Annotated in this window: 61 protein-coding genes and 1 tRNA gene (1 of these 62 running past the window's edge); 43 read left to right on the top strand and 19 right to left on the bottom strand. The window is 35.6% G+C overall.

The annotated features are described in order from the left end of the window. From B0X80_RS18670 to B0X80_RS18645, 6 genes are all read left to right on the top strand, one after another. Positions 1-119 carry the end of a hypothetical protein gene (locus B0X80_RS18670; protein WP_139345351.1) on the top strand. 166 nt of this gene lie to the left of the window's left edge, so 119 of the gene's 285 nt are visible here — the last part of the coding sequence; the start codon falls outside the window, past its left edge; the stop codon is at positions 117-119. 91 nt (positions 120-210) lie between these two features. Next, the gene (locus B0X80_RS18665; protein ID WP_077343064.1) at positions 211-963 is read left to right on the top strand and encodes a hypothetical protein; all 753 of its coding nucleotides are present in this window, start codon (positions 211-213) and stop codon (positions 961-963) included. Between the two features lie 73 nt (positions 964-1,036). Next, a protein-coding gene (locus tag B0X80_RS18660) for an IS3 family transposase (protein ID WP_089024921.1) occupies positions 1,037-2,229 on the top strand; the annotation gives its coding sequence in 2 pieces (ribosomal slippage) (positions 1,037-1,334 and positions 1,334-2,229; 1,194 coding nt in all). Positions 2,230-2,334: 105 nt separating this feature from the next. Then, positions 2,335-2,727 (top strand): hypothetical protein, encoded by a 393-nt coding sequence (locus tag B0X80_RS18655; protein ID WP_175623990.1) that lies wholly within the window; start codon positions 2,335-2,337, stop codon positions 2,725-2,727. A gap of 453 nt (positions 2,728-3,180) precedes the next feature. Beyond that, the gene (locus tag B0X80_RS18650) at positions 3,181-3,378 is read left to right on the top strand and encodes a hypothetical protein (RefSeq protein ID WP_077343062.1); all 198 of its coding nucleotides are present in this window, start codon (positions 3,181-3,183) and stop codon (positions 3,376-3,378) included. Between the two features lie 120 nt (positions 3,379-3,498). Continuing rightward, positions 3,499-4,131, top strand: coding sequence for a hypothetical protein (locus B0X80_RS18645; protein WP_077343060.1), 633 nt, complete (start codon positions 3,499-3,501; stop codon positions 4,129-4,131). A 1,029-nt stretch (positions 4,132-5,160) separates the two neighbouring features. On the opposite strand, the gene B0X80_RS18640 is transcribed toward B0X80_RS18645, so the two are convergent. Beyond that, positions 5,161-6,117 (bottom strand): IS110 family RNA-guided transposase, encoded by a 957-nt coding sequence (locus tag B0X80_RS18640; protein ID WP_077343058.1) that lies wholly within the window; start codon positions 6,115-6,117, stop codon positions 5,161-5,163. 707 nt (positions 6,118-6,824) lie between these two features. Between B0X80_RS18640 and nrtS the strand changes: the two genes are divergently transcribed. The 6 genes from nrtS (at position 6,825) to B0X80_RS18610 (ending at position 10,503) form a co-directional block, all read left to right on the top strand. Beyond that, on the top strand, positions 6,825-7,049 hold the full coding sequence (nrtS, locus tag B0X80_RS18635) for a nitrate/nitrite transporter NrtS (protein ID WP_077343056.1): 225 nt from the start codon (positions 6,825-6,827) through the stop codon (positions 7,047-7,049). A gap of 153 nt (positions 7,050-7,202) precedes the next feature. Further along, on the top strand, positions 7,203-7,781 hold the full coding sequence (locus tag B0X80_RS18630) for an ankyrin repeat domain-containing protein (protein ID WP_077343054.1): 579 nt from the start codon (positions 7,203-7,205) through the stop codon (positions 7,779-7,781). Between the two features lie 464 nt (positions 7,782-8,245). Next, positions 8,246-8,437, top strand: coding sequence for a hypothetical protein (locus B0X80_RS18625; RefSeq protein ID WP_077343052.1), 192 nt, complete (start codon positions 8,246-8,248; stop codon positions 8,435-8,437). A 75-nt stretch (positions 8,438-8,512) separates the two neighbouring features. Then, the gene (locus B0X80_RS18620) at positions 8,513-9,493 is read left to right on the top strand and encodes an alpha/beta hydrolase (RefSeq protein WP_077343050.1); all 981 of its coding nucleotides are present in this window, start codon (positions 8,513-8,515) and stop codon (positions 9,491-9,493) included. A 100-nt stretch (positions 9,494-9,593) separates the two neighbouring features. Then, positions 9,594-9,947 carry a DOPA 4,5-dioxygenase family protein gene (locus B0X80_RS18615; RefSeq protein WP_077343048.1) on the top strand — a complete coding sequence of 118 codons (354 nt, stop codon included), beginning with the start codon at positions 9,594-9,596 and terminating at the stop codon, positions 9,945-9,947. A 124-nt stretch (positions 9,948-10,071) separates the two neighbouring features. Next, positions 10,072-10,503: a MarR family winged helix-turn-helix transcriptional regulator gene (locus tag B0X80_RS18610; RefSeq protein ID WP_077343046.1), complete on the top strand. Its 432-nt coding sequence runs from the start codon at positions 10,072-10,074 to the stop codon at positions 10,501-10,503. A gap of 146 nt (positions 10,504-10,649) precedes the next feature. On the opposite strand, the gene B0X80_RS18605 is transcribed toward B0X80_RS18610, so the two are convergent. The 3 genes from B0X80_RS18605 to B0X80_RS18595 form a co-directional block, all read right to left on the bottom strand. Then, complete coding sequence (locus tag B0X80_RS18605) at positions 10,650-11,915, bottom strand: MFS transporter (protein ID WP_077343044.1); 1,266 nt, start codon at positions 11,913-11,915, stop codon at positions 10,650-10,652. A 107-nt stretch (positions 11,916-12,022) separates the two neighbouring features. Continuing rightward, positions 12,023-12,778, bottom strand: a complete 756-nt coding sequence (locus B0X80_RS18600; RefSeq protein ID WP_077343042.1) for a GntR family transcriptional regulator — start codon at positions 12,776-12,778, stop codon at positions 12,023-12,025. A gap of 361 nt (positions 12,779-13,139) precedes the next feature. Beyond that, the gene (locus B0X80_RS18595) at positions 13,140-13,913 is read right to left on the bottom strand and encodes a GntR family transcriptional regulator (protein WP_077343040.1); all 774 of its coding nucleotides are present in this window, start codon (positions 13,911-13,913) and stop codon (positions 13,140-13,142) included. A gap of 229 nt (positions 13,914-14,142) precedes the next feature. Here B0X80_RS18595 and B0X80_RS18590 point away from each other — a divergent pair, with 229 nt between their 5' ends. From B0X80_RS18590 to leuD, 4 genes are read left to right on the top strand one after another with little or no spacing between them, the layout of a single operon-like run. Then, the gene (locus B0X80_RS18590; protein ID WP_077343038.1) at positions 14,143-15,729 is read left to right on the top strand and encodes an FAD-binding oxidoreductase; all 1,587 of its coding nucleotides are present in this window, start codon (positions 14,143-14,145) and stop codon (positions 15,727-15,729) included. Between the two features lie 15 nt (positions 15,730-15,744). Then, on the top strand, positions 15,745-16,599 hold the full coding sequence (locus B0X80_RS18585; RefSeq protein ID WP_077343036.1) for an alpha/beta hydrolase: 855 nt from the start codon (positions 15,745-15,747) through the stop codon (positions 16,597-16,599). 2 nt (positions 16,600-16,601) lie between these two features. Further along, positions 16,602-18,005: a 3-isopropylmalate dehydratase large subunit gene (gene leuC / locus B0X80_RS18580; RefSeq protein ID WP_077343034.1), complete on the top strand. Its 1,404-nt coding sequence runs from the start codon at positions 16,602-16,604 to the stop codon at positions 18,003-18,005. Continuing rightward, positions 18,005-18,622 (top strand): 3-isopropylmalate dehydratase small subunit, encoded by a 618-nt coding sequence (leuD, locus tag B0X80_RS18575; RefSeq protein ID WP_077343032.1) that lies wholly within the window; start codon positions 18,005-18,007, stop codon positions 18,620-18,622. Before leuC ends, leuD begins: the two co-directional genes overlap by 1 nt. Positions 18,623-19,127: 505 nt before the next feature. Here leuD and B0X80_RS18570 read toward each other — a convergent pair. Both B0X80_RS18570 and B0X80_RS18565 read right to left on the bottom strand, forming a co-directional pair. Beyond that, the gene (locus B0X80_RS18570; RefSeq protein ID WP_077343031.1) at positions 19,128-19,502 is read right to left on the bottom strand and encodes a MerR family transcriptional regulator; all 375 of its coding nucleotides are present in this window, start codon (positions 19,500-19,502) and stop codon (positions 19,128-19,130) included. Between the two features lie 117 nt (positions 19,503-19,619). Continuing rightward, a complete protein-coding gene (locus tag B0X80_RS18565; protein ID WP_077343029.1) occupies positions 19,620-20,804 on the bottom strand; it encodes a CaiB/BaiF CoA transferase family protein in 1,185 nt (394 codons plus the stop codon). A gap of 230 nt (positions 20,805-21,034) precedes the next feature. Here B0X80_RS18565 and B0X80_RS18560 point away from each other — a divergent pair, with 230 nt between their 5' ends. From B0X80_RS18560 to B0X80_RS18545, 4 genes are read left to right on the top strand one after another with little or no spacing between them, the layout of a single operon-like run. Further along, positions 21,035-21,967: a hydroxymethylglutaryl-CoA lyase gene (locus B0X80_RS18560; protein WP_076420790.1), complete on the top strand. Its 933-nt coding sequence runs from the start codon at positions 21,035-21,037 to the stop codon at positions 21,965-21,967. Between the two features lie 13 nt (positions 21,968-21,980). Next, positions 21,981-22,547, top strand: coding sequence for a carboxymuconolactone decarboxylase family protein (locus B0X80_RS18555; protein ID WP_077343027.1), 567 nt, complete (start codon positions 21,981-21,983; stop codon positions 22,545-22,547). 9 nt (positions 22,548-22,556) lie between these two features. Further along, the gene (locus tag B0X80_RS18550) at positions 22,557-23,201 is read left to right on the top strand and encodes a glutathione S-transferase family protein (protein WP_077343025.1); all 645 of its coding nucleotides are present in this window, start codon (positions 22,557-22,559) and stop codon (positions 23,199-23,201) included. An 8-nt stretch (positions 23,202-23,209) separates the two neighbouring features. Next, complete coding sequence (locus B0X80_RS18545) at positions 23,210-24,205, top strand: NADP-dependent oxidoreductase (RefSeq protein ID WP_077343023.1); 996 nt, start codon at positions 23,210-23,212, stop codon at positions 24,203-24,205. A 369-nt stretch (positions 24,206-24,574) separates the two neighbouring features. Here the strand turns inward: B0X80_RS18545 and B0X80_RS18540 are convergent, their stop codons facing one another. Further along, complete coding sequence (locus B0X80_RS18540) at positions 24,575-25,240, bottom strand: hypothetical protein (protein ID WP_077343021.1); 666 nt, start codon at positions 25,238-25,240, stop codon at positions 24,575-24,577. 279 nt (positions 25,241-25,519) lie between these two features. Here B0X80_RS18540 and B0X80_RS18535 point away from each other — a divergent pair, with 279 nt between their 5' ends. The 5 genes from B0X80_RS18535 to B0X80_RS18515 all read left to right on the top strand — a co-directional run bounded on the left by B0X80_RS18535 (position 25,520) and on the right by B0X80_RS18515 (position 31,046). Continuing rightward, positions 25,520-27,712, top strand: a complete 2,193-nt coding sequence (locus B0X80_RS18535) for a TonB-dependent receptor (protein WP_077343019.1) — start codon at positions 25,520-25,522, stop codon at positions 27,710-27,712. An 11-nt stretch (positions 27,713-27,723) separates the two neighbouring features. Further along, entirely contained in the window at positions 27,724-28,536 is an 813-nt protein-coding gene (locus B0X80_RS18530) for an alpha/beta hydrolase (RefSeq protein ID WP_077343017.1), read from the top strand. A 2-nt stretch (positions 28,537-28,538) separates the two neighbouring features. After that, positions 28,539-28,988 (top strand): hypothetical protein, encoded by a 450-nt coding sequence (locus B0X80_RS18525; protein WP_077343015.1) that lies wholly within the window; start codon positions 28,539-28,541, stop codon positions 28,986-28,988. A 311-nt stretch (positions 28,989-29,299) separates the two neighbouring features. Continuing rightward, positions 29,300-29,992, top strand: coding sequence for a hypothetical protein (locus B0X80_RS18520; RefSeq protein ID WP_076420782.1), 693 nt, complete (start codon positions 29,300-29,302; stop codon positions 29,990-29,992). A gap of 208 nt (positions 29,993-30,200) precedes the next feature. Then, the gene (locus B0X80_RS18515) at positions 30,201-31,046 is read left to right on the top strand and encodes a cupin domain-containing protein (protein WP_175623989.1); all 846 of its coding nucleotides are present in this window, start codon (positions 30,201-30,203) and stop codon (positions 31,044-31,046) included. On the opposite strand, the gene B0X80_RS18510 is transcribed toward B0X80_RS18515, so the two are convergent. After that, entirely contained in the window at positions 31,043-31,489 is a 447-nt protein-coding gene (locus tag B0X80_RS18510; RefSeq protein ID WP_077343011.1) for a DUF255 domain-containing protein, read from the bottom strand. The two genes, B0X80_RS18515 and B0X80_RS18510, sit on opposite strands and share 4 nt — an antisense overlap. An 84-nt stretch (positions 31,490-31,573) precedes the next feature. Further along, positions 31,574-32,461 carry a hypothetical protein gene (locus tag B0X80_RS18505; RefSeq protein WP_077343009.1) on the bottom strand — a complete coding sequence of 296 codons (888 nt, stop codon included), beginning with the start codon at positions 32,459-32,461 and terminating at the stop codon, positions 31,574-31,576. Positions 32,462-32,689: 228 nt separating this feature from the next. On the opposite strand from B0X80_RS18505, the gene B0X80_RS18500 reads away from it, so the two are divergent. The 3 genes from B0X80_RS18500 (at position 32,690) to B0X80_RS18490 (ending at position 34,866) form a co-directional block, all read left to right on the top strand. After that, the gene (locus B0X80_RS18500) at positions 32,690-33,463 is read left to right on the top strand and encodes an enoyl-CoA hydratase/isomerase family protein (RefSeq protein ID WP_077343007.1); all 774 of its coding nucleotides are present in this window, start codon (positions 32,690-32,692) and stop codon (positions 33,461-33,463) included. After that, positions 33,463-33,879, top strand: coding sequence for a PaaI family thioesterase (locus B0X80_RS18495; protein ID WP_077343005.1), 417 nt, complete (start codon positions 33,463-33,465; stop codon positions 33,877-33,879). The genes B0X80_RS18500 and B0X80_RS18495 overlap by 1 nt, the downstream gene beginning before the upstream one ends. An 87-nt stretch (positions 33,880-33,966) precedes the next feature. Beyond that, on the top strand, positions 33,967-34,866 hold the full coding sequence (locus B0X80_RS18490) for a DUF1838 family protein (protein ID WP_077343003.1): 900 nt from the start codon (positions 33,967-33,969) through the stop codon (positions 34,864-34,866). Between the two features lie 336 nt (positions 34,867-35,202). On the opposite strand, the gene B0X80_RS18480 is transcribed toward B0X80_RS18490, so the two are convergent. From B0X80_RS18480 to B0X80_RS18470, 3 genes are all read right to left on the bottom strand, one after another. Beyond that, positions 35,203-36,126: a polysaccharide deacetylase family protein gene (locus B0X80_RS18480; RefSeq protein ID WP_077343001.1), complete on the bottom strand. Its 924-nt coding sequence runs from the start codon at positions 36,124-36,126 to the stop codon at positions 35,203-35,205. Further along, positions 36,126-37,076: a polysaccharide deacetylase family protein gene (locus tag B0X80_RS18475; protein WP_077342999.1), complete on the bottom strand. Its 951-nt coding sequence runs from the start codon at positions 37,074-37,076 to the stop codon at positions 36,126-36,128. The genes B0X80_RS18480 and B0X80_RS18475 overlap by 1 nt, the downstream gene beginning before the upstream one ends. A 115-nt stretch (positions 37,077-37,191) precedes the next feature. Then, positions 37,192-37,857, bottom strand: a complete 666-nt coding sequence (locus B0X80_RS18470; protein ID WP_077342997.1) for an isochorismatase family protein — start codon at positions 37,855-37,857, stop codon at positions 37,192-37,194. A 352-nt stretch (positions 37,858-38,209) separates the two neighbouring features. On the opposite strand from B0X80_RS18470, the gene B0X80_RS18465 reads away from it, so the two are divergent. The 3 genes from B0X80_RS18465 to B0X80_RS18455 are packed head-to-tail and all read left to right on the top strand — an operon-like array spanning position 38,210 to position 40,523. Continuing rightward, positions 38,210-38,938, top strand: coding sequence for a hypothetical protein (locus B0X80_RS18465; protein WP_077342995.1), 729 nt, complete (start codon positions 38,210-38,212; stop codon positions 38,936-38,938). Continuing rightward, complete coding sequence (locus B0X80_RS18460; protein WP_077342993.1) at positions 38,939-40,132, top strand: class I SAM-dependent methyltransferase; 1,194 nt, start codon at positions 38,939-38,941, stop codon at positions 40,130-40,132. Between the two features lie 28 nt (positions 40,133-40,160). Beyond that, positions 40,161-40,523 carry a hypothetical protein gene (locus B0X80_RS18455; RefSeq protein WP_077342991.1) on the top strand — a complete coding sequence of 121 codons (363 nt, stop codon included), beginning with the start codon at positions 40,161-40,163 and terminating at the stop codon, positions 40,521-40,523. Positions 40,524-40,607: 84 nt separating this feature from the next. Here the strand turns inward: B0X80_RS18455 and B0X80_RS18450 are convergent. The 3 genes from B0X80_RS18450 to B0X80_RS18440 form a co-directional block, all read right to left on the bottom strand. Next, positions 40,608-40,684, bottom strand: a tRNA-Pro gene (locus B0X80_RS18450). 145 nt (positions 40,685-40,829) lie between these two features. Then, positions 40,830-42,527: a DUF3413 domain-containing protein gene (locus B0X80_RS18445; RefSeq protein WP_077342989.1), complete on the bottom strand. Its 1,698-nt coding sequence runs from the start codon at positions 42,525-42,527 to the stop codon at positions 40,830-40,832. 34 nt (positions 42,528-42,561) lie between these two features. Continuing rightward, complete coding sequence (locus B0X80_RS18440) at positions 42,562-42,795, bottom strand: YejL family protein (protein ID WP_076420755.1); 234 nt, start codon at positions 42,793-42,795, stop codon at positions 42,562-42,564. Positions 42,796-42,874: 79 nt separating this feature from the next. Here B0X80_RS18440 and yejK point away from each other — a divergent pair, with 79 nt between their 5' ends. The 8 genes from yejK (at position 42,875) to B0X80_RS18400 (ending at position 50,231) form a co-directional block, all read left to right on the top strand. Beyond that, entirely contained in the window at positions 42,875-43,942 is a 1,068-nt protein-coding gene (yejK, locus tag B0X80_RS18435; RefSeq protein WP_077342987.1) for a nucleoid-associated protein YejK, read from the top strand. A gap of 146 nt (positions 43,943-44,088) precedes the next feature. Further along, positions 44,089-45,120, top strand: a complete 1,032-nt coding sequence (gene pyrC / locus B0X80_RS18430) for a dihydroorotase (RefSeq protein ID WP_077342985.1) — start codon at positions 44,089-44,091, stop codon at positions 45,118-45,120. Positions 45,121-45,130: 10 nt separating this feature from the next. Next, complete coding sequence (locus B0X80_RS18425; protein ID WP_077342983.1) at positions 45,131-46,012, top strand: 6-pyruvoyl trahydropterin synthase family protein; 882 nt, start codon at positions 45,131-45,133, stop codon at positions 46,010-46,012. Continuing rightward, complete coding sequence (locus B0X80_RS18420) at positions 46,005-46,850, top strand: M23 family metallopeptidase (protein WP_077342981.1); 846 nt, start codon at positions 46,005-46,007, stop codon at positions 46,848-46,850. Before B0X80_RS18425 ends, B0X80_RS18420 begins: the two co-directional genes overlap by 8 nt. 167 nt (positions 46,851-47,017) lie before the next feature. Then, a complete protein-coding gene (locus B0X80_RS18415; RefSeq protein ID WP_077342979.1) occupies positions 47,018-47,665 on the top strand; it encodes a hypothetical protein in 648 nt (215 codons plus the stop codon). A 267-nt stretch (positions 47,666-47,932) separates the two neighbouring features. Continuing rightward, the gene (locus tag B0X80_RS18410) at positions 47,933-48,391 is read left to right on the top strand and encodes a c-type cytochrome (protein WP_077342977.1); all 459 of its coding nucleotides are present in this window, start codon (positions 47,933-47,935) and stop codon (positions 48,389-48,391) included. Positions 48,392-48,444: 53 nt separating this feature from the next. Continuing rightward, positions 48,445-48,828, top strand: coding sequence for a SpoIIAA family protein (locus tag B0X80_RS18405; protein WP_077342975.1), 384 nt, complete (start codon positions 48,445-48,447; stop codon positions 48,826-48,828). An 878-nt stretch (positions 48,829-49,706) separates the two neighbouring features. Next, complete coding sequence (locus B0X80_RS18400) at positions 49,707-50,231, top strand: GNAT family N-acetyltransferase (protein WP_077342973.1); 525 nt, start codon at positions 49,707-49,709, stop codon at positions 50,229-50,231. A 19-nt stretch (positions 50,232-50,250) separates the two neighbouring features. Here B0X80_RS18400 and B0X80_RS20480 read toward each other — a convergent pair whose 3' ends face one another. From B0X80_RS20480 to B0X80_RS18385, 3 genes are all read right to left on the bottom strand, one after another. Continuing rightward, positions 50,251-50,457, bottom strand: a complete 207-nt coding sequence (locus B0X80_RS20480) for a hypothetical protein (protein ID WP_077342971.1) — start codon at positions 50,455-50,457, stop codon at positions 50,251-50,253. Between the two features lie 80 nt (positions 50,458-50,537). Beyond that, positions 50,538-51,509 (bottom strand): HPP family protein, encoded by a 972-nt coding sequence (locus tag B0X80_RS18390; RefSeq protein WP_077342969.1) that lies wholly within the window; start codon positions 51,507-51,509, stop codon positions 50,538-50,540. Beyond that, positions 51,506-51,733, bottom strand: a complete 228-nt coding sequence (locus tag B0X80_RS18385) for a hypothetical protein (RefSeq protein ID WP_076420739.1) — start codon at positions 51,731-51,733, stop codon at positions 51,506-51,508. Before B0X80_RS18385 ends, B0X80_RS18390 begins: the two co-directional genes overlap by 4 nt. Positions 51,734-51,888: 155 nt before the next feature. Here B0X80_RS18385 and B0X80_RS18380 point away from each other — a divergent pair, with 155 nt between their 5' ends. The 4 genes from B0X80_RS18380 to B0X80_RS18365 all read left to right on the top strand — a co-directional run bounded on the left by B0X80_RS18380 (position 51,889) and on the right by B0X80_RS18365 (position 56,443). Beyond that, positions 51,889-52,728, top strand: a complete 840-nt coding sequence (locus B0X80_RS18380) for a LysR family transcriptional regulator (protein ID WP_077342967.1) — start codon at positions 51,889-51,891, stop codon at positions 52,726-52,728. Between the two features lie 114 nt (positions 52,729-52,842). Next, a complete protein-coding gene (locus tag B0X80_RS18375) occupies positions 52,843-54,084 on the top strand; it encodes a tyrosine-type recombinase/integrase (RefSeq protein WP_077342965.1) in 1,242 nt (413 codons plus the stop codon). 527 nt (positions 54,085-54,611) lie between these two features. Next, complete coding sequence (gene hppD / locus B0X80_RS18370; protein WP_077342963.1) at positions 54,612-55,676, top strand: 4-hydroxyphenylpyruvate dioxygenase; 1,065 nt, start codon at positions 54,612-54,614, stop codon at positions 55,674-55,676. A gap of 365 nt (positions 55,677-56,041) precedes the next feature. After that, positions 56,042-56,443: a type II toxin-antitoxin system HicB family antitoxin gene (locus B0X80_RS18365; RefSeq protein ID WP_077342961.1), complete on the top strand. Its 402-nt coding sequence runs from the start codon at positions 56,042-56,044 to the stop codon at positions 56,441-56,443. 92 nt (positions 56,444-56,535) lie between these two features. Here B0X80_RS18365 and B0X80_RS18360 read toward each other — a convergent pair whose 3' ends face one another. Then, complete coding sequence (locus B0X80_RS18360) at positions 56,536-57,150, bottom strand: MarC family protein (protein ID WP_077342959.1); 615 nt, start codon at positions 57,148-57,150, stop codon at positions 56,536-56,538. Positions 57,151-57,671 lie beyond the last annotated feature (521 nt).

Below are 57,671 nucleotides of genomic sequence, written 5' to 3'. Positions count from 1 at the left end.
CGTTTAAAACTGTATATACACCTTTCTTAATTTTTTATTATGTATTTGTCATAAATGTTTGTAATCTTTGCATGTTTAGCGACAAACAAAAATATAACAAGCCAATCAAGCAGGACTAAAAACAGTTTGCTTTTTGCTCCTGCGTCGCCTATTTTAGCAAACAAATTTTAGCCTCTTATTGGGGCGTTAGGCCCATATAGAGAGTTCTCAATGTTTTCAAGAAGAAGCATATTAGCGTTGGTAAACGCACTTAACTTCCGTACTCATGATGAAGTGGAAAGGTTTTCAATAGAATTCGAGTTGGAAAGCGTTATATCCGGTCAGTGGATAAAGGAAAAAGAAACTTCGATTACGAAATATTTGGTCGAGAACGGAAATGCCAAAACGCAATCAGGAGCTCCGTTCGTAGTTGATGTCGTGGAATATCTATTACGGGATCGGTCAAACTGCGCTAATACTAAAGCACTTGAGAATGCACTGGCAAAAGATGGGTACGAGCTAACGGAATCATCTGTCCGTAAATCGCTACCATCAGCTATACCTCTACTTGAGTCTGAAAACAAACTTGTAGAAATATTGAATAGAAGAGGGCTTACCGTTGCAATAGGTCATTATGAGCAGGCCATAGCGGCTCATGGCCGTGGTGATTGGGCTGCTGCAAATGCGCAGATGCGATCATTTGTTGAAGAGTTTTTTAATCAGTGCCATGCGTTATTGAGTGCAGGTTCCGGAACAACCACACAGCAACGAAAAGAAGACCTAGCACGAACTGGTTTTTTTGCATCGCAGTACAATGAATTTCTGAATAATGGCACTGGATTCGTAGAAGGTTTTTGGAAGCGTTTGCATCCGCAAGGTTCACATCCTGGGCTTTCTGAATCGGCAGATTCATCATTCAGGTTACATTTAGTGCTTCTGGTTTTACATCATTACGCTGAGAGACTGGATGCCCAGTTGGCCTAACAAGTGACTTTTGTCGGACGTGAACTTCCCCCGTTTTAGTGGACACCTCTAGATAACGCATCTGGAGGTAATTTTGCCAAAGTATAATAATCCACGTAAAACGTGGCAGTATTCAACGGAGTTTAAAGTTCGAGCTGTTAAAATGAGCTATCAACCTGATATTAAAAGTTCTCAGGTTGCGGAAGGCTTGGGTATTCATCCATTTATGTTGTCCCGTTGGCGCAAAGAGTATCGAGAAGGCCATCTTCAAGGTGATGGAAAAAGGCGAGTAGGTTTGTCAAAGAAACGCAAAGTGAAATCGGCGAAGCAAATAACTGAGAACGCTCAGTTAAAAAAAGAAATCGATAGGTTGAAGAAGGAAAATGACCTTCTAAAAAAGTGGCAACAGTATCTGGCGGATCAACATCAGAACGATTTGGATTCATCCACAGATACGGAAAAGAACTAGGGATACGTAACCTTTGTCGTTGGATGCAGGTATCGCCCAGCGGCTACTATGCATGGCGTCAGCGAGGGACAACGGATCGGGCATTGTCCGATCAGCAATTGTTAAAACAGGTCACGAAGATATTTGACGACAGTCACGGACGATATGGCAGTCCTAGAGTCTATGAATCCCTGTGTCAGAGCGGTTACCGCATCGCTAAGAAGCGTGTCGAGCGGCTAATGCGTGAAGCAGGGCTCAAAGCCAGGGTCACCAAAGTAACGCGGCGAATGCCAGGGCTTAAACGCTTCATAGCGAAAGGTGAAAATCGATTATTGGCGCGCGACGCTGCAACGGCACCGGATCAAGTTTGGGTCGCCGATGTAACCTATATTAAATTACAAGGAAAGTGGACGTATTTAGCAACGATCATGGATCAATACTCGCGCCGGATATTGGGTTGGTCATTATCCTATTCTAGAACAACGGAGTTAACGACAACCGCTTTAAGGTATGTCATTAAAAAAGGACGAAACCCAAAAAATGTTATTTTTCACACCGATAGAGGTGTTGAATTTACGGGCTCGGTCTTTCAATCTGAATTGGTAAAATATGGTATGCATCACAGTGTCAATCGACCAGTACATTGTACAGACAATGCGTTCATGGAATCGTTTTACCATTCTTTAAAAGGTGAGTTAATCCGGCAAACCTATTTTAAAGGAATAGAAGAGTTGCGATCTGAGCTTATCAGGTATATAAATAAATTTTATAACACGGTGAGGTTACACTCAGGTATTGGGTATATGTCACCAATTAATTATGAACAAATGGCAGCGTGAATCCCGAGGTGTCCATTTTATCGGGGGAAGATCAACGTAACTACGCTGCGCTCCGTCACGCCGCAAAGCCAAGCGTTAGCTTACTCGTAGCATTTAGGAGAATCTGTGAATCAACCAACAATAGTCAACACTAAAGCTGAATTAAAACAGGCATTAAAAAGAAAAGATGAAGAAATATTGATCACCAATAATGATTTAGTAAAAAACATAAAGATTGTTAAAGGTGCCACTAAGGGAGCATTAGCTGCTGCTGTCGCTGGTACAGCAATAGCAGCAACTAACTTTTGGAATCCTGTTGGCTGGAGCGTTGCCGGGATTACAGCTATATCTTCAGGGGCTTTAACAGTAGCGTTAGTTGCACTAGGAGTTGGAACATTAATTTGGGTTTTGATCAATGACTATGATCTTAACTTTGAAGCTGGTGGCGAATATACAGATCAAGATGGTCGTAAATACAAGTATTATGGAAAGGCTTCAGCTAAAAAGCATAAAAAGTAAGCTAACAATAACATTAAACGGAAAATTTACAGTAGGCTTTTCCGCTTCGCTTCAAATTTTAGCCAACTGCAAATTTCCGCCTATGTAAGCGTTATATGCAATTCATGAAGTAGGGTGGTTTAGCTAAAAATTTGGTTATTAACTTTTACTTTTGTAAACGCTATTACGAGTATCGCTATTCTAGTTTTCGAATAGCCACTAATAAGCTTTATCTATTTAAAAGACTTTGTTGGTAAAGCTATTATTTCGTTCTGGCATTTGTGGGTAGCTCAATTTATAGTGCGTTTATTACTACCGTCTTTTACTTTGAACTTTTGTATTTAAGTTTAGATTTATCAGGCATATAACAAGCAATTCAACGGGACTTTTACAGCTGGCTGTGCTCGTTCCTCGCAATTATAGCCAGCAATAAAAGCCCATTAATTGGGCGTTATATGTAAAAAAGGAAGTATAGTGTCACCAAATGTTTTAGCTGACTTAATTATCAGCCTTGTTCTAATTTGTGTTGGTTTAGGGTTAATAGCTCACGGGAAAAAGCTTAAAAGTATTCCTCCTGCTAAATCTAATTTTGCTTCGCCTAATGTTTTTATCGTATTAGGTTCAATAATGTTAGTTACTCAGTTAATGGAATTGGTTAAAACGTATATGTAATTTACATATAACAAGCAATTGAACGGGACTTTTACAGCTGGCTGTGCTCGTCCCTCGCAAATTATAGCCAGCAATAAAAGCCCATTAATTGGGCGTTAGGCAAAAGGATCAATTTCACGTATGGAGTTAATTTTAGGTTTCGCTACCATATTAGGTGGAATTACTGCTATTTGGTTTTTTTGGGATAAATTTAAACCGAATAAAGTGGTACGTTTAACCAATTCAGAAAAGGTAACTAAACGCGAAGAGTTACGCGTGATTTTTGAAGATAAGCTTCTTGAAATTAAGGCTAATAAATTAACATCCGATATTATTTTAAGAGATGTTGATCGTGTAGATCTTTACCCTGAAACATCTGATGACGAGGGTATTTCTTCTTGGTTTCGTTTAGGCCTACTTGAAACATATCACCGTGGTATAAGAGTAGCCTTAAGAATTGGTTCTCTGGTTGAAGTTGAAAATGGGTATAGATTTAGAGATTACGTTAATGGTGAAGATGGCGATCTAAAAGTTTGGATGGTTGGTGAAATACCATTTGAGTCTATTGAGTCAATAAACTGGTCAGGAGATGGATATTACGGCCAGCCACATATCTATTGCCATTTTGAACATGATCAAGGTGAGCCTTATGAAAGAATTGTTTTTTGTGAGGAACGTGAACTTCAACCAGGGATGCGTTACTTTTCTGAAATTGCAGACTTTAAAGATGTTTATAAAAATAGTAGCGAGATAGGCTTAGAAAATTTTGCCTAACAAGTTGCTTAAACGGACAAAAAACAGTTGGCTTTTTGCTCGTACCTCGCTTATTTTAGCCAACAATTTTATTGCCGCTTAGCAAAGCGTTATGTGTCTTCTGCATTTAGTTGTTGGCACGAGCTGAAATAGTTTTATTAAGCTCCATAGCTTTGTAATCGCTGCTTACGAGTTTTCGCTAGTTTAGTTTTGTGGTGGTCACTAATAGGCTTTGCCTTTTATACCTTTTTCAAAGGTGGCAAATCCATTAGTTCGTACTTAATGTAGTGGTGCGCTCAAATTAGCGTTTTGTTAAAAATAACGGTGTTTACTTGTACCTTTTGCGTTTAGAATTGAGTACAGTAAACACATAACAAGTTGCTTAAAAGGACAAAAAACAGTTTGCTGTTTTCGCTCCGCTCAACATTTTAGCAAACAATTTTTTGCCTCTTAGCAAGGCGTTATATGCAATTCATGTAGTATGGTTGGGTTAGTTGATCATTTAGCTACTAACTTATACATCTATAAGTGCTGCTACGGGTTTCGCTATTATAGTTTTTCAATAGTCACTAATAAGCTTTACCTTGTTAAAGACACTTTTGTGGTAAAGCTATTATTTCGTCCTGGCATTTATGGGTAGCTCAATTTATAGTGCATTTATTACTACCGTCTTTTACTTCTGACTTTAGTCATTAAGTTAAAGTTTATCAGGCATATAACAAGGCATTGCAGCAGGACTAAAAACAGTTGGCCGTTGCTCGTGCCTCGCTATTTTGGCCAACAATTTTTAGCCTCTGAATGAGGCGTTAGCAGTCTTATTCAGTTTGTATAAATCAGGGATTGGTTTTTAGTAAAAAGGTTTTACGTTTCTATCTACCTATCTCTAATTAAAATTTACTTAATGTTAATAGTTTATCGTTGTTTTCTTTGCGTTAACTTTTAAGTAAAGTGTATTACTAATAAATAATTGCCTTATTGGTAAGTTATAGCGGTAAACCGCAAGCGTTTATCTTTATACAGCTAACAAGTGACTATGGTGTCAAATCTTAATTATTGATTCATTTTTGGATCCCAATATACACCATCTCTGACCATCGAATTTAAGATCACAATCATCTTTCTAACACAGGCAATAATCGCAATTTTCTTTGGTTTTCCGGCAGCAACAAGCCGCTGGTATGTTGCCTTAAAAACGGGATTACATTGCATCGCTGACATCATGGACATAAACATCGCAGTCCGTATTTGATGACGTCCGCCACGTATCATTCGTTTCCCTTTATATATGCCACTTTCTCGGTTAATTGGCGCTACTCCAACGAGGGCCGCGGCTTCTTTATTGGTGATATAGCCAAGCTCAGGCATGTTACTTAGCAGGCTAAATGCAACGACATTTCCTACGCCAGGAACACTCTGAATAATGTCATTTTTTATTTGATATTCTTCACATTGCTCAATGAGTTTAACCATTTTATTGTCTATTTTTGTGAGTTGATTATTAATAACAGTGAGCATGGGATTTATCGTACTTTCTAGTGATTTTGGTAGTATTTGAAGACGATTTTTCTCCATGGTACGTATTTCCATTAACTGGCAACGTCTGGATAATAAGTCACTCATCTTTCTTAAAGTTTCTGGCTTAAGCGTAGATAGCTTGGGCTTTATCGCTTCGCTATAATAGGCAATCAACTTAGCATCCAGCTTGTCTGTTTTCGCTAATTGCCCCACAGAGCCTGCAAATTTTTTAATGCGGACAGGGTTGGCAACAACAAACGGTAATTTTTCGTTTGCACAAGCGATAATAAAGGCTTGCTCAAGTCGTCCTGTTGCTTCAATCACAATGCGTGTTGGCTTGTGTTTTCTAATTTCTTTTATGGCTTTATTGATACCTTTTTCATCGTTAGTTACGGTGAAATAAATATCGAAAGGGCGTATGTAAATGTCGAGTTGAGTTTTACCTGTATCGACTCCGACATTAATTTCATTTTGATTATTTTTGCAATTCATAATAAGCTGACTCCGCCTTGCTAATTCGGGCTCGAGGCCCCGTTGACTATTCGAGTTTAGTGCTTGGAGTTTTATACGATGTTCTTACTTGTTATCGGTCTCTCGACAGAGGAGCCATCAATCAATCGAACTATCGTATAAAAAGGCTTTGGTTGCAGCCAAAGCTTGGGCCTCACTTTACCTAAACTGGTTTGGAAAAAGAACATGGATGTGGGTGTTATTATCCATACAAGGCAATTGAGTCAGAATGATTCTCTAGTTTTAAAGTAAGATCGTTAGATATATTTCCATCATTATCCAACGATTAATATGCTTTTGTTTGGTTTTTAACTGAAGGAGGAAACGGTAATATGGCTATAAGATGAATAATGGAATTGTTGATTACTTCATGCCTGAAAATATACCATGTTAATGAGAAGTATAATAACAGTGGTGAATTTACTGTTACAGGTAGAGTAGTAATAAACAGGCCTAATTTGATGGTGTTTAATTTTGGTGGAAGTAAAAAGGGTATAAATTCAGACATATCCAGAAGATACTGTCCTACTCAGTACAAACATAGCTAAAAATTCGTTTCTCGGATTATTTGATCTTTATGCTGTAAGGCTGAATTAATTAATTTTGTTAGAGTAGTCATATTGTTGGTCTAGTTTTAGTGCATAACCCTTGGGTTGGGTTTTAATTTAAAAAAGGTGTGTTATTTATTAATGAATCAGAATAGTTTTATCTCGTTAGCCTTTTCTAAACAAGTCATGTTTAGAGCTATAAAAGTTGCTTTATTAGTAGGTACACTTTTGGCACTCATTAACCACAGTGAAAAAATACTCACGATGACTTTGTCTGGCGAAGATTTTATAAAAATAATTCTTACATACCTTGTGCCGTACGGTGTTTCAACGTGGTCAGCTGTTCAAGCGATTAAAAACGTATAGTGAGCATCAAATTTACATCAATATTTGGACTAAAATAGCAGAGATAAATACTACTGGATTTCAATTAATGATGCATTTCACTAAAAAATATTAAGTATTACGTTTATATTATCGTAGGAAGCACTTTCAATACATGATAAAGAGAATCTAGATATGAACTCGGTAAATCCAACGTTAATTATTAGCCTTGTTGCAGCAATGGGGTTATTTGTGTATTTAAAATTAAGTAATCCATATCAACAATATAGTACGGAAGCATTTTGGAAATCTGCAACAATAGCTGACGTATATGAGATACCAGCAGCTGCACTCCACGTTAATAATAAGAATGGCCCTGTGATAATGTGGGCGGCGTCTGTCACAAACGATCCCAAAATAATTTCAGCTCTTATAAGTCGAGGGGCAGATGTAAACGAACGGGATATAGACTTTCATGGTACGGCATTAAGTGCTGCTTCGTATCAAAATACAAATCCCCAAATAATAGATGAGCTGGTGAAGCAGGGGGCGGAGGTTAATATTGTTTTAGGGCGTCTTAAGAAGTCACCTTTACTTTTAGCCGCAGAAAAAAACACTCCAGCAGTCACAGAACGATTATTATTTCATGGAGCAAATGCTGAATATAGAGATGCAAATGAGAGAACGGCTTATATTCAGGCTTTAAAGTCAAAAAATAAAGACGTTATTGCGGTATATGAGAAAATACAAAATAAAAATAATAATACTAAATAAATTTAGCTTGTTTGTAGCGTGACTAAAGATAATCTGATCAAATGCTTATATCCCACCTATTGTAAATTATCGTTGATAAAACCTTGCTTTATTTTCATCCAATATAGTTAAATTACTAATAATAAAATATTTCCCTCATTAAAAATTTTATAGAAATCAATTAATGCATGGTAAGCGTTAGTTTACTTTGTTTTGTACTCGCATTACTTCTAGCTCAATTTAAATAATCTATAAACATCTGTGTTTATGTTTATTTGTTTTATTCACCTGAAATAAATTTATGATATGGTTATTTAATGAACAAAATTAAAAAATGGTAAATTTTTATAATGGTATTACGTGTACTTATATCAAGGTGTTTAGTATTTGTTAACAGGTAGTTTATTACTTGCTCAAGCAGATAATAATAAATCACGTCTAAGTAGTGCTCTGTAAAACGTTGTTTAAAAAGAACCTCTCATGAAATGAATATTACGCTAATGAAAGATAAACCTGCAGCCTTTGCTTTGGGTAAAAAATATTTAGAAGCGTCTAAAAATACAGGGAAAATCTACGCAGAAGGACGCGCAGAAATGAAGGATATTGTCATGAACCAATTTATCATCGATCAAACATGGGAAGAACACCCAATGAGAAACCTGTTTGGTAAACGCTAATATTACCCTTGTAACAATGTTTTCGTAAAATAATGTTAAGTGATTTTGTCAATGAATTAATGAAAGGAGAAGTTTATGTTATTTGCAACAAACCGTACCCCGAAGCAATCAGACAAGACTAAAAAGGGACGAAAAATTAGTTTTTCAATGCAAAACACCAGTGTTCAACAAGATATGTATTTTTGTCGCAGAAACGGTGTTGATGATTACACTGAAATAGGAAGTAAAGCATTTTTCCAGGAGTTAAAAGATTTAAGTAATAACACCCAAGTTTTATTTTATATTCATGGTTTTAACAATATTGGAGAGTCAGATATATTTCCAAATGCTGAAGTTTTACAAAGTATGTTTGATGAATTAAAGCCTGGGCTTATTCATATAGTTCCGCTTATTTGGCCGTGTGATGATGACTCTGTTGTTGCATTTATGGATGACTATTGGGACGACCAACGTGCTTCAAGGGCAAGTGGCGATGCCTTTTCACGTATGTTTGGTATGTTTGACAATTGGCGTAAAGAAGAAGCTAAAAAGGTGGACCCTTGTACTCGTAGGATGAACGTATTAGCACACTCAATGGGGAATCGTGTTTTAAGAAATGCAATAAGTAATTGGGTTACTTATGACATGGCCGGTAATATGCCACAGTTATTCCGTAATGTTTTTATGGTTGCTGCAGATGTTGTTAATCATACTTTAGAATACAAAGAAAAAGGTCGTTATATTCCTGATTCTGCAAGAAATGTAGTGGTCTATTATGCCAATGATGATTTGGCTATGCCCGCTAGTAAACTAGCAAATTTAAAGAATATGACTGTATCACGCCGGTTAGGAATGACAGGGCCAGAATCGATGTTGGAAGGGCGTTTAGCGCGTAACGTTTACGAGGTTGATTGCGATAATTTCAATAACAGTTGGGGAGATAAAAAAGGACACACTTATTTTTTAAGGAATAAAAATGGAACTATTAGCCCCGTTATACATCATATGATTGCTGCAATTGACGGGGGGAGAGTTAAGCCTGCTGATCGTCATCATGTACTTATAAAACCTGAATAGCCTAACTTATACCACACGAATTAAATAGGCTGTTTTTATTTAACAGCCTGTTTTTCCTTTCATATATGCTGGTAAGGAAATGTTAGCAAAGAGAGATTCAATGAATTCAACTCAACGCCCCGTAAATTCACATAATGCTTACCACGCGCATATTTATTTTGAACAAGAAACATTATCTTTTGCCACCCGTTTATGTGAAAAAGCAGGCGAACACTTTAATTTAAAGATTGGACGTATTCATCAACAAGCTGTTGGTCCTCATCCTAAGTGGAGCTGTCAAATATCGTTTGGTAAAAAACATTTTGATGCGTTTATTCCTTGGCTTGATGCTAATAGAGAAAGTTTAACTATTTTTATACATCCTTTGTCTGGCAATAATTTAAAAGATCATACCCTTTATGCTTATTGGTTAGGAAATAGTGTTGTACTTAATACCTCAATATTTGAAGATTAAAAATAAGTGATTAGGTGTAAGTTTTGTTAAATTGAGTTTATCTTTAATTTTGATGTATATAGGTTGATAAAGTCTACTAGGTTGCGCTAAAGTTACAGCTCATATTACTATCCAAGGTAACTTAATGAGTAACGAATACATTTCAGATGTCGTTTTCGATATTATTCATTCTTATAGAATCGCAATGCGTAGCGCACTTAATGCTAGTGACTTAGGATTAAATTATATGCACGTAAGATGTTTAACCTTTATTAATAGTAACGAGGTGTGCACGGCTAATGACATTGTGAGTTATTTTGCCCGAGACAAAGCACAAATAGCACGTTTGATTAAAGAAATGATTGATAAACAATGGTTAACAAAAACGATAAATATTGAAGACAAAAGAAGTCAGTTTTTATCTTTAACCGAAGAGGGTAAACGGTTGGTTGCTTTTATTTTAAAAACACAAGCTAATGTGCATAAACAAATGCAAAAAGATATTAGTTCGCAAGCATTAGAAAATTTTCAACAAACCGCTGAGGCAATGGCCACAAATCTTAAGATGTTTAAATAAGTTTGGCTTTATTTATTGTCGCCGATTATAGAAGAGTAAATATTTAAAACGTAAAGCTCTCTTATATAAACAGTTAATGATTTTATATAAGAGAGAAGGGAAATGCAGTGAGTAACGTGTATATATGCACGATCACCATTTTATATTTATACGTGTTTCTTAATTTGGCTAATTAACACAACAGATATAGCAACTAACACTGAAAATATAATGAATGAGTTGTCGTAACTTCCGTAAGCGTCATATATAGCGCCTGTTGACCAAATACCTAAACCGCCACCAATAGCATCAAGTACGGTAATAGTTCCTAATAATTTACCTGAAGCTTTAAGTCCAAAGTTATTTACCGCATTCAGTTGCAGTAAGGTATAGAAGCCACCCCACATAAAACCAATGCCCATAATGGCAAACATTACGTTGTCTTTATCTGCAAATAACATAGCAATTAGCGATAATAACATGGCTGTTAGATTGAAATACAATACGCGTCTACCTTGTATTTTATCTGCAATTAAGCCGAATAAAAATTTACCAATTAATGCTGGAACAAATAACGCGCTTAAACCTGTTGCTGCTGTTTGCGCATCAAAACCTAAGTCCATTAAATGCAATATCAAATTCGCTTGAAAGCCCATTATGGTATAAAAAGTAAACATAGCAATAAATGCGATAGCCCAAAATGAACGTGTTTTTATTGCGTCTATGTATTCTAAACCGTGTTGAGATAAATCAGCTTCTTGTGATTCCGCATCAGCATTAACATCATTACTAAAGCCGAATGGTTTACGATTACAATCAGTAGGGCGGTTTTTAACTAAAAATAAAGCTAATAAAAATAATACAGATGGGATAACAGCAGCGAGTTGGTAAGCTTCGCGCCAGTTCATACCGGATGCTAACCAAGAACTAAATAATGGAGCCAGTAATGCACCACCTAAAGAAGTACCTACTACGGCAATCCCTATTGCAGTCCCCCTTAATTTTACAAACCAGTTTGATACTAAAATTACTGCTACATTTAATCCACAGGCTAATAAAACTACAGAAAAAGCGGCATGTATCATATAAAGCTGACTTATATTTGTGATATTCCCGTAAGCATAGTAGCTGGCACTAAGTACTAATGCGCCAACAATCATCAGCAGTTTAACGCCAATTTTATCAATTAAAATTCCAACAAATGGTGCAAGTATGCCGGTAAGCGCTAAAGTTATTAGGCCTCTTAATTTTAGGTCGCCTCTAGACCAATCAGGGAACTCAGCTAACATTGCGCTATCAAAAGCGGTGATACCGGTTATGATCATTCCGTTTGAAACCAATAAGCACATCATCGCTATAAAAACGATCACCCAATGCATAAAGTGACCAGAATTGGGACTGATCGTATTTTCTTGTGCTGATCCAGTGTTCATATTCGCTCCTAATAATTGTGTTTGCGAGTCTTGCTTTTTTATTTACAAGTATGTTTTATAAATTTATTTTTATTATTTAACCCTAACTAATTAACTTGTATAACAACTTATTCATTAGGGAAAAGTATAGTAGAAAAACTAAAACGTTTAGCCGGGTAGATACTTTCAGCAACTAAAATTAAATCATCATTTTTTTTATTAAAATAACGACGGGTAATTTTCATTGCTGCTGAATTGGCTTCCGTATTTAGTTGATAAGCTAATTCTTCAGGTATTAAACAAGCTGATATTTGTTGTTCTATTTTGCCTATATTCTTATCGTTTAATGCTTTCATTACCGCGTATATTGCGGTTTTTTTATCTTTGAGTTGCTCATCTACGGCATCCATATGAGGTAGGCGGTAAATATTTGAATAACAAATAGGTTTTTGATCATGAGGTTCTAGCCTTATTCCTCCCACATGTATGCAATGTTCACCTTTAGTGGTATCAAGCAGTAAAGCCATTTGTTGATCTAACTGAATAATATCGCTTACTTTTATATTAAAACGAGTACTTTGCCCAAACTTCAATAAATCGTTAACGCTATTAATAAACTGGTTAATCTTTTCGGGCATTGAGTTACGTATAACCATGGTGCCAGAGCCTTGCTTACGTTCAACTAAACCTGTTTTTTCTACATGCCTAAGTGCTTCACGAGCGGTATGGCGACTTATTTTAAATTGCTCACACAGCTGCTTTTCAGTTGGCAATAAGCTATGTAATGCATATTGCTCAGAAAGTATTTGTTTGATTAGCTTTTCACCAATTTCAACATATTTTGCTGTTTTGGTTTTAGACGATGTTGATTTTGTTTTAGTCATTTTTTGTTTCCAATTAACAGAATGACACTTAGTTGAATTTGTCCGGACATATTTAGACTATAGTAATTGAGCATACTTGCCAACAAATCTTTAAGGGAATATTTAATACTAAATTGACATTGGTCAATATGTCTTAAAACGATGTGTTTATAAAAAATATATGGCTTGAATTTTGATTTTTTGAAGTTTTATAGCATGTGAAATATTTAAGGTAAACATCTTAAGTTTTTGATTTTAATTACATTGTACTGAGGTTGTTGTAAGTTATAGGGGAGGTAATATAAAAATGCTGAATAATTTAAGTATTCAGCATTAAGTGTTTTTTCTAAAATTTTAGATGAAGCCAATGTAACTATTTTACTTACTTTATCGACTCAGGCGTTAAATCCATATGGTACTGAAATCTATCTGGATGATAGCTCGCATGAAGATAATCCACTAAGTTTTCGTCTTTATCAAAAGACCGACGTGTTAATGTTAATAAAGGAAACCCCGTATCAACGCCTAATTCCGTCGCTTCTTTAAGGTTTGCGGCTTTTGCGCTTAATGCTTGTTTAACATGAGCGATTACAATACCGTTTTTTCTAAAAACTTCTAAACGTGTCGTCGATTCAAGCGTTGCTTTATCGTTAAACTTATCTAAGCCTTTACTCCAGCTACTGTAAAAACCAAACGCTTCATTGTCTCTAATACGTACACGTGTCATTTTTAATAACTGTTCGCCATTAGCTAAGCCAAATTCTTTTGCTATCTCGGCAGGAGGACGGGTATGAACTATTTCAATAACTTTAGCGTCTGAATGTTGCCCCATAAACTCTAATTCTTGCAACATACCAATTAATGGTGCTTTTACCGGTTTAGGTTCATATTTATGAGTAACATGGGTGCCTTTAGCTCTTCGTCGTTCAACTAAACCTTCGGCTGATAATTCATCTAATGCGCGTTTTGCCGTTATTCTTGAAATACTAAATGCTTTCGATAAACCTAATTCAGTAGGAAGTTTTGATCCATCTTCTAAACTCCCATTCAATATATTTTGTTTTAACAAACTATACAGTTGAAAATACAAGGGCGTGGGAGAATCTTCTTTCAGGGGATATTGTTTTAATGAGTCAAATTGCGTATCAAATGACATTATTAGCGCTCCGTGTGCATTATTATGGGTAAATGATATAACAATGTTACAAGTAATCATAACGTTTAGTTTGTAGGCCTTTTGCTAAAGGTCAAATGAAAAACGTAAAAAACTTCGTAATTTATTTATTTCAATGCTATAAAGTACTAATGTTAGGTCAATAGGTTTATTGGGTTGTGTATCTCAGTAAATTCTTTCAGTTCAATATAATAATAAGTTGGAGATCACAATGACAATAGAAACATCTTCTTATCAAGATGCCATAAATGCATTAATTAATGTACTAGGTAGCGAAAATTTATTAACAGATGAATACTCTAGAAATCTGTATGCGCAAGACGTATACACAAAAGATCTGTTAGCGTTAGCTGTTGCACGTCCTGCAAATAAAAGTCAATTGTCAGAAATACTTAAAATCTCCAAAGAATATAGCATAACGGTTGTTCCTCGCGGTGGCGGAATGTCTTACACCAAAGGTTATGTTCCAAGTAAAGAAAATACCTTAATGATTGATATGTCTGGCATGAGTCGTGTGTTAGAAATAAATGAACAAGATATGTATGTCACTGTTGAATGTGGCTGTACATGGAAAGCGCTACATGAAGCATTAAAAGGCACCGGTTTACGTACACCTTATTGGGGTACGTTATCAGGCAGCAAAGCTAGCATTGGTGGTGGTTTATCTCAAAACTCAGTTTTTTGGGGCACAGGGCAATACGGCACAGCAGTAGATTCAGTGATTGGATTAGAAGTTGTTATAGCAGACGGAACTATTATTAAAACGGGATCTGGTGCGCAAATAAATAGTACGCCGTTTTTCCGTCATTATGGACCTGATCTTACCGGTTTATTTACAGCAGATACGGGAGCTCTTGGCTTTAAAGCTGAAGCTACGTTACGTTTAATGCCTGAACTACCAGCGAAAGGTTATCTAGCCTTTGATTTTAAAACCGCTGATGAGTCGTTAGACGCCATGAGTGAAATTGGTAGAAAAGGCCTAGCAATGGAATGTTTTGGTTTTGATCCCTTTTTACAAACTCAACGTTTAAAAAGAGAAAGTTTAAGTTCAGACGTTAAAGCTTTAGCGGGTGTCATGAAATCTTCAGGTTCATTATTCGGTGCTCTTAAAGAAGGTGCCAAGGTTGCATTAGCTGGCCGAGGATACATGAAAGATGTTGACTACTCGGTACAAATTATTGTTGAAGATCGTATAGAAATAGCGGTAAACGCTAGAATGAAAGAGATCAGAGAAATAGTTGCTAAGTTTAACGGTAAAGAAATTGAAAACAGTATTCCTAAAATAGTAAGAGCAAATCCATTTGGTCCGGTTAACGGTATGTTAGGCCCTGAAGGTGAGCGTTGGGTTCCTAGCCATGGGTTATTTCCTCATTCAAAATTAAAAAGTGCTTTTAAAGCAATTGAAAATGTTTTTGAAAGTCATAAAGAAGGTATGGACAAATACGGTATTGGCGCAGGTCATTTATTTGCTGTTGTTTCAACCAATTGTTTTGTACTTGAACCAGTATTCTTTTGGCCAGATGCTTATACCGAAATACATGAGCACAGTGTTGAAAAAGACCATTTAGCTAAGCTCACTAAGTTTGATGAAAACCTAGAAGCTCGTGATCTTGTGCAACAAATTCGAACTGATTTAGTTGAGCTATATAAAGACTTAGGTGCTGTACATTTACAAATAGGTAAAACGTACCGATTTAAAGAGGGTATAGAGCCAGATACCTACAAACTTATTGAAGCCATTAAAGCTATTGTTGACCCTGAAGGGCGTATTAACCCAGAGTCTTTAGGCTTAAAGTAAGGTTTGGGAGTTGATATGAATAACAGTAAAGCGCTAAAGCATTATGTTACTTTAAACAATGGATCTCCTTGGCAAATACATTATCGTAGCCAAGGGCAAGGTAAGCCGGTTATTTTGTTGCATCCATCGCCTTTATCATCAAATTTTATGTTACCTATGATGAATTTACTGGCTGAAAATAATCAGGTGTTTGCATGGGATGCTCCAGGCTACGGACAATCAGATCCGTTACCTGAAAATAGCGGTGGATTAGCACCTTATGTTGACGCTTTAAAGTTATTTATTGATGCATTAAATCTTGAAGACGCGGTTATTTATGGCTCAGCAACGGGGGCGCAAATTGCGATTGAATATGCAAAAGCTTACCCCAACAGCATTAACGGTATTGTATTAGAAAATGCTGCGTGGTTTTACGATGAAGAACGCGAAGAAATACTTAAACAGTATTTTCCAAATATAGAACCAAAAGAAGATGGTTCTCACTTAACTTTAGTGTGGAAAATTGCGAATCAGCTTTACCATTACTTTCCGTGGTTTGATACATCAGAAAAAGCGCGTGTTAGTCATGCTGAAATACCTGCGGAACTCAAACATCAAACATTGATGGAATATTTTACAGCAGGTAAAAATTACCATTTAGCTTACGAAGCTGCATTTATGAATGAACGCCCAGAGCAGTTGGCTAAAGTAACTATAGCCACTCACTTAATTCGGTGGGAATCTTCAATGCTTAAACCTTACGTTGATCGACTTGATAAGGCAGACTTACCTGCAAATATTGAAATGAAACATGCAGACGCGGGCATTGAAAACCGTTTTGCCACATTACAATCTTCAGTAAAAACGTTGAGTAATCTTTCAGGGAAATAATTATGGCTAACACATTATTTGAAAAAATTTGGCAAAGTCATGTCATAGAAAACTTAGACGATGGCGCAGGCCTTATTTATATTGACAGGGTGTTTTTACATGAGCGTACAGGCTCTATCGCACTTAAAAGTTTAGAAGCAGATAACCGCAAAGTGGTGAGTCCTGAACAAGTTTTTTGCACTATGGATCATATTGTAGATACTTTTCCCGGTAGAACCGATAAAACTACAATGCCCAGTGGTGAAGATTTTATTATTGCTACAAGAGAAGCCAGCCATAATGCTGGCATTAACTTGTTTGATGTGAATGATCCATTACAAGGTATTGTGCACGTAATTTCACCTGAATTAGGCATAGTACAGCCGGGTGCAACCTTAGTTTGTCCTGACAGTCATACTTGTTCGCAAGGGGCTTTAGGTGCATTAGCTTGGGGTATTGGTTCAAGTGAAGCAGAACATGCTTTAGCCACTAAAACGTTACGTGTTACCAAACCTAAAAATATGAAAGTAGAGTTTTACGGCAAGTTATCTTTTGGCGTTACTGCAAAAGATATGATTTTACACTTAATTGGTGAATATAGTGCAGCAGGTGGTGCTGGTTATATGGTTGAATTTTGTGGTGAAGCTGTTGAAAACTTAGAAATTGAAGCCCGATTAACCTTATGTAATATGGCGGTCGAGTTTTCTGCTTTTTCTGGTATTATCGCGCCAGATCAAAAAGCCATAGAGTACCTAGCGGGTCGCAAATATGCACCTAAAGGAGAAAACTGGAATAAAGCTGTGAAATATTGGCAGTCTTTATTCACCGACACGGATGCTGTTTTTGATAAAGTGATACGTATTGATTGCCAAAAAATTTATCCTACTATTACTTGGGGTAATAGTCCTCAGCATACTTGTGCAATAAATTCTGTTGTCCCAACGCCTGATGACAATTGTGACGAAAACCAGCTGAAAACACTCAATAAAGCCATGCAATATATGGATGTTTCAGTAGGAACTAAACTAACTGAACTCAGTATAGATGGAGCTTTTATTGGTTCATGTACTAATAGTCGAATTTCAGATTTACGACTAGCGGCTCAATTACTCAAAGGTAAAAAAGTTGCCAGCGGTGTAAAAGCTATTTGTGTTCCCGGTTCTACTTCTGTTAAAAAACAAGCGGAAGAAGAAGGTTTAGACAAAATATTTATAGCCGCAGGTTTTGAATGGCGCGAATCGGGTTGTTCAATGTGTTTTAACGCTGGGGGCGAAAGTTTTGGTTTTCAGCACCGTGTTGTTACCACCACCAACCGAAATTTTGAAAGCAGGCAAGGGCCTCAAACCCGCTCACACCTTGCTAGCCCTGTTACTGTAGCAGCTTCAGCCATAGCAGGGCGAATAGCTGATCCTAGGGAGTATATTTAATGGATAAGTTTATACAGCATCAAGGTGTTGCGGCTCCTATGTTGCAATCAAATATAGATACCGATGCAATAATTCCATCACGAGAAATGAAGCGAGTGTCTAAAGACGGATTAGGTGAGGGGCTATTTGCTGGTTGGCGATATACATTACCTGGTGGTCGAGAATTAACCACTGATTTTATTCTTAATAAAGCGGAATATGCAAATACCACAATATTACTCGCTGGAGACAACTTTGGTTGTGGCTCATCAAGAGAGCATGCCGTATGGGCGTTAAAAGAATATGGCGTTAAAGTGGTTATAGCCTCTGGTTTTGGGACTATTTTTTATAATAATTGCATTCGTAACGGTATATTACCTGTGCAATTATCGTATGAAACTATTGTGGGTTTAGCCGAGCAAGTTCAGGCACAACCACAAGAAAATCAATTAGCCGTTAACCTACAAGAAACGTGGATTGAAGCACCTTCAGGTGAGCGATTTACTTTTGACATAGAACCAGAAAGAAAAACCATGTTGATTGAAGGGCTTGACGTGATTGACGTAACTTTAAAGTTAACTGATAAAATTAAACATTTTCAACAAAACTACCAATTAACATATCCTTGGTTAAATTAGTTTTTATATTGAACCTGAACTTGGGATGATAGGATTTATAATCTATAACTTTGTTTATAAAAGAGAGTAAATATCTACCATCCCAATAATATATTACCCACCTGATAAAATTCGTTAACCGAATGAGATTAATCAAGTTATTATTCTATTCTTATGTACCTTTTTAATAACTATCAAATATTCTGCTGTTTCTAAATTATAGCGGTATCAGTATAAAAGCATTAAAAATCGACATTAATAAGTGTCTTGTACCCGTTACCACTCAAGAGGCTATTTCAGAATGCTTGAGTGATATCAATTCAGGCAGTGCTTTGTAATAATGATCGTTCCCTTATAAAAAGCATTAACGCAGAAGCAGTTACCGAGAATAACCATGACGTAAACTTAATGCCTTGCATACATGGATATAGACCTTAGATTTCGTCTGGAACATGAAATCTGTGCCTAAATTATTTTTAGTTCCCACTGAAACCTGCATCTTGAATGGTTACGGGTATATAACATGTTATTTCAATGCGTTAATAAGGTAGGAATTACTCTGGTTGTTTGATTTACATACATGATCCATATCATTAATTGCTTTTTCTAACAGCTGTAAATGAGTGATTTTTTCACGAATAATGGTGAGCTTTTCTAAATGAAGATCTTCTAGTTGAGTGCAGTTATTATCCATTAACAATAATGATGCTATTTCTTTTAAACTAAAACCCAATGTTTTCGCTTTAGCTATAAATATAAGTTTATTAGCTATAGCTTCATCATACATGCGGTACCCCACGTCAGGCTTAATAGGCTGAGTTATAAGACCTTGTTTTTCATAGAACCTTATTGTTTCAACATTCATTTTTAATTCTTTAGCCAGTTGACCTATAGATTTCATGCTATTAACGACCTTGAAGGTTATATGACGTATTACGTAGAAGTAGGATGGGGATGCCAGTTAGTAAAGCGTCCCCATATATTAGGTATGATTTATCATGCTTAATGAAAAAGGTATTTAATCTCTGATCACACCTAGATCAATCAGCTTATTTATTTCTTCTTGACTAAAACCTGCATCTTGTAGTGTATTAATTGAATTACCATTGTCTGTAGGAATATCTCTACGTAGTGCAAAACGTTGGTTATTCATTTCTAAAGGAATAGCAGGAAGTTTAGTTTTATCACCATTCGGTAATGTTACATCAATTAAGCCGCCAGCGTTTAAATGAGGATCATCAAATAAGTCTGACGGTTTATTAATTGGCGCAAAGGGTAAGCCCGATTTTTCTAAGGTATCCATGAGCTCAGTTTTACTTAACTTAGCAAATGCCGCGTTAATTACAGGTAGAATACGTTCTCTTTGGCTTACACGGCCATTGTTGGCCGCTAGCGATTCATCTTTGCCGAGTTCATCTAAACCAAACGCATCACAAAAAATACGCCATTGTGTATCACTGACTACACCTACAAATACTTGTTCATTGTTAGCACATTGAAAAATGTCATAAACGGCCCAAGCTGACCGACGTACCGACATAGGTGGTGGAGCTTCTCCGGTAACCGCTTGTTGCGCCATGTGTTGGCCCACCATAAAAGCGGTAGTTTCGTACAACGAACTAGTAACTTGCTTACCTTCACCTGTTCTATGTCTTTCTTCTATGGCTGCTAAAATACCAATAACACCAAACATGCCGCCAGTAATGTCGATAACGGAGGATCCTGCACGCATGGGTTTACCTTCTAGCCCTGTCATGTAAGCTAAACCGCCCATCATTTGGGTAACTTCATCTAAGGCCGTTCTATGAGCGTAAGGCCCACTTAAAAAACCTTTTAACGAGCAATACACAAGTCTAGGGTTTATTTTTATTAAGTCGTCAAAACCAAAGCCTAGTTTATCCATAGCACCGGGTCTAAAGTTTTCTATTAATACATCGGCTTCTTTTATTAAAGACAGTGCAACTTTATTGCCTTCTTCTGATTTTATATCTAAACACAGGCTTTTTTTATTACGGTTGTACATAGAAAAATAACCAGATCCCGAACCTTTTAATCTACGCGTATTGTCGCCTGTTATCGGCTCTATCTTAATAACGTCTGCCCCAAGGTCAGCCAATATAACGCCTGTTGTTGGTCCCATTACCATGTGGGTAAATTCGACAACTTTAATTCCTTTTAATGGAAGTTCAGAAGGTTTGGTCATAAGTTGTGTTCCCTATGTATTTAAATTTGATAATCAAGATTTAGTCTTGCTCTTGAAGTTATGACATAATAGTATAACAATAGAGTTTTATTGAACAGGTTAACATTTGCCTTTTGTCAATTAGCAGGTTTGGAAAGCGCTATTTGGCATATATCAATAGGGTAATCATTGTGCTGTGTTAGCGTAATAGCAAGTTTACAGAAAATTTTATTTACATTGGGAAGAGAGAAATGTCTCATTTTGATATAGAAATTAGTGAAGTTGGACCAAGAGATGGCTTACAAAGTATTAGTACTATTATGCCTACGGCAGATAAAATAGCGTGGATTAATGCACTTGCAGCCGCTGGAATTCCTGAGGTAGAAGTTGGCTCCTTTGTTCCGGCTAAAGTACTTCCTCAACTTGCTGATACCGCACAATTGGTTGAACATGCTCAACAGATTAAAGGTTTAGCTATTGCTGTGCTGGTACCTAATTTACGCGGTGCACAAAATGCGGTGGCTTTAAAACCCACTAAAATGAGTATTCCTTTTTCTTGTAGCGAAACCCACAGTTTACGTAATGTTAAGCGAGATCATCAGCAAATGTTGGAAGAAGTTCGAAACATTGCAGCACTTGTAAAAACACTGCCTAAAGAGTCGCGACCTAAGTTTGAGGGCGGTTTAGCTACAGCTTTTGGTTGTTCGCTTGAAGGCCACGTAAGTGAAGATAAAGTGGTGTCTTTAGCTGTGGCTTTAATGGAAGCTGGTTGTGATGAAGTGGGGCTTTCTGATACCACAGGCTCTGGCAATCCAGCGCAAGTTAAACGATTAATTAAACGCGTATGGGAAGCCATAGGTAAAGAAAACCTAACGGGTGTTCATTTACACAATACGCGTGGTCAAGGCTTAGCGAATGCGTTAGCGGCCATCGATACAGGAATTACGACTATAGATTCTTCTATGGGTGGAATAGGTGGATGTCCTGCCGCTCCAGGGGCTAGTGGTAATATAGTGACTGAAGATCTTGTTTTTATGCTTGAGTCTATGGGATTAAAAACCGGTGTTAACTTCGACAAATTATTTGAAGCAAGAGCGTTACTCGCTAAATTATTACCGAACGAAGCGTTATATGGATTTACGCCATTGTCAGGTTTACCTAAAAACTTCCAGTATGCTAAATAAGTAAGGTGAAAATATGTCACGTTTAAAACCACTGTTAATGTCAGAACTTTCGCCCGATCTTCAACATACTATGCTCGCTGGTGAAGAGATAATGGGGTTTTCACCCAACGATGGGCTCATTATGGCCAGAAAACCTGAAATGCTAAATGGTATTTTAGGTCTTGTACAAACCCTTTATCAACCCAGCGCATTACCAACAGAAATTAAAAAACTTGCAGCCTTGATGACCAGTAGCTCAAGCGGTTGCCAATATTGTGAAGCACATACCACTTATGGCGCGTTAAAACATGGCGTAGATAAACAAAAAATTGAATTGATTTGGGAATATCCTACTCATCCATTATTTACTGAGGCTGAACGTGTAGCTTTAGACGTAGCACGAAGCGCGGCTTTAGTACCTAACGGTGTCACCGATGAATTATTTGAGCAACTAAAAACTCATTATACCGACGAACAGATTGTTGAATTAGTAGGGATTATTTCTTTATTTGGTTTTTTAAATCGCTGGAATAGCACTTTTAAAACTGATATTGAAGCGACACCTAAAAAAGCGACTGAAAACTTAACTTTATCAAAATAGAGAATTGTTATGCGTTTAATTAATTTAGATCATTCACCTTATGCGGCCCGCGTAAAAATTCAAATATTACAAAAAGGGCTACCTATTGAGATGATAGCTCCACCTGTAAAGCTGAAAACGCCTGAATTTCTTAAAGCTTTTCCTTTGGGTAAAGTGCCTTTACTTGAATTAGATAATGGTGACTATTTGCCGGAATCTTTAGCGATTATGCAATATTTAGAAGAACTTTATCCTGAACCTTCTTGTCAGCCATCATCAGCCATAGAGAAAGCCAATATGCGTGTGGTAATGTCTTATACCGATACGCATTTAGGGCCAGCACTGCTACCTTTTTTTAAGGCAATGTTAATACCCAACTTTTCGTTTGATCAAGAACAACAAGTTCAGTTAGTGATACAAACATTAGAGAAAATGGACCGATGGTTAGCCATTAATGACTCTTTTGAACGAGAGATAAATTTAGGTGATATGACATTACGGCCTACCATTTGGTACGTACAAAAAATATTACCTCAATACACGCAAGAAAAACCATGTGAAACGTTACAAAATTTAAGTTTGTGGTTAAAAATGGTTGATCAAAACTCCCATGTAGTAACTACACTCAATGCAATGGAAGTTGCGTTTAACCAATTTATGAACCCCACGAAGTAGGAAAAATTATGCAAATAAATAACCAAGTTACTTTAAAAAGTACCCCTTCAGGGGAAGCAACACCTGAACACTTTACCCTTATTGAAAACCCGGTATCGGCAATAGAAGAAGGTTCTGTACTTTGCGAAACTCAATACTTATCTTTAGATCCTTATATGCGCTCTCAAATTGCAGGTCGTCATATTTCGGGAACCATTAAACCGGGAGATGTATTGCGTGGAGAAACGATAAGTAAAGTCGTTGAATCTAAAAGTGAAGCCTTTAAAGCAGGGGACATTGTTAGGTGTTTTGGTGGCTGGCAAAATTATTCAGTGCATAAAGCGGAAGAGCTTTCATTAATCAGCCCTGAAATTAATCCCGCATCGTATGCTTTGTCTGCATTAGGGATGCCCGGTTTAACTGCTTACGCCGGTTTAGTTTTACAAGCTAAACCCAAAAAAGGGGATGTTGTTGTTATTCCTGCGGCAACAGGGGCTGTAGGTTCTGTGGTAGGGCAGCTTGCTAAAATTTATGGCTGTAAAGTTATTGGTATAGCGGGTAATGACGACAAGTGTGCTTATGCGATAAATGAACTGGGTTATGATGAATGTATTAATCGTAAAACAGAAAACTTAGCAGACAAGTTAGCTGAATTATGCCCAGATGGCGTTGATATTTATTTTGATTTAATTGGTGGTGAAATGTTAACTACCGTTTCAGAAAAACTTGCCGTAGGCGCTCGTGTTATTTTATGCGGATTAATGGCTGAATATAACAATAAAGATCGTTCTTTTGGCCCACCTCCTGGTTTTTGGATACGTGCAAGAGCCATAGTGTACGGCTTAGTTGTTTATGACTTTGAACCACAACGAGCACAATTTATTGAAGAATGTTTACCTTACATTAAAGACGGACGATTAAAAGTTAAAGAAGATGTTTACGAAGGCTTAGCTAGTGCTCCACAAGCATTTTGTAATTTAATGGACGGTAGTAATATGGGTAAAGTTATTATTAAAGTTAAATAACCACAGCTTAAGTTAATAAAACAAAAATATAAAAGGGGGATTATCAAATGATAATCCCCCTTTATTTTAAATTAACCAAAGTTTATTTAGATTATACCAAGTCCATTAAGTTTTTTCCCACTCAGCGAGAGTTAAAAGGCTTAGAGGCAAGGCATTGATTGAAGAGAATGGTTATTCCCTTGTCAAAATCAATAACGCCGCATATAAGCCTTTTAAACTCGCCCTTGGGAGCTCATTAGCAAACTTATAACGGCACAAAATTAGTGAAATATAGAATAACTATGTTTAAATAATTTTGCTTGTTTTAAGCTCGCTAATGTAGCTCTGAGTTGAGAACAAACTTAATGGAATTGGTATTAAATAAGATGATTAAAACATAGGTTTAGCAATACCTATTGCCGCTTCAAAAATCAACACTACCCAAATAGTGATCACCCAAGGCTTAACCTTATTTAAGCTAATAACCATAAGTTTATTATCTTCATCTGTTTGGCTATTACTAAACAATTTTATATAGGTACTAACAAATCCTTTTAGATTAACTCGGATCATTAATCCACAAAATATTAAAAAAGCAAAACCTAATAGCTTAATGATTAGCCAAGGGGCTGCATCAAGTCGACCTGTGGTATAGGCGTATATACAGGAAGCAATAATGCCAATAATCATTATCCATCTGAAGTAAAAATCAATGGCGGTAAGTTTAGGGATAAAACTTGCGTTATGCTTAAAGTGTAAAACCAATACTAAGGTTAGCCAAACAGGCCCTAATAATATAATACCTATCATTTGCCACATAGGATGCTCTATACCTAAATAATGACTTAAAACTCCACCTACTGTTAGCATTAAACTCATGCATATACGCGGTAATAAATCACAACCCAGCATAATTTTAGCGGCAGTTAAGCGAGTTTCTTGGCTAAGTGTTGAGTCAACAACAAACTTACTGGAATAAAAAACCCCAACGTCTGCACCAATCCAATAACAAAACAGCAACACATGAATTAACAGTGTGATCTCATAAATACTCATATTTTTTTCCTCGTATTTTTATAAATAAGTCTATGTATTTATTATTTATTTGTATATTTGACAATGCACATTCATCTTCTACGCTTTAAGTAACCCTTATTTAAAAGGTTAAATATTGTTCATATACGCTTGACAATGACTAAAGATATAATAATATAACAATAGGTAAGGATATAAAAGTATGACAATAGACTTTTGTCATAAAGTATAAAAATATAATAAAAACAACAAAACAACAAAGCAACTTAACCAACAACGTAACCTCAATAAGGGAACAACATGAAAACATCATTTAAACCCAGCTATATTAGTGCCGTTATTTCATTGTTACTTTCAACTTCTACTAGTCTTATGGCTCAAGAAGCTGCACCAGCAGCGGAGTCAGCTGAAGATAAAGGGCTTGAAAAAATTACAGTTACCGCTTTACGTCGAATTACCACCACACAAGAAATCCCAGTATCCGTTACGGCTATTGGAGAAGATGATTTAGAAGTAAAACAAATACGTAATGTGTCTGATTTACAGTACCAAATACCTAATATAAGTCTAGCAACAAATACGGGTACAGCTAACGGCGCAAGAATATTTTTACGTGGTGTTGGTGAAGATGAATCTAGAATTTCTGCTGATCCAGCTGTAGGTATTTATGTTGATGGAGTTTATGTTGGACGCCAGGTTGGCGCTTTATTTGATTTAGATGATTTAGAGCGATTAGAAGTATTGCGTGGCCCACAAGGCACCTTGTACGGCCGAAATTCAAATGGTGGTGCTATTAAGTTAGTTAGTAAAAAAGCTGAACTTGATGAAGACTACGGCATAGTTAAATTTACAGTAGGTAATAATGGTCGTTTTGATGCCAGACTTACAGGTAACTTAGGTTTAACAGACAGCACCGCTATCAGAACAACCTTTGTTACAAAAACACGTGATGGGTTTCATACATTAAATCCTAATGGTGATTTTGCTGATATAGCAGGCACAGAGGTTGGCGACAAAGATATGAAAGCATTTCGTATTGGCTTATATCACGAATTTAACAGCGACTGGAAAATGAATTTAGCGGTAGATTATACCAAAGATAGTTCAGATCCTATTCCCGCTAGTGCGAGAGCAGGCGACGATGCTGATAATGATCTTTTTACTGTTGAACCTGTAAGTGGTGCAGTTTGTAGTGCCGGAACTCCAGCTAACTTTTTAGCTTTAGGCTGTTTTACTGACTACCATAGTGAAGTAATAACAAAAGGCTTGTCATTAAATATTCAGGGGCAAATTGGTGACTATGATCTAACCTTTTTAACAGGGTTACGTACAATGGAAGATGATCTATCTGGTCATATTGGCTTTCCATATACACAAAAAACAGATCAAGATCAGTTAAGCCAAGAAATCACCTTATCTTCAAATTATAAAGGAGCTTTTAACTTTGTAACGGGGGTTTACTATTTCACAGAAGATGCTCAAGCTGACTCTGTTTTTGTATTTCCATTTGAGTTAGGCGTTGATACAGAGGCAAAAGCGATATTTTTTCAAGGCGATTATGAATTTACTGACACATTAACACTTACATCAGGTATTCGTTATACCCAAGAAACTAAAGAGATTGAAGCGCTTGCTGTATTAAGTGGTTTAACTCGCGAAGAGTCTAGAGATTTCTCAAATACAACTTTTAACGTTGCACTTAATAACCAATTTACTGAAGATGTAATGGGTTACGTTTCGTATTCAACAGGTTTTAAAAGTGGCGGTTGGTCACCCGATTGCTTTGGTGCTACGGGGTGTTTTTTACCTGTTGATGAAGAAGAGTTAGATGCTGTTGAGTTTGGTCTTCGTAGTGATTGGTTTGATAACCGCTTAAGAGTTAACGCGACTTACTTTATGAACAACTATGAAGGTTTACAAATTGCATCTGCCGTTCCTGGCCTAGGATTTACGCGTTTTAATGTAGATGGAGTAGACATAAGCGGTGTTGAAGTAGAATTAACTTATGAGGCAACTGATAGCCTAATAGTTAACCTTACTTTAGGTACTATTGATGCTGAATATACCGATTTAACTTTAGATCAAGCTGGTGGATTAACTAACAATGGTACTTCACCAGGATGTAATGGTGTAGTCAGTATAGAATGTGCTTCAGATTTAGAGCTTAAAAATGCTCCAGAATATAAAGTAAGCCTTGGTTTTACTCACAGCACTGAAATTGGTGAGGGTATGTTAGTCAGTCATATCGACTTTTCTGCAGAAGATGACTCTTATAGTTTAGTCGCTAATGCTCCTGAACATTCATTAACAAGTGTTGGAACTATTGTCAATGCGCGTATCTCATATGAACCGGATCATGAAAAATGGAGAGTATCCGTTTGGGGACAAAACTTAGCGGATCATGAATATGCTCGCGTAGGTGTAGCACAATCGTTTGGGCAATATGCATCAGACCCTTTAACATTCGGTGCTGATTTCGAATACCGCTTTTAAAGGATAAAGTAATGAAGTCCATAAAGGTTACACGTCATTTTACTGATGGTGATTATGGGCAATTACACTATAGAACAGCCGGTAAAGCCTCAACTTTACCGGCTGTTGTGTGTTTGCACATGGTACCTAAATCTAGTCGGTTATATCATAATTTATTACCATATTTAGCTAAAGACCGCTTAGTTATTGCGATAGATTACCCCGGATATGGTGAATCAGATAAACCTATAGAGCAAGCTCAAGCAACGATCGAAAATTACACAAAAGCCATTTGGCAAGTACTAGATCATTTATCTATAGATCAAGTTGATCTAGTGGGATATCACACAGGATGTATGGTCGCTCTTGATGCAGCTCATTTACGGGGTAATCAAGTAAATAAAATCGTTAATATTAGTGCGCCTATTTTTACCCAAAAAGAAGTTGAAGCATTTCATCAGTATTACACTCCAATTGCATTAGATGAGTCAGGTAGTCGATTTAAAACTATGTGGGAACGTATTTTATATTATCGAGGACCAGGGATGACCCTTGAAATGTGTGCTGATTCTATGGCTGAAAATCTAAGAGGTGGCGAAGCTTACGAGTGGGGCCATGCTGCAGCATTTAATCATGCTCAGCAGTATATAGAAAACATCAAAACATTAACTCAGCCTTTATTGGTTATGAATTTAAATGATGATTTAAATGAACATAGCCAACGTGTTGATACATTAATCAACAACGGAGAACGTAAAGACTACCTTCAATGGGGAGCTGGTTTCTTAGATGCTTTTCCGGAAGAGGCTTCCATTGAAATATTAAAATTTTTAAGTGAGAAATAATAATGACATCACCTTTACATAAATTAATGCCAGACGTATTAGAGCATAGAGGTATTTGGCAAGGAACTTATCGCCATATTGATATTGAAGGAAATACGTTAGATGTACATAAAAGCCGTGTTGAATGTATTTTTCCTGAAGAAGGAGAGGTTGTTTATATTCAGCGTAATCAATTCGAGTGGGATGACGGTAGAATATTCAACGTAGCCTTTGACGGTATAATTAAAGATAACCGTATTTATTGGGATACTGAAACTTTTAAAGGATATGGTTGGGTAGCAAGTCCAAATATTTTCTTACTTGAGTTAGAGCGAAAAGATGAACCCGGAGCATGGTTTTACGAAAGTATTGTAATGGGAGCAGACAAAAAGCACAGGGCAAGAACTTGGCATTGGTTTAAGAATGGTCAATGTTTTAAACGTACCCTATGTGACGAACATTTAATAACTTAAATGATTTTTAAACACCTAATAACGCCAAAAAAAGAGTTATTAATAAAGTAAAAGCCCGCTCATGGGCTTTTTTTTATGCACGACATTTGTCAATTAGTGTTACCCCTTTAGCATAACAAGTCTTCAATTTGATATTAGTCATTCAGCATAGTCTTCTGGTTCATTAGCATGAATACTGTAACGTAAAGTCGTTTTTAACTTTATCGCTTATGGAAGGTTTTTCGAGTATTTAATGTTTACCAATACTCAATGTTAATAACTTTCTTAATTTAAATGTATGTAAAACAAAATGATAACTAGAAGGTTTTATTATGTCTTTCTTTGAAATGTATGAACTACCCATTATTCGTTGGATACACATTGTAGCCATGGTTTATTGGTTAGGTGGTGAATGGGGAGTGTTTCAAACGTCTTTTCACGTTATTAACAGAAAACTGGCTATGGCTGAGCGCAGAAGACATATGGAAACAGCCTATCGAATTGATATATTAGCTCGAACGGGCATTATTATATTATTACCCCTTGGTATGCACATGGGGCACTTATGGAATATTCAACCTTATGGCGGTGGCTTTTTAGCTGGCATGTGGGCTTTTTATGCTGGTTGGTTAGCTTTATGTTGGGCGGCGTATTACCATCGCGAAACAGATTTAGGTATAAAATTAACTAAGTTTGATGAAGCTATCCGTTACGTTGTTATACCGACTGTATTTATTGCAGCATTGGCTTCGTTACTAGGTTATGGGCCATTTAATGCTGAATATGGTCAAAAATGGTTTTCAATTAAGTTATTAATATTTTCTTTGTTATTGGTTATTGGTTTGTTATTACGTTACATCATGCGCGAATGGACAACCATGTTTAGAATACTAGACACTGAAGGAGATAGCCCCGAAATTGAAGCAAAGCTTGAAAAATCGATTATATTTGGTCGTAGATTAGCCTACTTGTATTGGATTGGCATATTAACGGTAGCTTTCTTTGGGGCCGTAAAACCAATATAAAATTCTAAGTGCTTAGCTAAGGTCAATGTAAAAATATAACTATAGCTAATACAAAAGAGACTTAATCAGTCTCTTTTTTTATGTAATAAAGATAATGAGCAATATAAAAACTTTCTTCAAACGTATCAGATCTTGATACGTATCAAAAAACATATTAGTTCAATAACCTACTATGACTTTACTTCTTTATAATGTGCTGGAAATTAACGTGTCTAGAGAACATATAGAATTTATTCAATCGCAAGTATTACCATGGCAGTCATGTCCTTTTCAATATGATGTTCAATATAAAGAACTGAGTGTTGATCAAAAAACTCAAGCAACCACAGGTGTTTTTAAATATAAAAAAAACTGGCTTGAAGAAGAGGCCTATTGGTTAGCATCTGAAGAGGAGTTTTTTGTTCTTAAGGGCGAAATTGAAATTAATAAGATCCGTTATACCGAAGGATATTATGGATATTTACCGGCTAACTACTTACGAAAAACCGTTAAAGCCAATAAATATACTGTATTAATACGTTTTATTGATCAGTCACCTCAGCCCATTTACTATCAATATGGCGACCCTTTACCGGTTATGAAAAAAGAAGCTATTGAAGGAATAAATACCTTTGATATGCAATGGGATAAAGGCGTACAAGATGAAAAACTATTACATTTAGATTTTGGCCGTAAAATATTAAGAATAGATCCAACAACTAAAGCAAAAACGTTTCTTTATATGGTGTCGCCACAAACCTATCCGCAACAATGGAAAGGCCCTAGAGAACATCATCCAACCGTAGAAGAGTCTTTTTGTGTTACAGGATCGTTAGCGGGAGAGCACGGCGTTATGCGAACGGGGGCCTATTTTTGGCGACCACCTGAAATACCACACGGCCCATATGGTTCAAGAACTGGTGCGGTATTGCTTATTCGTTTTGTTGGTGGAGAACATGTTAATCATTGGTCGCAAGAATTGTATCCGTTTACTTTTGACCCCGATTATGAACCTATTTTACCTGAACGTTTACAAAGCATAGGTAAGAAAGAGTGGTTACCTGAACCTTTTTAAAGTTGAGCATTGAGAGTTTGATTTAAAAGAGATTGTATCTGTTCAACATTTTTGTATCCGTTGCTAATGGCATATTTATCACCTTGAACTATCATCACCGACGGAAAGCCTTTAAATGCAAGTTGTTCCCCATTTTCATCCTTTAAATCATCAAACACAAAGCTTGAAAGAGCGAAGTTGATGGTTTCTTTTACGGGAATAAAGTGTTCATTTAAGTTTTTGGCTAATACGGGGTTTGTAAATTCAGCTTTTTCCATCGCTGCGCAAGTGTTGCAAAAGCGCATTTTGGCAAATACAAAAATGGGCTTATTTGAGTTCATCGCTCTCGCTTCTTTATAGCTGTACCATTTTACTTCTGAGGTATATAAAATTGGAGAAATAGCCGCGTATAAACTTGGTAATAAAATAAGTGCGGCAACAATTACAATAAAAGGCTTTTTCATTAGGGGCCAGAATTAAACGATAGGAATAACCATTAGACCTTTAAGCTTGGCATATACTTTCAATTTAAAGGCAAATGATAAGTTTTATCCCATTAATTCAATTAATTCCCCAAAAGGGCCTTTTAGTAAAATAGCAGAACGACCTTTATAATAACTGTCTTCAAGTTTATACATAGTAGCATTGAATTTTTTAGCTACTTGTTCAATGTTTTTTACGTGACAACTGATCATCGCAATACCTGACGGTAAAGAATCTATGTTTGTGGTTAAAGGTGCAGCGTTATCTACTTGATCAATTTCGAATAAACACTTGCCGTCTAGTTGTAACGTAGCAACAGGGTATTGGTGGTCAATATCATGCCCCCAAGCCTTATTTAATACAGTCACTTTAGTATCGAAGCTAAGTCCATTGTCAGCAGCATTAAGTTGCTGATAAAAAGCTAAGCTTTTTTCTCTGTTGGGTGTGCACAATACAGGTATAAAAAGTCCTGCTGTTTCATGGTTTGTCATAGGAAGTTCAAACGGAGGAACATCTTTATTTATTTGAGTTAAATAACTTACTTCGCCCGCGGGGCCTACAACTTGCATCGCTTTTATAGCGTCGCTGACTTGTAAATAAGCAGGCTCACCAATAACAGTGAAGCTTTCGTCACATAGTTTGTTATTGATTGTATCGACACATTTAACATTAGTTTCTAACGCCATCCAACCGTATGATTTTAACGGTGTTGCCGCTTTAGCTTTTGGGTCTTCAACAACTCTTAGCCAAGCTTCACCATTAGCGGCCGACAACACAACCAACTTATTTCCAAAGAGTTCAGGTGTATTCCATAATAAAGCCATTTCTCTAGAAACAGTATTTTCGTCAACTATGGTGTAGCCTAAATTAGTTTGATAACTTGATACTACGTACTCAATATCGTGGTGTAACAATGTGGCACCAACAATAGGACCTAACTGACGAGTATTCATGTTTTTACCTTCTTATTTATTAATGAGTATTTATGTGTCGTTTATGAATTGCGCATTTGCTATATCGCAAATTTAGCCTAATAAAATCTGTTGTTTAGCTAGGTAAAGTGCTATCAATAAAGAACATTTAAAATGTAAGTCGTTTTTGTATTCCGATAACTCTTATGTTGATCTATGAGTTATCGGAATACAACAAGCGCTAAACACCGCAAAGGATTTTTTTGATTTATGTCAACCGTAACACTTCAAATTATCAACAATGTTGCTTACTTAACCATTAACCGAGCAGAAAAACGAAATGCACTATCACAAAGTATGTGGCAACAAATCGCAGACTTTTGCGATGAATTAACACGACAAGTTAGCGTTAAGGTGTTAGTTGTAAAAGCTGCGGGAAATAAAGCCTTTTGTGCTGGGGCTGATATAGAAGAACTCACCCAATTTTTAACAGATAAAACTCAGCTAATGGCAAACAATAAAATAGTGCAACTGGCTCAACAAAAGCTTGAACAGTTAACTATTCCTACTGTTGCCGCTATTAATGGTGTATGTGTAGGAGGGGGATTAGGGCTTGCGATGTGTTGTGATTTTAGAATAAGTGTTAATCACGCAAAATTTGCTATAACCCCCGCTAAGTTAGGTTTGCTATACAGTATAGAAGACACCAAGCGATTAGTTGACATTGTTGGTTTAAGCCGCTCTAAAGAGCTTTTATATTTAGGTAAAACTATTTCAGCTCAAACCGCTGAACAGTGGGGCTTGTTAACTGACGTGGTTGATGAAGATCAACTTGATGCTTCTGTTGAACTATTGGTCACAAGTCTTTTATCTGTAAGTCGTAATTCAATTGCAGGCATTAAATCAACATTAGCTTATATTCATTCGTCATCTACCGTTGACGAAGAAAGTGTACGCCAAGTGTTTAATGATGCTTTTAATCATCAAGATTTTAAAGAAGGGGCCGATGCCTTTTTACAAAAACGCAAAGCGGATTTTAAATAATGACAGACACTTTACTTCAAAAAGGTTTTGTAAAATGCAGCCAAAGTGATGGCTTTTGTGAGCATATAGGACCGTTTTACGAACAAATTCAACAAAGTGAAATAGTAAGAGCATTACCTATTGATAAGCGCCACCTTAATCCTGAAGGTGTAGTAAACGGTGGGGTTATTCTCTCATTTATGGATTACGTTATTTATAGATCTATTGGAGATGAAATAAGCCACAATATTCAATTCGCTACTATTAACCTTAATAGTAATTTTTTAGCGGCTGCAAAAATAGGCAACACGTTATTAGGTACGGGTAAAATAATACGTAAAACTCGCAGTGTTATTTTTGCAGAAGGAATTATTAAAACTGAAGAGCGTGACATTATGAGCGCCACTGGAATATGGAAGATAATAAATCATCATTAATGAAATTGGCCTAATTGACAAAACGCAAAGTAATTCAGAATTACTTAGCTCAATATTATTGTAAGAATCGTTAGGAGAGAAAGAATAATGACAATAACTAAAATACTCGCCGCATTGTTACTTAGTGGTGTAGCTAGCACAACTTTAGCTAGTACAAAAATTGATTTAAATACACCTGAAGGTAACACCGCAGCAATGCGTAAAATATTATGTGCCGTTGAAGACAATAAAGTTTCTTACTACCAATGGAAAGGTACTGCTTATTCACGCCGAATGGGTGAAAAAGACTTGAGATTGTTTAATGTTGAAGGTATGAGTGCCAGACAATGTGGAACCGTCGACGGTGGTAAAAAAGGTAAAACCTATAAATTGGTTACACGTGAAGTTTTGCTTTATACCGATCCTAAAACAGGTAAACCTCTTGATAAATGGGATAACCCTTTTACAGGAAAAACGGTTGATGTTATTCATGTAACTAATGATCCTGTAAACCAAGGGCCTAGTTTTCCTAATGACGAAAACGGTAAAGTACTCCCATGGAAAGCTAAATTTGGTGGCGAAGTGAGAGACAAAATTTGGTGGATGAAATTTGATGTACCTCTGTTTTATCACAATGATTTAGCTGGAGATTACCAAAAACAAATAGGGGGTGTTTATCATGCCACGGAAATGTTTGATTTTGTTGGTGATACTGAAAGTTTAGTATCGGGTGACTTTGCTAATACGCATGTTGACTGGGTGCGTATTGCTGATTGGCTACCATGGATGATGATGTCTGGGCGAGAAGGGACTATTTACATTCACGCAGCAGGTGAAAAAATAGCAACATTTGAAGAGCTTAGCTCAATAATGAAAGACTACATTAATAAAAATGTACCGGAATATAAAATGGCTCCGCCAGTAAACGATACTCGTAAAAATGAAACAAGCTGGTCAACTTATAAAGATGATGTGAAAGGCGAACGCTTTAATGGAAGTGCTCATTAATCAGTAGTTTTTAAAATGTTAGCACGTTTATGGCCACTATTTAGTGGCCTTTTTTGTTTTAAAATATAATGAATGTTATGCGCCCAGCAAATTTAAATGCTTTAGTTTTTTATAACGTAAAGCCATAGATATACGGTGTGATAGTTCTTTTAGTGGTAGTTTTTGAGTTGTTGTAAAAATAATTGCCCGATTTCCTTCAAAAATAAAAGTATCACCGTATATTTCTTTAAAAGTTTCAATTAACGTGGTTTTACAATTGAAATAGATAGCTATCTAAATCACCCAGCGAATAAATCTCGCGAGGTGATTTTATTTTTTAAGGGATTTTTAAATGAGCTATTTTTGTTGTGCGGTAAACTCAGTCAGTATTTCAGTAGCTGATGCGCACCAAACACCTTTAGAGGTTACGTATTCTAGAACCTTTTCAAGTTTAGCAATGCGATGCGGTTGGCCTAACATCCATGGGTGAATATTTAACGCGAGTATTCTTCCACCTTGCGTGTCAGCTTCTTTGAGTAAAAAGTCACAGGCGTCACAAATTTGTTCCACGTAAGAAGCTTCGCTATGTAGGTTATCCATAATAATGAATTTGTCTTCTAATTCGTTAGATAATGGCATTGCCCATAAGTTACCTTTATCTGTTTTAAACGAATAAGGCATGTCGTCGTTTACCCAATCACAAAAATACTTAATACCATGTTGTGCTAGTAACTCAGGTGTATTTTCACTTTCATTACGTGCAGGGCTTAACCAACCAGTAACGTCTTGTTGCGATAATTCTCGTAGCGTATCGAGTGCACGACTAATAATGTCTGATTCTTCATCTATGTTTTGACCTCCGTAATGAAGAGCATCCATATGTAGGCCGTGGCACATAATTTCGTTACCGCGCTCTTTTATTACATCAAGTAAGTAGGGGGTTCTAACGGCTAATTCGGTATTCATGGCAAACGTAGGAGTAACCTTATATTTATCAAAGGCTTTTAATAATCGGTATATTCCTACTCTATTGCCGTAGTCTCGCAAGCTGTAATGGCGTAAATCAGGATAGGGCATTGTCATGCCACCAGGTACTTTAAATGGGTCTCCTTTTTGATCTAACGGGAAAAACTGTAAAGGTACATTAATCCATAACGCGAGCTTTTTATTGTTAGGCCAAACAACCGGTTTTTGTTGAGCTAACATTTGCCAATCGTAACGGTTGTGATCCATACCATGGCTGCGGTGTGGATATTCTAGGTAGTTTTTATCTAAAGCCATTACGCACCTCCCCATTTTGCTTGTTTATTCTGTATATCGGCTAAGGTGCTATCGTAATAATGCTCAATGTAATATTCTGCAATTTCACGACCTGTAGTCACCCATACATCGTCATGACTTGTAATGTAATCGAGAGCTTCTTCGTAAGCTTTCATGCGATGAGGGCACGATACTTGGTAGTTATGGGTAGGAATACACATAATAGTACCTGACTCGTCAGCTTCTTGATAAAGCCTGTCGAAGTTGTCTTTTAATATTTGACCGTATCGACGAGGTTCCATTTTGTTAACAACAAAGGCAATGGTGTCGTTCATTTCTAATGAATAAGGTACGGATACAAATTGTTTACCGCTACGTAGTTTTATCGGTGTAGGTTGGTCGTCATGAAATAAATCACAGGTATATATGCCGCCTTTTTTACCAAAAAGTTCGGTACCAACTTCAGCAAATAAATCGAGAGTTCTTTCAGAATGAGAAAGTGCTGGAGCTAAATAACCCGCACACATTTGATCGGTATGTTTAAAAATGGTTTCCATTGAATCTTTAATCATGTCTCGTTCTTGTTGCTCAGACATACCATAGGTATAACGTGTGTTATAAATGCCATGGCTAAAAAATTCCCAATTGCGATCTTTACACATTTGAATAATTTCAGGGTGATGATCACATAACGCGGTTGATAGTGAAATTGAGCCGCGAATTCCGTATTTTTCTAACAATTCCATTTGTCGCATATGTCCAACACGATTGCCGTAATCTCTAATACTGTATCCTTGTGTGGCAGGATAAGGCTGAGGCCACGACTTTCTATGAGGATTATTAGGGGGATTTAATTCGTAAAACTCTATATTAGGAGCCACCCAAAAAGCCATTTTCTTACCATTTGGCCATTGGATTTTAGGCCTATTGTGATAAGGCCAATAGTCGTAAAATTCAGGATCACGTTTCATAATAACTCTCTACACGTAATGAGTTGCTTGATATAAGGTAAAACATCTTATAATGCTTGGTGAATAGGGCTGTTGACATTTGTCAGCCACTATTACTTTTTATGTCTGAAAAAAATTATTTTTGTTTATCTAGCCAATCAAAGACTTCGTTTACTTCTACAACATCAGCATATTTTAACGATAAGTCAGTTAAGTTGGCGTAATGGTAACTTTCATGTTTATCAGCTACACATTCTTCTGGAACAATTGTTCTATAACCTCTAGATAGCGAATCTACAGCTGTTGTTCTAATACAGCCAGAAGTAGAACCACCTGTTAGTATTACCGTATCGACTTTATGCCAAACCATTAATGATTGGAGCTGCGTTTCAAAAAACGCAGAAGGCATTTTTTTCAAATAAATAACATCTTTAACGCGATCTATTTCTAGCCGGTCGTCAAATTCACTACGGTGAGAGTCAAATTTAATATTTTGAAGAGAGTCTGGTGTATCAGTACGTGTGCCCCAAATGCCAGCGTCTTCAGCAGAATCCATATAAGCTACGTGTGTCCATACAACCGGCCAACCTAGTGCTCTAAATTTTTTGGCCAAAGTATTTACGTATTCCATCTGGCGTGGATCTGTTTCGTAGGCTGTTTTATATGTGCCTACTTCAGTATAGGCTTTTTGAGGATCAACATTAACAAGGATCGCTTTTTCACCAAAGCCAAAACGTTTTCTTGCTGGGTTGTTTTTAATATCAAAGTAAATCTCTTTTGCCGTTTTATTCGTTGTTTCCATAATTACCTTCTCAATTTTGATTTATATCATAGGCATTGTTTTAACAATTAATAACAATGCAGGTACTAGTCAGTTTTGATGAGAACTCATTAAAGTGTAGGGCAGGATGTTTACTAAGCAAATTCATTCTTTACTATTTTTTTATCAAATTCAAGACTATTTTTAAACAGTTAGCTTTTAATTTACCTTGCTCATATTGAGCACTTTTTGGTGCGTAAAATAAAATATTTATTGAGTTATTTGTTGGATATATCAATAGGATTAATTGACATCCGTCAACGACAGAAAGTTTTTTAAGTTCAGTATTAACACATCAACTTAAATTATACATAGCAGTTACAAGGTGCATTATATGAAACACAGAACAATACGCGGCACAATTCAATATACGAGTAAAAAGCCTGAACGTTTAGATCAAGAACGTGGTAGAGAGTATTTTTCAATAACTCAACAGGCAGACGGTATACGAGTATTAAATGCACATTGCGAAATTGACGATGAGCCTAATGTGATTAGAGACGTTGTACTTTCTCTAAACCCTGATGCAAGCCCTATTGACTGTAGTGTTAGGTTAACGGTGGGTGATAAATACGAAGGTTCAGGTTGGATGCGCTTTGCTAAAAACTATGTGGAATGTGAATCCCATAATCAACGTGATGGCCGTATTACTCAAAAAGTGGATATAGACGCACCTATTAAATGGCTACAAGCACACCCGATCGTTGGTGATGCTTTATTAATGAAAATATACGACTTATCGCAAGGTCCAGGTAAAACATTCTTCTCAGATATTTTTTTAACGTCACCTGATCATCGTGGAGCTACAGGGCCTTTACTTTTTAAAACAGGTTTTGGTATTCGATATGTAGGTGAAGAAAACATAACAGTAAAAGCTGGTACCTTTTTAGCTCGACATTTCCAATTAGTAGACACTGCAGGTAATTTACCTGAAGAGCATCCCCCTTATAATTTATGGTGTACAGCTGACGAAGATTACTTGTTTTTAAAAGCAGGCGTTGATGGGTATATGCAAACTCATTACGAGCTTGTTGATTATCAAATTGTTGAGGGAGGATTATAAATGTCTACGGCTAAATCATTACCCACTTGGGATGTTTTATCAAAGCACGGTGTTTTTCCTGAGGCTAATAACGAAGAAATATCTCGCTTGAATTTTTTAACACATCTAAATGTTCATTTAAGTGCGAATATATTACCTGGTGTAAAAACGGCTTACGAAAAAACGGTATTGCCTGCTTATATTAAAGAAACAGGAAAAGAGCCTACTACTCGCCATGAAATAAGAAAGGCGATGTTAGATAACCCTTATTTTCAAATGTGGAGTGGTTTACGTAGAAATACAATGGAAATGCGTCAACAAGCAGGGCGTTCACAAGTACTTAGACAAATAGAAAACCTTGTAGAAAGAGTAGAAGCATATAATAAAGATGCTTCTACTTTACAGCTTAACGACGCGATAACCATACCACCAAACGTAGGCATGGTTGATATTCATTGCCAACCTGGTTGTTACTACGAAGAATATTTTGAAAACGATGTAACCGTTGCAGCCAGTTACGATTTAGGTTTATTTGTTACAACAGCCGGTTTATTGGGGGCATTAAGTGATGGTGGTGGTAAAGCAATTACTCATTGGTTATCGAAAGATCACCCTGATTTTAAACCAAAACGTATTTTAGATATTGGTTGTACTGTTGGTCATAACGCCGTTCCTTTAGCGCAAGCATTTCCTGATGCTGAAGTTATAGCAATAGATGTAGCAAGACCAAGCTTACGCTACGCGCATGCTAGAGCCAAATCTTTAGGCGTTAATAACATTACTTTTGTTCAAGCTAATGCAGAAGATTTAAGCCAATATGAAGATGAGTCGTTTGATTTTATAACTACTTCAATGTTTTGGCATGAAACATCCCATGAATCGATGCCTAAAATATTTAAAACCATTAATCGTTTACTTAAAAAAGGTGGCTTAACGATAAACCTTGAGCAACCTCAGTACACTAATATGGGGTTATACGAACAGTTTATTCGAGATTGGGATACTTACTTTAATAACGAACCCTATTGGGGACCTATGCATGAGTTAGATCTTAAAAAGGTTTTAAACGAAAGTGGGTTTAACGGGGAAAGCATGTTTGAAGTAGGGGTTGTTTCATTAATCGATGAGAAAATATTCGGTAAAAGAGAAGCAGGCGATTCTGGTGAAGATTATGGTAGAGCCCCTGTGTGGAACGCTTTTGGGCTGTGGAAATAATCGCTAAAAGATTGAAAGATTAGGAACTATGATGACTGATATTAACAAAATAGATTTAGCCGGAACAAAAGCTAAAGGCAATCGCCCTTACTTTTTAAACGACAAACAAACAGAACAAGTTATGTCGATTACTATGGCAGTAGCAATGGAGCTTTCAGTTGCTAAAGAGCGTATCGCAACACTTGAATGTTTACTGGAAGAAAAGGGTATTTTAACGCGTGCTGAAGTTGAAAACTATAAGCCCGATGCCGCTGAAGTTGCTGCTCGTAGTATTACAACTCAAGAGTATTTAGCAAGAATATTACGCATACTACAGCAAGACAAAGAAGAACAACTGTCTGAAGACGATCCAAGTATGGAGTTTGCGCAGCAAGAACTTACCAAGGTTTGATAGCAAACCCATCTTAATAAGATGAGTTGTACTAGAAACAATAAAGCCGCTTAAAATTATATTTTAAGCGGCTTTATTTTTGTATGGTCGGAGTGACAAGATTCGAACTTGTGACCTCACGTCCCCCAGACGCACGCGCTACCAAGCTGCGCTACACCCCGAATAAGCAAACATATGAGGGCTAACTGTTTGCTGCGTACATATTAATGATTTATAAAACGAATGCAATGTAAATTAAAGACATATAGTTTCAACTGGCTAAATAATATGCTAACCCATAAATTATATCGAATTATTGCTTATGAATTAATCCGTTTCGGCTAAAGGTTTATTAAAGCGCTTAATAAAATTAACACCATCAATCATTAACGGAAAATCTGCATTTACAGATATAGGTGTTTGAAGTTGTCTTGAATAACTTTGAAATTCGCCATTTTTATCAATAAATACTGATTTGTCTTTATTAAAAACAATAATGCCTGACTCTATCGTATTAGCGATAACACGGTTCGACTTCACCGTAAGTATGTTTTGTCCATTAACAACTTTTTGAGCGCTAGCTTTACAGGTTAACCACTCACTTAATAAAGTTGGCTGAATATCCATATGGCTGGTTAAGCGCTTTAATTTATCACTATTTCTTTCAGGTATTACTAATAAAGAGGGCTTAATAGATAAACTGTCTTGAATATTTTTATTACCAATTGAACTGACAAAAACAATGTCTTTCGTGTTTTTTTGACGTTGAGACAATAGTAGGGCATCTATAAATAATTCAGCTTGAGCCGTACTTTTATCGTCAAAATAAAACACATGTAAACCAGCATTTAATTGATTAAGTTTTTCTGTAAAACTTTTTTCATTAGAGCTAAATATAAGTGACGATACACCTGTTAACTCATAAGTATTATCAAACCACTCTTTAAACCATAATGTATCAATAGTTGATTGGCTATTAGATACAACGGTAAGATCTGACGATAAGCCTCTACGCTCTATTTCTTGAAATAATAACGGTTTTATATCTTGAGATAAAATATCATTTTTATAAATAGTGGGTAAGCTATAAAATAAGTTAAACCAAGAGTTTACAGGTAACGCGTTATCTATATGCCTTGTTAAGTTAACATTTGAACTTATAGATTTTAAAGAAAACCCCGCTATTTGATTATCCGTTAACATAGACTGAGTTAATACCATAAAGACTGATTGCTTAGGTTTTTCATTAACAATACATTGTTGCGTTAATCTTGGATATTCGCTTACTTTGTGCTTTAACGATAAAGCACTTTCTTTATTTTCAACGTAGTTTTCAGCATCAAATAATTCGTATTTGGTTAACAATGTTTTAGCGGTAGACGGATACGAAAGCGGTAAAACGGTATCTTGTTTCAACACATCATAATTCCATTTAGCATCAGCCCAAATATGCGTAAAATGGCTAATAAAAAACGATGCAACTAAAACATGCACTACATACTTTGCATAAGGTACACGTTGTAACTCTTTTAAGTGTTTCCAGGCGTAATTACTTAAAGTAAGTTCTATGCTTAAAAGTAGCAAAGCAACAGAGCCTGATATAACCCAAAATTTCAAGCTGTTATGAGCAATCATATTGCTGATAAGTAGAATAATTTGATCACTTGAAGAGGCATTTAAGTGATAACCCAAACGTATAAAAACAAAAGCATCTAATAATAAGAGAAATAATGCTCCTGTGAAAATGAGTGACGCGGTTACTCTAATAAACTGCGTTTTGGGATAAATTAATATGATCGGGAATATAATTAACACAAACCCCATAAAGGTTAAAAAACCCATATGGCTTGCCCATGTGGTATATAGGTATAAGTGTCCGATCACCGTATCCGGTGTTTTTTCACCAAATACATAAAATGACGATAATAATATTGCGAGAAAAACGTTAAAAAAAGTAAACCAATGGCTCCAACTAATTAAATGTAAAAGACGTTTACTGTATGATTTAGACTCAAATGAAACCATTGGTTATATTTATTCTCTGATTTTGTTGTTAAAATTAATTTGATTGTTTATTTTGTTGTTCAACGGTTTGCTTTAGCGCTTGTGTAAAGTTAGCAACAACAGCTTCACGTTTACTTTCAGGCACTTGTTTATTGATAATTTCAGTAAGGGTATTTCCTAAACACATAAGTGCTAAATCAGGAGTTGCTTCTTCATTAATTAGGACATCAAATAGATTTTGAATGATTTTTTCTACACGTTCGTTTGAATACTTGGATACAATAGGCATCTTTAATACTTAATTTTGCAAATGATTAACTGCGGCTAGTTTATCAAATGCCCAAACAATATAAAACTGACCATTACCTATGAGTTTAATAATTTCTAATATTGCACTGCATTTTTTATCAAAAATTGAAGAAACAGGTGAAGTAACACTTCGTTTTGGACCAGAAAACAGCGAAGCAGATCACAAAATAGAAAGTTTTGTAGATTCACTTCATAAAATTTACAACAATAAAGGCAGTAAAGCTTACGGTAATTTTTCGTCAATGCCTGCCGAAGGCGATACTGCTCGTTTCGTTGATATAATGGAAAGCTACTTAGGTGACGTTCAGTCTTTTTACGACTTTAGTACACAAGCAGCCAACTTATTAAAAAATGAAATTGAAAAATACGATCTTGCTGAAACAGGCTATTTAATTGTTTGTCATTACGAATACATGGGCGGACGTTATTTACTTGCTGCTATTATTCCTATGTCTGAACATTATTCTGTAGACGGTGAACAGAATATTTCCGCAGATAAACATCTTGATACTAATAAATTACAACTAGCTGCACGTATCGATTTGTTTGATTATCAGCAAAACGCTGAAGGTCATCGCTATATCTCTTTTATAAAAGGTAGAGCTGGGCGTAAAGTATCAGACTTCTTTTTAGACTTTTTAGGTTGTGAAGAAGGTATAAATTCAAAAGAACAAACTCAAACCTTAGTACAAGCGGTTGAAGATTATGTTTCGGTTAATCAACTCGACCCACAAGAAAAACAAGACGCACGCAAAGAATTACTCAGTTACTGTAAAGAACAAAAAGCAACTGACCAAGATGTATCGATTAAAGAAATAGGTAAAGTATTAAAGCATGAAGAATCAGGACAAGACTTTTATTCTTTTTGCCAAGAACAAGCTTACCCGATTGAAGAAAACTTCCCTCATGACCAAGCAATAGTAAATAAAGTAACTAAATATTCAGGTTACGGTAGTGGTATTAGCGTAAGTTTTGAACGCGGTCACTTAGGACAAGATGTTGTTTACAACGCAGGAAACGACAGTTTAACCATTTATAAAGTACCACCAAATTTGAAAGCACAATTACTCGCTTTATTAGAAAACGAAGCTAAGAGTAATAACCCTTTCAACGATGAAAATGAATAATTGAAGTAACGCGTAATCGCTAAGTAACTAATATATATTATTTATATTGATGGGTGGCTAAAGCAAAAAACTCGCGTTAACAAATACGAATTAAACAACGAGACTTACAATAACTCTCGTTATGAATACAATATTTTAGGATTATTATGAATACATTAACAATAACTCGCCCAGACGATTGGCATGTTCACCTTAGAGATGGCGCAGCATTAAAAAATACCGTTACCGATATTAGTCGTTATTTTGGCCGCGCAGTGGTTATGCCAAATTTAGTTCCTCCGGTAACTAATGCAAAATTAGCTGACGATTATTATCAACGTATTATGGCCGTTAATCCTTCAGCAAACTTCAAACCGTTAATGGTTTTATACCTTACCGATCAAACTACAGCACAAGATATTGAAGACGCGAAAAACTCAGGGATTGTTGTTGCGGCAAAATTATATCCTGCAGGGGCAACCACTAACTCGTCTTCAGGTGTTACCAGTGTAGACAATATCGCATCAGTTATTGAAGCCATGCAAAAACACGAAATGCCTTTACTTATACATGGTGAAGTTACCACTGCGGATATTGATATTTTTGATCGCGAAGCGGTATTTATCGACACCATATTAAAACCACTTGTAGCTAAATATCCAAACTTAAACGTAGTGTTAGAACACATAACAACAAAACAAGCCGTAGATTTTGTTGAACAAGCAGGACCAAATGTTGCGGCTACTATTACCGCACACCATTTATTATATAACCGTAACCACATGCTAGTAGGCGGTATAAGACCCCACTTTTTCTGCTTACCTATTTTAAAACGCAATATTCATCAAAATGCGTTAATAAAAGCCGCAACAAGTGGTAGTGCTAAATTCTTTTTAGGTACGGATTCTGCGCCACATCCACAACATGCTAAAGAATCTGCGTGTGGTTGTGCTGGCTCTTATACAGCGCATGCTGCTATTGAGTTATACGCTGAAGTGTTTGAACAAGAAAACGCATTAGATAAACTTGAGTTATTCGCAAGTTTAAATGGCCCTGCATTTTATAATTTACCTGCCAATGAAGACAAAATTACATTAACCAAAAAAGAATGGGATGTTCCAGCTACTATGGCATTTGGTGATGATGTTGTTGTTCCTGTTAGAGCAAGTGAAGTTATAAACTGGCAAGTAAGCGAATAGGGAGCTTTTAATGCAATTATTTGTTAATGATCTTACGGTTATCGATTTTTCTTATTGTTGTGAACAACGCGGAATTGTCGGTGAGAGTTGGATAGTTGATGTGTTACTTGAAGGTGAACTCAACGAAATGAGCATGGTGCTCGACTTTAGCGTAGTAAAAAAACAAATAAAGTCGATTATAGATAACGCCGTTGATCATAAATTACTATTACCTATTAATAACAGCATGGTTTCTGTAGAGAACTCTACAACTCAGCCAGACAGCGAGTATGTGGATGTTATAAGTAAACGCGGTTCGTATTTTTTACAATCGCCTGCACAAGCGTTTGCTAAAATAGCCGCTGAAACAATAAACATATCTTCAGTAACTGATTATTTAACAAAAATCATTAAAGCAGAACTTCCCGAAAACGTAAAAGGCCTAAGCTTAGTTTTACGTGAAGAAAATATAGATACTGATTATTACCATTATACCCACGGTTTAAAATTGCATGATGGTAATTGTCAGCGCATTGCTCATGGTCATCGTTCTAAAATTCAATTGTTTAAAAATGAACAGCGCGATTTTACGCTTGAAAAACAATGGTGTGATCGCTGGGCAGATATTTATATAGCCTCTGAAGCTGATCGTATTGAAAAGTCAGACATTCAATTATCAAAATCAGCACATTCAACGTTAACAGATGAGCATCAGTATTTTTCTTATATTGCACCTCAAGGTCGTTTTGATATTGCGGTACCAACTAATGTATTAGATGTGGTTGATTGCGATTCTACTGTTGAGTTACTTGCAGACTTTATTTGCAGACAACTTAAAAAGTCATATCCTAATGATTCAATAAAAGTTATTGCTTACGAAGGTGTAGCGAAAGGAGCGATAGCTTATGACTAATTCAAATATATTTACACAAGGCATTGTTAGCACCTGTTTGTTTGCATCATTTACCTTGCTTACAACACAAGTCGCAAATGCAGCGCAATCATTTAGCTTATCAAGCAATTTAAAGCAGGGCGCTTTGATTGTTGGAAAAACAGACCCAGATAATATCGTTAAATTAAATGATAAAGTTTTAACTGTTTCTAAAAATGGTGACTTTGCTTTTGGTTTTGGCCGTGACGAAGTTAAGCCGCATACCATTAGCGTTACCAATAAGTCAGGTGTTATAGAAAAGCAAACCTTAACGCCGCAAAAGCGTGAATATAATATTCAACGCATTAACGGCATTAAGCAAAGCATAATGAAACCCAACCCTGTTGCTGTTTCTCGTTCACAAAAAGACAATGCACAAATTGCCAAGGCTAGAACAACTTTAAGTGATCGCACAGCTTTTGCTCATGGTTTTATTGCGCCTATCGATGGAAAAATTACCGGTGTATATGGCAGCCAACGCGTATTTAATGGTGAGAAAAAACGTCCGCACTTCGGTTTAGATTATGCAGGTAAAACAGGTGATCCTGTAAAAGCACCGGCTGATGGTGAAATTTTATTATTTGAGCCAGATATGTTTTATTCTGGTGGAACGATGATCATCGACCATGGCCATGGCGTTACTTCAACATTTTTACATTTAAGTGCATCCAAAGTAAAAACCGGAGATGTAGTTAAACAAGGTCAAGTTATCGCCAGTGTAGGTTCAAGCGGTAGAGCTACGGGGCCACATCTCGACTGGCGCATTAACTGGTTTGGTGTACGTTTAGATCCTGCTTATGTTTTGGAATTACCCAAATAACAACTTTAGATCGCATACTGTAAGTTTAGTTATAAATACCTACAAAAACTTACAGTTGACTACAATTTATAAACAGACAAATAAGTAACTATTTTGGATACTCTTTTAAATAATTATCACTCATCAGTGTGTGAACATACTGTTTTAATACATTAAGAGATCATCAAATGGACAAGTTGAAAAAAAATCTAGTTTTAGCATCAATATTAGCGACGTCCTCAATTATCAGTGGCTGTAACGATGAAGCTATTACCTATAACGACTCAAAAATCAGCTATATAAATGCGTTAGATGAGCAAGCAACATTTTTTATTAAAGAAAATGGTGCTTCAGGAGACGTTTATAATAATAAACATAGAGTTATAAGCTTACTAAAAGAGACTGCAAGCGGTGAAATTAAACACACTTGGTTTGGTTTTAAACAAAGCCAAATAGCCGTAGAAGATACAAATACACGTAGTCATTATACAAGTATTAAGAAAACGTTAAGAGATAAACGTAATTATTGGACTGTTGCCTGGTTAGATAATAATGATTATGAACTGTCTATTTTTGAAAAAGAAACTTCAAATATGGAGGGATTATATCGTGTTAGAGTATTTAGTGATGGCCAATATCCCATCTATGTAAATGGAAATACAACAAATACTCGTGTTACTAAAAAAGGAGAAGTCTCTGATTTTTTTAGTGTTGAAAAGTGTACAGAATTAAAAATTGCAAATAACAATATTGATCTATGTAAGGGCGATTTTGGTAAATCTTATTTAGCTGTTGTAGATGAAAACGGCTTATTATCATTAACTGAAGAAATTTAAGAATGTGAATATACAAACGTATAAACTTTACTTTTATACGTTTTATTTTAAATTAAACAAAAGTTCAAACTCCCACCACAATATATTTAACCTCATCAAAAGCCTTTCTAAAATATTCAATAATAAATTGATCTAGCTCATTTTTTGTTCACAAAAATAACTATTAAACTTATAAATCAATTAAAGTTAATAACACGTTAACGTATTCAATCAATGATTTTAACGAGTAAATATCTTTTTACTTTAATTAACTATATAGGTATCGATATGAAATATTTATTACTCTTTTTAAGTATATCTTTAATCAGTATTAGCCTTATAAGTTGCGATTTAGGTCCTGAATCACCTAGAGGCTTTAGTTTCCCTAAGGGAGATATTAACAAAGGTAAGGCTGTATTGGTTAAATATCAGTGTTTAGCTTGTCATCAAATTAAAGGCATTTCCCCTGAAGAAGGAATAAATAACCCTGATTTAAACGTTGTTTTAGGAGGAAAATCAACAAAAGTAAAAACGTATGCTGAGTTGGTAACAAGCATTATTAATCCATCACATAAAATAGCGAGAGGTTATCCACGTGATGAGGTGACTATTAATGGTAAATCAAAAATGACGAATTTTAATGATGTAATGACGGTAACTGAATTAGTAAATTTAGTGACATTTTTAGAATCACATCATGAGTTAATACCATATAGACATACAGATTATCAATATTATGGCTATTAAAAACAACGGATTATCTGTTAACAAATAAGTAAGTAGAAAATATGGAGCGTAAAATGAAAACAGTAAAACACGGTTTATCTATAGGAATAGAAAGAGTTGATAATGAGTTTTTTCTCTCATTAAAAGCAGTTGGCAAACTTACGCATGCTGATTATGAAATTATAACACCTATAATTGATTCAGCTTTAGCAGAAGTTAAGGAACCAAAGGTAGATGTGTTAATTGATGGAACAGAATTAGAAGGATGGGAATTAAGAGCTGCATGGGATGATTTAAAACTTGGACTTAAACATAATAATGAATTTAATAAAATAGCGATTTATGGAAATAAAAACTGGCAGCAAATAACAGCTAAAGTTGGATCTTGGTTTATGTCAGGAGAAGTTAAATACTTCGACAATATGATAGATGCAATCCACTGGATAAAACCTAAATAACATAAAAGTATGGGATATTTGAATTAGTTTAAACAGATAAAAGTACCAATAGAAGTGTTATGTATTTCACATACACCACTAAGTCCGATACTGTTCAGTATCGGACTTAGTGTGTTTGGCGCTTTTAATAAGTGCTTAGCCTCAATTTACCCGCATTATGTAAAGTTTAGTTATATTCAATTAATGAATATAACTTTTAAAGTACCTGGCCAGCTTATTGTTATTATGCACATGCTTATAAATTACAAATGAATATTAATAACAGCTAAAGCTAAATATTTTTTATGATCGATCATCAATAGTTATTTAAAGTATATTCAGCTGTGCGTGTCTAAACTCCTAAGCACCAAATGTATTTTGATCAACTTTTAACTTAGCCCAACTGATAATAGAATTCATTATAATTGTAAGAAATGAATAAGCCAGATCAAATCTTTGAATGATTTATGAATGATGCTGAACGTTTTGATTTAAGCTTTAATCTAAAAAAGTAACTTTTAATTAAGGAAGAAAAATTCTCTTTTAGAATATGATGATATTTTTAGTATCTATTGTAGTGGTCAACTAATTTTGGCTCCGTAAATTTCAATCGTTACATCCACAACTAACCATGTGGCTAAATCCGTAAATACTTCAAACATTTTTCACCTAATACGTTATTTCATACTTTTTCTCGTTATCATTCAAAATGCATTATGAAATACGTATATCGATTGGTAACGGGTATATAATTACACTGTACGACTTAGCAGTTAGATATACTATTAAAGTAACTCGCTACTACTAACCTGATTGATCTAGGTCAATGTCTGCAAACTAAAATCTAATAAGGTATCCCTACTACTGTTACATAAAAGCTACTATAAAAGGGATACGTTATGACAAAAAATATCACCAGTGATCACATACATGTGACACTCGAAGAATTGGCGATTAGCGTCCGCCCAATAACTGCAGATGACGAAGAAATTGAAGCTGAATTTGTACGGCAGCTATCATTAGAAACTAAACATGAGCGTTTTTTTGAAGGGATAAAAGAGTTGTCACCCAATATGTTAAAAACCTTATGTAATATCGACTACGTTAATACAATGGCATACATCGCCACGGTTCAATATAAGGGTAAAGAAAAGGAAATTGGGGTATGTCGCTATAATACTGGTGCCAATCTAGATGAACGCGAAATGGCATTAACAATAGCTGATGATGTCCCGTATGAGTCTGTTGCGACTCTTTTAATTAATACCTTGTCAGATCACGCTCGAAAGAACAAAGTAAAACGCCTGTTCTCTATTGATCTAAACAGTAATAATAGAATGCAAAAATTAGCTAATTCTCTTGGCATGACAACCAAAAAAGATCCTGAAGATGCATGCCAAGTTATTTATACTTTATCTTTGTAATTTCTTTTAAACAGGTCGCTTAACATGATTTTAAGGCAAGCCAACAACCGCCTGAAATATCGATAAATTTACCTAAAACAAGCCCTGCAATTATGCCTATTCCAATAGGATCTTGAATGCTAAAAAATTTATTAATAAATTCTGTAGAAAATTGGTGATGGCCTATTTTAAAAAACTGTAGTGATAACTTAGTTTGATCGCCCCAAAGTTTATTTTTTGGCATCATGTTGCTCTCATTAATTGAGACTTGAATTAGTCTCTTATTGAAATGGGGTTAAAATTCAAACAATCAATGATTAAAAGCCTCTAAGTATATTCAGAGGTTCGAGCCCAAACACCAAATGTATTTTGGTCAACTTCGAACTTAGCCCAACTGACAAATTCGTTAACGGTACATTGTCCAAATGATCCTGAATTAATTCCAGCTAACACGGTAAACTTAACGCTTTGTTTATTAATAGCTGATATTTGTCTGATCTCCCATTTGTTACCAATTTTACCATTACTGTATGCAAAGCCTGCTGCAATTTCCGTTGGATGTTCGATGTCTAATTCTGCATGACGCTTAGCATTTTCAAAAATCTCAACCCAAGCTTCATCTGTTATATCAATATAAGAACCGTGCTCGCTGATCGACTTCATAAAGTCTTCAATGGTAATTTCGTTTTCTCGATCACCAGGAGAAATTTTTCCTTCTGAGTGAGTTTTAAAATAACTATGGGATGGATAACGTCTCCAACGAAATGGATAATTAAGAATAATGCCCGCTAAAATAATAATCACTGAGTTAAGTAATGTAGGAACTAATATATAATTAAAGCCTAATTCGTGAATAGCATCTCCACCTAAAACTGCGCCTAATGCCGTTGCGCCACCAGGTGGATGAATACATCTTAAATATGACATTGCTAAAATAGCTAAAGCAACAGCAAAAGCCGCGGCTACGATTACATTACTACCCAAATATTTCCAAGATAAAACTCCTAGTAAAGCACTAACCACATTCCCTGCAAGCACTTGCCATGGCTGAGAAAGCGCACCATGTGGTATAGCAAAAACAAGTACAGATGTTGCCGCAATCGATATTAATACATAAGTATTATAAGAAACCTGTTCTGTTACATTGATATAATTTAAACATAATTGAGAAAAATAAATCACAGATATTATTGCGATTAATGAGGTTAACGAGCCTAAAATAATATCTTTGAATGGTGTTTTTGTTGTTGGTAACCCTAGATATAACCTACATTCCTTAACAATAGAGTTATTTCTCATTCTTTTAAACCCAACTCTTTCAGCGTGAATAACCGAAGAACATAAGAGAGTTTAAATAAAGCGGGCATAATCATTATTGTTATGTGCCCTGCTATTTGTTCCACTATTGTGAGTTTTTCGTCCATACCATAAACCAGTGCTATAGCACTTAGCGTAATTATAAGAGTTAAAGCAATCATTACATTAGCAAAACGTAACAGAGTAGGTATAGACGGATTGAACATTAATATAGCCCTATTTAATTGACTTAAAAAACGCACCACCATCGATCATGGAGTGGCACGATTTTGGAGCAAAGATAGTATCTAAGAAAAATATATGTGTATAATGAATAATATTTAGGTTTATTATTGGTTATATCGATATTAACGGAAGTTTTATGGATTATATTGCGGCTAAAACGTTTCTTTCAATTTGTAATACGGGTACTTTTGGTGCATCCGCTATTGAACTTAATGTAACTCAAACAACAGTTACTGCACGTATAAAATCATTAGAAAACGAACTTAACTGCGCTTTATTTATCAGAAATAAAAGCGGAGCTAAATTAACAAAAGATGGCGAGCACTTTAAATCATACGCAACACAAATTGTTCAAACATGGCATGCAGCAAAAAGAGATTTACCATTACCACTTGTATCTAAAGACAGCCTTGCTATAGGTGTTGATTTAACACTCTGGAACCCTATAGCCGCCAAATGGCTTGTTCAAATTAATAAAAACAATCCTGAACTTGCATTAAACCTTGAAGTTGGTGACAGTAAACAGTTATGTGAAAAAGTAAGATCAGGCGGATTAGATGCCGCATTAGTTCATCAACCAGAATATAGTTCGCATATTATTGTAGAACATTTATTAGATGAAAAATTAATACGCGTTCAAGCCAAAAATAATAGCGAACCCTACATGTATATAGATTGGGGAGACGAATACCGAAGACTACATGATAATGCTCTACCAGAATTAGCTCGTAGTAATATATCAATCAGTTTAGGGCCTGTCGCTTTACAGGTTATGTTAAAGTCTGGCGGAAGTGGTTATTTTAGAACACGTGTCATTAATCGATATTTAGAGCAAGGACTTATTGAGTTAACACCTAATTCACCACAATTTTCATATCCGGTTTATCTTATTTGTTATGCTCAAAAAGACATTAATATTAATAAGTTAAAACAACAACTCATTCACGTATTTGAAGAGAATGACGACTGGTTTTAATAAATATTAAAGACCCCTGCCGCCTTTACTCATCAATTTAAAAACTAGTATTGGACATAGTGTTTTTAACAAATTAAACTAGCTTATGCTCAGATAAACTCGCTAAAATTTAAAATGCCATTAACAAAGCCTATACCATTATATCCATCGTATATCGATTTACTTGAATTCGATTTTGAAGATTATCCTGAACTCGATACAATATTTTCATCAGAACCTGATTGGTGGTTAGAGCATTTTAAATGGGGGCAGTCTTTTTTAGAATACACTGGGAGAAATAAATCTATTCATACCTATGATCGTTTTAGAAATGAAGTAGAACGTTTTTTATTATGGTCGTTTATTATTAAAAAAATGCCTATTGATCAGTTACGTAAAACAGATATTTTAGAATATGCTGATTTTTGTTGGCAGCCGCCAGTTACATGGATCGGTACATCGAACCAAGAACGCTTTAAGTTATCGAACGGCTACTCTTCAGCGAATGAACTTTGGGCGCCTTATAAAATTCAAATCCCTAAAAGCCAGAAAAACCAAACAGTTATCGATAAGAAAAAATATCGTCCATCTCAGCAAACCTTAACCTCATCATTTACTGCAATTATTGTGTTTTATAACTACTTAATGGCTGAAGAATATTGTTTGGGGAATCCTGCACAAATAGCAAAAAAAGATTGTAGACATTTTATTACCGACGCACAGGTAAAAGAAGTTAAACGATTAAGCTCAGTACAATGGCAATATGTATTAGATACAGCAATTGATATGGCTAACGAAGATGAAACCTTTGAACGTAGCTTATTCGTAATCGCCTCATTGAAAACCTTGTTTTTACGTATATCAGAATTATCGGAGCGCCCTGCTTGGTCGCCCATTATGGGGCATTTCTGGCAAGATGAAGATGATAACTGGTGGTTAAAAGTATTTGGTAAAGGCCGTAAATTACGAGATACAACAGTACCCGTAGATTTTCTCCCTTTTTTAAAACGCTATCGCGCATCAAGAGGTTTATCAAGTTTACCTACGAGCAGTGAAAACACCGTGTTAGTTGAAAAAATAAGAGGTCAAGGTGGAATGACATCAAGACACTTAAGACGCTTAGTACAAACGGTTTTTGATCGTGCTTACTTAACTATGAAACAACACGTAGGTGAAGATAAAGCCTTAAAATTAAAAGAAGCTTCAACACATTGGCTCAGACATACCGGCGCAAGCATGGAAATAGAACGTGGTCGCCCTCTTAAAGATGTTTCTGAAGATCTTGGTCATGCCAGTATGGCAACAACAGATACTGTATATGTTCAAAGTGAGAACAAATTACGAGCTGAAAGTGGTAAAAAACGCAAAGTTAATTAACTATTTTTTAGTTTAAATGAAATATTTAAAAACAGCATTCTAGATTACATCCTATCTAAATATTTTTATTACATAATAAAAATAAAGACTTACATAAGATAGTTAAGTTTTATCATTTTAAAAGTCATAAGGTTCGGTGTGTAGATATGTTTACACATAATAATATTCTATCATCTCACACAATACTCTATAAGCACTTGATTATTAATGATTAAATAATCAAGTGTTAGGTTATTAAACAATAAAATATTGAATAATAACTTATCAAAAAATGTCATTTTCTTATATTGCTTATTAATCATTTACAGCCTTTGTTCTTATACATTTACACTTCAATTCAAAACCTTGCCAAACATTAATAATTATTTGTTTTATAACGATAAAATCATAAATAAAGTTAACTATCTGTATAAATTGACATGCATCGGTAACTTATATAATTTCGATCTATAACGTATTTACATGCATTGAGTTATGTTGTTTAAAACATAACCAGATATTAAACATTAATAAAAATAGAGGTACACATGGCCGATTTATTTGAAAACCCTATGGGGTTAGATGGTTTTGAATTTATTGAGTTTGCATCACCTACTCCAGGTATTTTAGAACCTGTTTTTGATATGTTAGGTTTTAGTAAAATAGCTACGCATCGTTCAAAAAATGTAGATCTATATCGTCAAGGCGGTATTAATTTAATTCTGAATAAAGAACCTAAAAGTGTGGGTGGTTATTTTGCTTCTGAACACGGTCCTAGTGCTTGCGGTATGGCATTTCGAGTTAAAAATGCACAAAAAGCGTATGAAAGAGCTTTAGCTTTAGGTGCTCAACCCGTAGAAATTCCAACCGGACCAATGGAATTGCGTTTACCTGCAATTAAAGGTATTGGTGGTGCACCACTGTATTTAATTGATAGATATGAAGATGGCTCATCAATATACGATATAGATTTCATTTACGAAGAAGGTGTTGATAAACACCCTAAGGGATGTGGCTTTAACGTAATCGATCATTTAACTCATAATGTTTATCGTGGTCGTATGAACTTTTGGGCTGACTTTTATGAACGATTATTTAACTTTAGAGAAATACGTTATTTCGATATAAAAGGAGAATATACAGGATTATTTTCAAAAGCCTTAACAGCTCCAGATGGTTTAATTCGTATTCCGTTAAATGAAGAAGCGAGCCAAGGTATTGGGCAAATTGAAGAATTTTTAATGAAATATAACGGTGAAGGTATTCAACATATAGCCTTTTCTTGTGACGATTTACCGGCGTGTTTAGATCGATTAAAAGAACGTGGAGTTCCTTTAATGAAAGCTCCACCACAAACTTATTACGATATGCTAGAAGAACGTTTACCCGGTCATGGTGAAAATGTTAGTGAATTACAAACCCGTGGTATTTTATTAGACGGTACAACAACTGATGGACCTAAACTACTTTTACAAATATTTTCTGAGACCGTGGTTGGCCCTGTATTTTTCGAGTTTATACAACGCAAGCAAGATGACGGTTTTGGCGAAGGTAATTTTAAAGCATTGTTTGAATCTATTGAACGTGATCAAGTAGAAAGAGGAGTTATTTAAAGTCAGTTTTTATATATCCACCTGTAAAGGCTAGTGTTTCAGCTAGCCTTGTTTTATTCAAATATACCGCCTTCATTTACCTCTCTATTCAATGTTATTAACATAAATATTATTTTTCTCACATGAGAACAACAACCCCGACAACCCTTTAATTAAAAGGTGTTTACTCTATTTTTATTGATTCAAGTGCTAAGTGAATGTTCACTTTACCACGTAAGGAGTTATTAGAGTCTTATTTTTAATGGTGATTAGGGTTGCTGGAGTTGTAATGATATTATTATTAAGGGTTGCCAGGGTTATCGCGGTGTGTTATTTTAGGGTTGTCAGAGTTATACTTTTTGTATTGAAAGTTTTAAGGAAATAACATGAAATACCCTGTTTCAATTACTAAAGAAAATATGCCGAACTACTCTTTATCAGTGGTTGATTTACCAGGATGTAAAGTTAAAGCAGAAACGATTGATGAAGGCTTAACGAAGTTAAAAAAAGTAGTAGGTGATCATCTTGAAATTTTAGCTGAGTACGGTGAAGCAATACCCAATGCCAAGTTAATTGATCACCATTTAAAACAAAATGAAAATGTAATTTGGGCAATTATAGAAATCGATATTGTTCCGTACTTAGGAAAAAGTCAGAAAATTAATGTTACCCTTCCTGAATTACTTATTAAGAAAATAGATGATCGGGTAAGTAAATCACCTCAGCATAAAACACGTTCTGGTTTTATCGCTTCAGTATGTTTAAATGAATTGTCGAAGGAAATTTAAGAGGTAGCTTAGCAAGCTATAATTTTTGAGAGTGTAATAGCTACAAGTTACCCTAACAATAGTTCAGCTAGGGTAACTTTGTTATCTATGTTTTATAAATGCTTATAGTATTCGCTTAATCCTGCAAGTACATTAGTGGTTGCAACCGATGAAAGAATTAATCCCATAACTCTGCTAATAACACTTGCACCGCTATCACCAATAAAACGATTAATAAAACCAGCAAGTAACATCAATACGTATACCAAAACTAAAACCGACATCATTACTAATGCTGTTTGCACTTGTTCCCAAATACTATAAACCGAATTTTTTGTTAACAGAACGGCTGCTAGCATTGCCCCGGGGCTTGCAATTGAAGGAACAGCTAAAGGGAAAATAGCGGTTTCATGATGAGATCGTCCTAGTAGTTTAATTTCTTGCTCTGGTTTACTATCGCCAAATATCATACTAAGCGCGAATAAAAATAATATTATCCCTCCTGATATTTGAAACGCAGGAAGAGGAATAGATAAAGCCTGTAATACTATTTCTCCTACCGCCATAAAAAATAATAATACACACATAGATACAACCGTTGATAAGAAAGCAATACGGCGTTTTGTTTTTTGATCATATTTATCTGTTACCGCAATAAATACGGGTACAGTACCAATGGGATCTACAACAGCAAAAAAGGTAATAAATACAGCGAGAAGATCGATCATATAAAAATTACTCCAAATTAATTAATCACGATAAAATATCAGTGTGGTTTAGTGAGAAAATTTATTGTTAAGTTAGAATGTGAATGGTAAGAATCAAAAACTGATAATAATTTTATGATTGATACCCATTTATAAATGGTATGTTGTTAATGCTGAAAATTTATTGCAAAAAAACGGTTATGAATGAAGTCTAAATGTATTGTAATATTTGTTAATTAAACTGCCAAGTATTTCAGTGTAACTAATGATGAAATACAGCTAAATTTTAATGAAATATGGAATGGCTACCAAAATAATACCGACAATAATAAGCATGGCTACACTCGACATAAAATAAGGAAAAACAAACAGAGATAAACCAATACAAAATGGAACAATAGCTTTTTGTTTTTTCCCATAGATAAAATAACCAAGAGGGGGCGTTCAAAATTCTGTGTCAGCTTAAATTCTTAAATATCGAGCACGCTGTCTAAACGTCCCTCAAAATAAATCGCTAACTGAGATAAACAAAGGCTCCAATT

It is taken from the genome of Pseudocolwellia agarivorans, assembly GCF_002000085.1.
Classification (GTDB): domain Bacteria; phylum Pseudomonadota; class Gammaproteobacteria; order Enterobacterales; family Alteromonadaceae; genus Pseudocolwellia; species Pseudocolwellia agarivorans.
Note: the sequence above shows the minus strand (reverse complement) of the source record. Positions and strands in the feature narration are given on the sequence as shown.

Coding starts and splice junctions, on each gene's coding strand:
- B0X80_RS18665 (WP_077343064.1), top strand. CDS start 211: ATGTTTTCAAGAAGAAGCATATTAGCGTTGGTAAACGCACTTAACTTC.
- B0X80_RS18645 (WP_077343060.1), top strand. CDS start 3,499: ATGGAGTTAATTTTAGGTTTCGCTACCATATTAGGTGGAATTACTGCT.
- B0X80_RS18640 (WP_077343058.1), bottom strand. CDS start 6,117: ATGAATTGCAAAAATAATCAAAATGAAATTAATGTCGGAGTCGATACA.
- nrtS (WP_077343056.1), top strand. CDS start 6,825: ATGAATCAGAATAGTTTTATCTCGTTAGCCTTTTCTAAACAAGTCATG.
- B0X80_RS18630 (WP_077343054.1), top strand. CDS start 7,203: ATGAACTCGGTAAATCCAACGTTAATTATTAGCCTTGTTGCAGCAATG.
- B0X80_RS18625 (WP_077343052.1), top strand. CDS start 8,246: ATGAATATTACGCTAATGAAAGATAAACCTGCAGCCTTTGCTTTGGGT.
- B0X80_RS18620 (WP_077343050.1), top strand. CDS start 8,513: ATGTTATTTGCAACAAACCGTACCCCGAAGCAATCAGACAAGACTAAA.
- B0X80_RS18615 (WP_077343048.1), top strand. CDS start 9,594: ATGAATTCAACTCAACGCCCCGTAAATTCACATAATGCTTACCACGCG.
- B0X80_RS18610 (WP_077343046.1), top strand. CDS start 10,072: ATGAGTAACGAATACATTTCAGATGTCGTTTTCGATATTATTCATTCT.
- B0X80_RS18605 (WP_077343044.1), bottom strand. CDS start 11,915: ATGAACACTGGATCAGCACAAGAAAATACGATCAGTCCCAATTCTGGT.
- B0X80_RS18600 (WP_077343042.1), bottom strand. CDS start 12,778: ATGACTAAAACAAAATCAACATCGTCTAAAACCAAAACAGCAAAATAT.
- B0X80_RS18595 (WP_077343040.1), bottom strand. CDS start 13,913: ATGTCATTTGATACGCAATTTGACTCATTAAAACAATATCCCCTGAAA.
- B0X80_RS18590 (WP_077343038.1), top strand. CDS start 14,143: ATGACAATAGAAACATCTTCTTATCAAGATGCCATAAATGCATTAATT.
- B0X80_RS18585 (WP_077343036.1), top strand. CDS start 15,745: ATGAATAACAGTAAAGCGCTAAAGCATTATGTTACTTTAAACAATGGA.
- leuC (WP_077343034.1), top strand. CDS start 16,602: ATGGCTAACACATTATTTGAAAAAATTTGGCAAAGTCATGTCATAGAA.
- leuD (WP_077343032.1), top strand. CDS start 18,005: ATGGATAAGTTTATACAGCATCAAGGTGTTGCGGCTCCTATGTTGCAA.
- B0X80_RS18570 (WP_077343031.1), bottom strand. CDS start 19,502: ATGAAATCTATAGGTCAACTGGCTAAAGAATTAAAAATGAATGTTGAA.
- B0X80_RS18565 (WP_077343029.1), bottom strand. CDS start 20,804: ATGACCAAACCTTCTGAACTTCCATTAAAAGGAATTAAAGTTGTCGAA.
- B0X80_RS18560 (WP_076420790.1), top strand. CDS start 21,035: ATGTCTCATTTTGATATAGAAATTAGTGAAGTTGGACCAAGAGATGGC.
- B0X80_RS18555 (WP_077343027.1), top strand. CDS start 21,981: ATGTCACGTTTAAAACCACTGTTAATGTCAGAACTTTCGCCCGATCTT.
- B0X80_RS18550 (WP_077343025.1), top strand. CDS start 22,557: ATGCGTTTAATTAATTTAGATCATTCACCTTATGCGGCCCGCGTAAAA.
- B0X80_RS18545 (WP_077343023.1), top strand. CDS start 23,210: ATGCAAATAAATAACCAAGTTACTTTAAAAAGTACCCCTTCAGGGGAA.
- B0X80_RS18540 (WP_077343021.1), bottom strand. CDS start 25,240: ATGAGTATTTATGAGATCACACTGTTAATTCATGTGTTGCTGTTTTGT.
- B0X80_RS18535 (WP_077343019.1), top strand. CDS start 25,520: ATGAAAACATCATTTAAACCCAGCTATATTAGTGCCGTTATTTCATTG.
- B0X80_RS18530 (WP_077343017.1), top strand. CDS start 27,724: ATGAAGTCCATAAAGGTTACACGTCATTTTACTGATGGTGATTATGGG.
- B0X80_RS18525 (WP_077343015.1), top strand. CDS start 28,539: ATGACATCACCTTTACATAAATTAATGCCAGACGTATTAGAGCATAGA.
- B0X80_RS18520 (WP_076420782.1), top strand. CDS start 29,300: ATGTCTTTCTTTGAAATGTATGAACTACCCATTATTCGTTGGATACAC.
- B0X80_RS18510 (WP_077343011.1), bottom strand. CDS start 31,489: ATGAAAAAGCCTTTTATTGTAATTGTTGCCGCACTTATTTTATTACCA.
- B0X80_RS18505 (WP_077343009.1), bottom strand. CDS start 32,461: ATGAATACTCGTCAGTTAGGTCCTATTGTTGGTGCCACATTGTTACAC.
- B0X80_RS18500 (WP_077343007.1), top strand. CDS start 32,690: ATGTCAACCGTAACACTTCAAATTATCAACAATGTTGCTTACTTAACC.
- B0X80_RS18495 (WP_077343005.1), top strand. CDS start 33,463: ATGACAGACACTTTACTTCAAAAAGGTTTTGTAAAATGCAGCCAAAGT.
- B0X80_RS18490 (WP_077343003.1), top strand. CDS start 33,967: ATGACAATAACTAAAATACTCGCCGCATTGTTACTTAGTGGTGTAGCT.
- B0X80_RS18480 (WP_077343001.1), bottom strand. CDS start 36,126: ATGGCTTTAGATAAAAACTACCTAGAATATCCACACCGCAGCCATGGT.
- B0X80_RS18475 (WP_077342999.1), bottom strand. CDS start 37,076: ATGAAACGTGATCCTGAATTTTACGACTATTGGCCTTATCACAATAGG.
- B0X80_RS18470 (WP_077342997.1), bottom strand. CDS start 37,857: ATGGAAACAACGAATAAAACGGCAAAAGAGATTTACTTTGATATTAAA.
- B0X80_RS18465 (WP_077342995.1), top strand. CDS start 38,210: ATGAAACACAGAACAATACGCGGCACAATTCAATATACGAGTAAAAAG.
- B0X80_RS18460 (WP_077342993.1), top strand. CDS start 38,939: ATGTCTACGGCTAAATCATTACCCACTTGGGATGTTTTATCAAAGCAC.
- B0X80_RS18455 (WP_077342991.1), top strand. CDS start 40,161: ATGATGACTGATATTAACAAAATAGATTTAGCCGGAACAAAAGCTAAA.
- B0X80_RS18445 (WP_077342989.1), bottom strand. CDS start 42,527: ATGGTTTCATTTGAGTCTAAATCATACAGTAAACGTCTTTTACATTTA.
- B0X80_RS18440 (WP_076420755.1), bottom strand. CDS start 42,795: ATGCCTATTGTATCCAAGTATTCAAACGAACGTGTAGAAAAAATCATT.
- yejK (WP_077342987.1), top strand. CDS start 42,875: ATGAGTTTAATAATTTCTAATATTGCACTGCATTTTTTATCAAAAATT.
- pyrC (WP_077342985.1), top strand. CDS start 44,089: ATGAATACATTAACAATAACTCGCCCAGACGATTGGCATGTTCACCTT.
- B0X80_RS18425 (WP_077342983.1), top strand. CDS start 45,131: ATGCAATTATTTGTTAATGATCTTACGGTTATCGATTTTTCTTATTGT.
- B0X80_RS18420 (WP_077342981.1), top strand. CDS start 46,005: ATGACTAATTCAAATATATTTACACAAGGCATTGTTAGCACCTGTTTG.
- B0X80_RS18415 (WP_077342979.1), top strand. CDS start 47,018: ATGGACAAGTTGAAAAAAAATCTAGTTTTAGCATCAATATTAGCGACG.
- B0X80_RS18410 (WP_077342977.1), top strand. CDS start 47,933: ATGAAATATTTATTACTCTTTTTAAGTATATCTTTAATCAGTATTAGC.
- B0X80_RS18405 (WP_077342975.1), top strand. CDS start 48,445: ATGAAAACAGTAAAACACGGTTTATCTATAGGAATAGAAAGAGTTGAT.
- B0X80_RS18400 (WP_077342973.1), top strand. CDS start 49,707: ATGACAAAAAATATCACCAGTGATCACATACATGTGACACTCGAAGAA.
- B0X80_RS20480 (WP_077342971.1), bottom strand. CDS start 50,457: ATGATGCCAAAAAATAAACTTTGGGGCGATCAAACTAAGTTATCACTA.
- B0X80_RS18390 (WP_077342969.1), bottom strand. CDS start 51,509: ATGAGAAATAACTCTATTGTTAAGGAATGTAGGTTATATCTAGGGTTA.
- B0X80_RS18385 (WP_076420739.1), bottom strand. CDS start 51,733: ATGTTCAATCCGTCTATACCTACTCTGTTACGTTTTGCTAATGTAATG.
- B0X80_RS18380 (WP_077342967.1), top strand. CDS start 51,889: ATGGATTATATTGCGGCTAAAACGTTTCTTTCAATTTGTAATACGGGT.
- B0X80_RS18375 (WP_077342965.1), top strand. CDS start 52,843: ATGCCATTAACAAAGCCTATACCATTATATCCATCGTATATCGATTTA.
- hppD (WP_077342963.1), top strand. CDS start 54,612: ATGGCCGATTTATTTGAAAACCCTATGGGGTTAGATGGTTTTGAATTT.
- B0X80_RS18365 (WP_077342961.1), top strand. CDS start 56,042: ATGAAATACCCTGTTTCAATTACTAAAGAAAATATGCCGAACTACTCT.
- B0X80_RS18360 (WP_077342959.1), bottom strand. CDS start 57,150: ATGATCGATCTTCTCGCTGTATTTATTACCTTTTTTGCTGTTGTAGAT.